This is a genomic window from Streptomyces sp. NPDC045778 (assembly GCF_056431945.1).
Genome location: NZ_JBWKJZ010000051.1, coordinates 1 through 45,313, shown reverse-complemented (window position 1 = coordinate 45,313; position 45,313 = coordinate 1). Strand labels below are relative to the sequence as shown.

At 74.1% G+C, this 45,313-nt stretch carries 43 protein-coding genes and 2 pseudogenes; 22 read left to right on the top strand and 23 right to left on the bottom strand.

Annotated features, from left to right (window positions below; all coding sequences use genetic code 11):
• Positions 1–106 precede the first annotated feature (106 nt).
• On the top strand, positions 107–697 hold the full coding sequence (locus tag AC07GB_RS37585; protein WP_478853663.1) for a PadR family transcriptional regulator: 591 nt from the start codon (positions 107–109) through the stop codon (positions 695–697).
• 26 nt (positions 698–723) lie between these two features.
• Here the strand turns inward: AC07GB_RS37585 and AC07GB_RS37580 are convergent, their stop codons facing one another.
• The 4 genes from AC07GB_RS37580 to AC07GB_RS37565 form a co-directional block, all read right to left on the bottom strand.
• Positions 724–1,860: a Gfo/Idh/MocA family protein gene (locus AC07GB_RS37580; protein WP_478853661.1), complete on the bottom strand. Its 1,137-nt coding sequence runs from the start codon at positions 1,858–1,860 to the stop codon at positions 724–726.
• On the bottom strand, positions 1,857–2,600 hold the full coding sequence (locus tag AC07GB_RS37575) for a sugar phosphate isomerase/epimerase family protein (protein ID WP_478853659.1): 744 nt from the start codon (positions 2,598–2,600) through the stop codon (positions 1,857–1,859). The genes AC07GB_RS37580 and AC07GB_RS37575 overlap by 4 nt, the downstream gene beginning before the upstream one ends.
• 155 nt (positions 2,601–2,755) lie before the next feature.
• Positions 2,756–3,259 (bottom strand): hypothetical protein, encoded by a 504-nt coding sequence (locus AC07GB_RS37570; RefSeq protein WP_478853657.1) that lies wholly within the window; start codon positions 3,257–3,259, stop codon positions 2,756–2,758.
• 168 nt (positions 3,260–3,427) lie between these two features.
• Positions 3,428–4,393, bottom strand: coding sequence for a LysR family transcriptional regulator (locus AC07GB_RS37565; protein WP_478853655.1), 966 nt, complete (start codon positions 4,391–4,393; stop codon positions 3,428–3,430).
• A gap of 142 nt (positions 4,394–4,535) precedes the next feature.
• Between AC07GB_RS37565 and AC07GB_RS37560 the strand changes: the two genes are divergently transcribed.
• From AC07GB_RS37560 to AC07GB_RS37550, 3 genes are read left to right on the top strand one after another with little or no spacing between them, the layout of a single operon-like run.
• Entirely contained in the window at positions 4,536–5,231 is a 696-nt protein-coding gene (locus tag AC07GB_RS37560; RefSeq protein ID WP_478853653.1) for a type 1 glutamine amidotransferase domain-containing protein, read from the top strand.
• 2 nt (positions 5,232–5,233) lie between these two features.
• Positions 5,234–5,869 carry a TetR/AcrR family transcriptional regulator gene (locus AC07GB_RS37555; protein ID WP_478853651.1) on the top strand — a complete coding sequence of 212 codons (636 nt, stop codon included), beginning with the start codon at positions 5,234–5,236 and terminating at the stop codon, positions 5,867–5,869.
• Positions 5,866–7,224 carry an aldehyde dehydrogenase family protein gene (locus tag AC07GB_RS37550; protein ID WP_478853650.1) on the top strand — a complete coding sequence of 453 codons (1,359 nt, stop codon included), beginning with the start codon at positions 5,866–5,868 and terminating at the stop codon, positions 7,222–7,224. The genes AC07GB_RS37555 and AC07GB_RS37550 overlap by 4 nt, the downstream gene beginning before the upstream one ends.
• Positions 7,225–7,257: 33 nt before the next feature.
• Here AC07GB_RS37550 and AC07GB_RS37545 read toward each other — a convergent pair whose 3' ends face one another.
• Positions 7,258–7,710, bottom strand: coding sequence for a nuclear transport factor 2 family protein (locus tag AC07GB_RS37545; protein ID WP_478853648.1), 453 nt, complete (start codon positions 7,708–7,710; stop codon positions 7,258–7,260).
• Positions 7,711–7,882: 172 nt separating this feature from the next.
• Here AC07GB_RS37545 and AC07GB_RS37540 point away from each other — a divergent pair, with 172 nt between their 5' ends.
• Positions 7,883–8,509, top strand: coding sequence for a PadR family transcriptional regulator (locus tag AC07GB_RS37540; RefSeq protein ID WP_478853646.1), 627 nt, complete (start codon positions 7,883–7,885; stop codon positions 8,507–8,509).
• Between the two features lie 113 nt (positions 8,510–8,622).
• Positions 8,623–10,257, top strand: coding sequence for an amidase (locus AC07GB_RS37535; protein WP_478853644.1), 1,635 nt, complete (start codon positions 8,623–8,625; stop codon positions 10,255–10,257).
• A gap of 49 nt (positions 10,258–10,306) precedes the next feature.
• Here AC07GB_RS37535 and AC07GB_RS37530 read toward each other — a convergent pair whose 3' ends face one another.
• Both AC07GB_RS37530 and AC07GB_RS37525 read right to left on the bottom strand, forming a co-directional pair.
• Positions 10,307–11,293, bottom strand: coding sequence for a fibronectin type III domain-containing protein (locus AC07GB_RS37530; protein ID WP_478853642.1), 987 nt, complete (start codon positions 11,291–11,293; stop codon positions 10,307–10,309).
• A gap of 98 nt (positions 11,294–11,391) precedes the next feature.
• Complete coding sequence (locus tag AC07GB_RS37525) at positions 11,392–11,985, bottom strand: exonuclease domain-containing protein (protein WP_478853640.1); 594 nt, start codon at positions 11,983–11,985, stop codon at positions 11,392–11,394.
• Between the two features lie 280 nt (positions 11,986–12,265).
• Here AC07GB_RS37525 and AC07GB_RS37520 point away from each other — a divergent pair, with 280 nt between their 5' ends.
• Positions 12,266–12,694 carry a nuclear transport factor 2 family protein gene (locus AC07GB_RS37520; protein WP_478853638.1) on the top strand — a complete coding sequence of 143 codons (429 nt, stop codon included), beginning with the start codon at positions 12,266–12,268 and terminating at the stop codon, positions 12,692–12,694.
• Between the two features lie 293 nt (positions 12,695–12,987).
• Positions 12,988–13,536 carry a GNAT family N-acetyltransferase gene (locus AC07GB_RS37515; protein WP_478853636.1) on the top strand — a complete coding sequence of 183 codons (549 nt, stop codon included), beginning with the start codon at positions 12,988–12,990 and terminating at the stop codon, positions 13,534–13,536.
• Positions 13,537–13,580: 44 nt separating this feature from the next.
• Here AC07GB_RS37515 and AC07GB_RS37510 read toward each other — a convergent pair whose 3' ends face one another.
• The 5 genes from AC07GB_RS37510 to AC07GB_RS37490 form a co-directional block, all read right to left on the bottom strand.
• A complete protein-coding gene (locus AC07GB_RS37510) occupies positions 13,581–14,561 on the bottom strand; it encodes an alpha/beta hydrolase (protein WP_478853634.1) in 981 nt (326 codons plus the stop codon).
• A gap of 161 nt (positions 14,562–14,722) precedes the next feature.
• Complete coding sequence (locus AC07GB_RS37505; RefSeq protein WP_478853632.1) at positions 14,723–15,232, bottom strand: hypothetical protein; 510 nt, start codon at positions 15,230–15,232, stop codon at positions 14,723–14,725.
• Between the two features lie 37 nt (positions 15,233–15,269).
• Positions 15,270–16,103, bottom strand: coding sequence for an alpha/beta hydrolase fold domain-containing protein (locus tag AC07GB_RS37500; RefSeq protein WP_478853630.1), 834 nt, complete (start codon positions 16,101–16,103; stop codon positions 15,270–15,272).
• Between the two features lie 27 nt (positions 16,104–16,130).
• A complete protein-coding gene (locus tag AC07GB_RS37495) occupies positions 16,131–16,919 on the bottom strand; it encodes an SDR family NAD(P)-dependent oxidoreductase (RefSeq protein WP_478853628.1) in 789 nt (262 codons plus the stop codon).
• 127 nt (positions 16,920–17,046) lie between these two features.
• Complete coding sequence (locus AC07GB_RS37490) at positions 17,047–18,534, bottom strand: MFS transporter (protein ID WP_478853626.1); 1,488 nt, start codon at positions 18,532–18,534, stop codon at positions 17,047–17,049.
• Between the two features lie 223 nt (positions 18,535–18,757).
• On the opposite strand from AC07GB_RS37490, the gene AC07GB_RS37485 reads away from it, so the two are divergent.
• On the top strand, positions 18,758–19,450 hold the full coding sequence (locus AC07GB_RS37485; protein ID WP_478853624.1) for a TetR-like C-terminal domain-containing protein: 693 nt from the start codon (positions 18,758–18,760) through the stop codon (positions 19,448–19,450).
• A gap of 173 nt (positions 19,451–19,623) precedes the next feature.
• Here AC07GB_RS37485 and AC07GB_RS37480 read toward each other — a convergent pair whose 3' ends face one another.
• Positions 19,624–20,799: an alpha/beta hydrolase family protein gene (locus AC07GB_RS37480; protein WP_478853622.1), complete on the bottom strand. Its 1,176-nt coding sequence runs from the start codon at positions 20,797–20,799 to the stop codon at positions 19,624–19,626.
• A 185-nt stretch (positions 20,800–20,984) separates the two neighbouring features.
• Between AC07GB_RS37480 and AC07GB_RS37475 the strand changes: the two are divergent.
• Positions 20,985–21,850 (top strand): annotated as a pseudogene (locus AC07GB_RS37475) (GNAT family N-acetyltransferase).
• A gap of 26 nt (positions 21,851–21,876) precedes the next feature.
• On the opposite strand, the gene AC07GB_RS37470 reads toward AC07GB_RS37475, so the two are convergent.
• The 6 genes and pseudogenes from AC07GB_RS37470 to AC07GB_RS37445 form a co-directional block, all read right to left on the bottom strand.
• On the bottom strand, positions 21,877–22,221 hold the full coding sequence (locus AC07GB_RS37470) for a hypothetical protein (protein WP_478853620.1): 345 nt from the start codon (positions 22,219–22,221) through the stop codon (positions 21,877–21,879).
• Positions 22,222–22,337: 116 nt separating this feature from the next.
• Positions 22,338–22,718, bottom strand: coding sequence for a PTS sugar transporter subunit IIA domain-containing protein (locus tag AC07GB_RS37465; RefSeq protein ID WP_478853669.1), 381 nt, complete (start codon positions 22,716–22,718; stop codon positions 22,338–22,340).
• A 51-nt stretch (positions 22,719–22,769) separates the two neighbouring features.
• Positions 22,770–23,360, bottom strand: a pseudogene (gene dhaL, locus AC07GB_RS37460) (dihydroxyacetone kinase subunit DhaL); the annotation flags it as partial.
• A 58-nt stretch (positions 23,361–23,418) separates the two neighbouring features.
• On the bottom strand, positions 23,419–24,411 hold the full coding sequence (gene dhaK, locus AC07GB_RS37455; protein WP_478853618.1) for a dihydroxyacetone kinase subunit DhaK: 993 nt from the start codon (positions 24,409–24,411) through the stop codon (positions 23,419–23,421).
• Positions 24,412–24,520: 109 nt separating this feature from the next.
• Positions 24,521–24,682, bottom strand: a complete 162-nt coding sequence (locus tag AC07GB_RS37450) for a hypothetical protein (RefSeq protein ID WP_478853617.1) — start codon at positions 24,680–24,682, stop codon at positions 24,521–24,523.
• A 218-nt stretch (positions 24,683–24,900) separates the two neighbouring features.
• Positions 24,901–25,479, bottom strand: a complete 579-nt coding sequence (locus AC07GB_RS37445) for an Rv1733c family protein (RefSeq protein ID WP_478853615.1) — start codon at positions 25,477–25,479, stop codon at positions 24,901–24,903.
• Between the two features lie 363 nt (positions 25,480–25,842).
• Here AC07GB_RS37445 and AC07GB_RS37440 point away from each other — a divergent pair, with 363 nt between their 5' ends.
• From AC07GB_RS37440 to AC07GB_RS37420, 5 genes are all read left to right on the top strand, one after another.
• Complete coding sequence (locus AC07GB_RS37440) at positions 25,843–26,712, top strand: universal stress protein (protein WP_478853613.1); 870 nt, start codon at positions 25,843–25,845, stop codon at positions 26,710–26,712.
• A 315-nt stretch (positions 26,713–27,027) separates the two neighbouring features.
• Positions 27,028–29,379, top strand: a complete 2,352-nt coding sequence (locus AC07GB_RS37435) for a phosphoketolase family protein (RefSeq protein ID WP_478853611.1) — start codon at positions 27,028–27,030, stop codon at positions 29,377–29,379.
• 123 nt (positions 29,380–29,502) lie between these two features.
• The gene (locus AC07GB_RS37430; protein ID WP_478853609.1) at positions 29,503–30,456 is read left to right on the top strand and encodes a universal stress protein; all 954 of its coding nucleotides are present in this window, start codon (positions 29,503–29,505) and stop codon (positions 30,454–30,456) included.
• Positions 30,457–30,539: 83 nt separating this feature from the next.
• Complete coding sequence (locus AC07GB_RS37425; RefSeq protein ID WP_478853667.1) at positions 30,540–31,007, top strand: NUDIX hydrolase; 468 nt, start codon at positions 30,540–30,542, stop codon at positions 31,005–31,007.
• Between the two features lie 121 nt (positions 31,008–31,128).
• Positions 31,129–31,605 (top strand): VOC family protein, encoded by a 477-nt coding sequence (locus AC07GB_RS37420; RefSeq protein ID WP_478853607.1) that lies wholly within the window; start codon positions 31,129–31,131, stop codon positions 31,603–31,605.
• A 30-nt stretch (positions 31,606–31,635) separates the two neighbouring features.
• Here AC07GB_RS37420 and AC07GB_RS37415 read toward each other — a convergent pair whose 3' ends face one another.
• Positions 31,636–32,277 carry a TetR/AcrR family transcriptional regulator C-terminal domain-containing protein gene (locus tag AC07GB_RS37415; protein ID WP_478853605.1) on the bottom strand — a complete coding sequence of 214 codons (642 nt, stop codon included), beginning with the start codon at positions 32,275–32,277 and terminating at the stop codon, positions 31,636–31,638.
• A gap of 127 nt (positions 32,278–32,404) precedes the next feature.
• Between AC07GB_RS37415 and AC07GB_RS37410 the strand changes: the two genes are divergently transcribed.
• Positions 32,405–33,883, top strand: coding sequence for an FAD-dependent monooxygenase (locus AC07GB_RS37410; RefSeq protein ID WP_478853603.1), 1,479 nt, complete (start codon positions 32,405–32,407; stop codon positions 33,881–33,883).
• Positions 33,884–33,896: 13 nt separating this feature from the next.
• Here AC07GB_RS37410 and AC07GB_RS37405 read toward each other — a convergent pair whose 3' ends face one another.
• Both AC07GB_RS37405 and AC07GB_RS37400 read right to left on the bottom strand, forming a co-directional pair.
• A complete protein-coding gene (locus tag AC07GB_RS37405) occupies positions 33,897–34,820 on the bottom strand; it encodes a hypothetical protein (RefSeq protein ID WP_478853601.1) in 924 nt (307 codons plus the stop codon).
• Positions 34,821–35,018: 198 nt separating this feature from the next.
• Positions 35,019–35,783 carry a YoaK family protein gene (locus tag AC07GB_RS37400; protein ID WP_478853599.1) on the bottom strand — a complete coding sequence of 255 codons (765 nt, stop codon included), beginning with the start codon at positions 35,781–35,783 and terminating at the stop codon, positions 35,019–35,021.
• A 258-nt stretch (positions 35,784–36,041) separates the two neighbouring features.
• Between AC07GB_RS37400 and AC07GB_RS37395 the strand changes: the two genes are divergently transcribed.
• The gene (locus tag AC07GB_RS37395) at positions 36,042–37,232 is read left to right on the top strand and encodes an acyl-CoA dehydrogenase family protein (RefSeq protein WP_478853597.1); all 1,191 of its coding nucleotides are present in this window, start codon (positions 36,042–36,044) and stop codon (positions 37,230–37,232) included.
• A 422-nt stretch (positions 37,233–37,654) separates the two neighbouring features.
• Here AC07GB_RS37395 and AC07GB_RS37390 read toward each other — a convergent pair whose 3' ends face one another.
• Positions 37,655–38,569, bottom strand: coding sequence for a helix-turn-helix transcriptional regulator (locus tag AC07GB_RS37390; RefSeq protein WP_478853595.1), 915 nt, complete (start codon positions 38,567–38,569; stop codon positions 37,655–37,657).
• Between the two features lie 205 nt (positions 38,570–38,774).
• Here AC07GB_RS37390 and tkt point away from each other — a divergent pair, with 205 nt between their 5' ends.
• From tkt to AC07GB_RS37365, 5 genes are all read left to right on the top strand, one after another.
• Positions 38,775–40,859: a transketolase gene (gene tkt, locus AC07GB_RS37385; RefSeq protein ID WP_478853593.1), complete on the top strand. Its 2,085-nt coding sequence runs from the start codon at positions 38,775–38,777 to the stop codon at positions 40,857–40,859.
• A gap of 37 nt (positions 40,860–40,896) precedes the next feature.
• Complete coding sequence (tal, locus tag AC07GB_RS37380) at positions 40,897–42,042, top strand: transaldolase (RefSeq protein ID WP_478853592.1); 1,146 nt, start codon at positions 40,897–40,899, stop codon at positions 42,040–42,042.
• 11 nt (positions 42,043–42,053) lie between these two features.
• Complete coding sequence (gene zwf / locus AC07GB_RS37375) at positions 42,054–43,574, top strand: glucose-6-phosphate dehydrogenase (RefSeq protein WP_478853665.1); 1,521 nt, start codon at positions 42,054–42,056, stop codon at positions 43,572–43,574.
• Positions 43,571–44,512: a glucose-6-phosphate dehydrogenase assembly protein OpcA gene (gene opcA, locus AC07GB_RS37370; protein ID WP_478853591.1), complete on the top strand. Its 942-nt coding sequence runs from the start codon at positions 43,571–43,573 to the stop codon at positions 44,510–44,512. Before zwf ends, opcA begins: the two co-directional genes overlap by 4 nt.
• Positions 44,505–45,313: glucose-6-phosphate isomerase (locus AC07GB_RS37365; RefSeq protein WP_478853590.1), on the top strand; the 809-nt coding region annotated here is incomplete at its 3' end. The genes opcA and AC07GB_RS37365, both read left to right, overlap by 8 nt.

Genomic DNA, 45,313 nt, shown 5'->3' with positions numbered 1-45,313 from the left:
AGAACCAGAGACGCACCACAAGGGAGGGAGGGGCCTTATCCACGGCTCTGTAACCCCCCGCGCCCCCCCCCCCCCCCCCCCCCCCCCGCGTCCCTAGGATGCCCGCATGTCACTGCCGCACGCGATCCTCACCGCCCTGCTCGAGAAGCCGTCGTCGGGCCTGGAGCTGACCCGGCGCTTCGACCGGTCGATCGGCTACTTCTGGTCGGCCACGCACCAGCAGATCTACCGCGAGCTGGGCAGGCTGGAGCGGGACGGGCTGATCCGCGCCCTGCCCGCCGCCACGGCGAGCCGCGGCCAGAAGAAGAGTTACGAGGTGCTGCCCGGGGGCCGGGCCGAGCTGTCGCGCTGGACCGCGGCGAGCCAGGACCCCAAGCCGATGCGTGACGCGCTGCTCCTGCGGCTGCGGGCGGCCGCCGTCGTCGGCACGGACGGCATCGAGGAGGACCTGCGCCGCCACCTTGCGCTGCACCGGCGCCGACTGACGGAGTACGAGGAGATCGAGCGCCGCGACTTCCCGCCCGGCAGCGACGCGATCGAGGACCGGCTGCGGCACGTGGTGCTGCGGGCCGGGATCGACCTGGAGACGTTCTGGACGCGATGGCTGGACCGGGCGCTCGACGAGCTGGCCGCGCCCGCGTCCGAAGGCGGCCCGGCGCCCGCCGACGAGGTCCACGGCCGCGCGGGTGAGGCCTAGCCCGGCCGGACATCCCGCGGCGGGCGTCAGGCCCCGGGGAGGGTCGCCGCCGTCGGGTCCCAGTCCTCGGGCAGCGGAGCCGGGGGCACGACCTGGCTGGCGAGCGGGGTGAACGCGGACCGGGCGGCGGACTCGGTGATCGCCGTCATGGTCTGGAGGACGTGCAGGGCCAGGGCGCCCGAGGCGCGGTGCGTGCTCTGGACCTCGGGCGTGATCCGCCCGGCCCCGGCCCGGATCGCGCGGGCCATGTCCAGGACGCCGAGGCCCCGGCCGTCCGTGCGCCCGTGGACGGGCAGCTCCTGCCAGTCGTCGGAGCCGTTCGGCCGCAGCCGCAGCGGCCCGCGGAAGGTGTTCGGGTCCGGCACGGCGAGGGTGCCCTCCGTGCCGATGACCTCGAAGCGGACGCGCGGCAGGGCGCTGTCGAAGCTGAACGTCGTGTGGGCGCTCACGCCCGAGGAGAACGCCAGCAGCGCGCTCACGTGCGTCGGCGCGTCGACCGGGAACGTCTGCCCGGCCTTGGCGCCCGAGCCGACCGTGCGCCGCGCGCGGGCCCGTGCCGCCGTCGCCGCCACCCGTGACACGGGGCCGAACAGTGCCACCAGGGCCGTCAGATAGTACGGGCCGAGGTCGAACAGGGGCCCCGCGCCCGCCTGGTAGAAGAACGCCGGGTCCGGGTGCCAGGACTCGGGGCCCAGGCTCTGCACCGCCGTCGTCGCCGCCACCGGCGTGCCGATGCGGCCCGCCCGGACGGCGCGGAGGGCCGACTGCAAACCCGCGCCGAGGACCGTGTCCGGCGCGCCGCCCAGGAGCAGCCCGCGCTCGGACGCGTCGGCGATGAGCTTCTCCGCCTCCGCGGGCGTCGGAGTCAGGGGCTTCTCGCCGTACACGTGCTTGCCCGCGCGCAGCGCCGCGGCCGCGACCTCCGCGTGGGCCGCGGGCACCGTCAGGTTCACCACCAGCTCGACGTCCGGTTCGGCGAGGACGGTGGGGACGTCGCCGTGCAGCGGTATGCCGTGGGCGCGGGCCGCGCCGGCCGCCCGCTCCCGGTCGAGGTCCGCGACGGCCAGGAGCCGCACGTCGGGGAAGCGGCTCAGGGTCCGCAGGTACTCCGCGCTGATCACGCCCGCGCCGACGATCGCGACGCCGACCGGGCCCGTGCTCACGCCGCCTCCAGGGCGCTGACGTAGACGCGGCTCGCGGCCAGCTCGCCGAGCAGGTCCCCCGCGCACGCGTCGAACTCGACGACCCGCCAGGCGTCCGGCGCCGCCGCGAGGACCTCGGGCACCGGCATGGTGCCGCCGCCGACGGCGACGTTCGGGTCGTGCTTGGTGCCGGGGCCGTCCTTCAGGTGCAGGGCCTCCACGCGGTCGCCGAGGCGGCCGAGCAGCGCGGGCACGTCGGCGCCGCCGACCGCCGCCCAGTAGGTGTCGACCTCCAGGAACACGTCCGGGTCGAGCAGCCCGGCGAGCACGTCGAGCGCGTGCCGCCCGTCGAGCCGGGGCTCCACCTCCCACCAGTGGTTGTGGTAGCCGAGCCGGAGCCCGTGCCGAGCGGCCCGCCGCGCGAGGGAGTTGAGACGCTCGGCGACCCGGGCGAGCCCTTCACGCGTCGTGAAGTCCTCGTGCGGGAAGCCCGCGGGGACGATGGCGAGCCGGGTGCCGAGCGCGGCGACCGCGTCGAGGACGGGGCCCGGGTCCCCGGCGAGCACCTGCCCGGCGTGCGCGCCCGACACGGCGAGGCCGAGGTCTTCGGCGATCCGGGCGAGACCCGCCGCGTCGTCGGTCACGTCGAAGGCCTCCACCGCGCCGTACCCCATCGCCGCGAGGCGCTCCAGCGTGCCCGCCCGGTCGGCGGCGAGCTGCTCGCGCACGGAGTACAGCTGGACGCTGAGCGGTCGTGGCATGGCGGCCCTCCCAGTCGGCTGGGAGGACGGTAAGGCGCGCGGGCGCGGTGGACAAGAGCGCGGCTTCCCGGCCCGGCACGAGGAAGGCCGGGCCCGAGGGCCCGGCCTGGGTCGGGGAGCGGGACCGGCTGTCCGGCTCCGGTGGGCAAGGGGTGTCAGAAGTGATGACGTACGGTACGGCGGCGCAGGTACCACACGCCGCCGCCCACGGCCGCGAGGACCAGGGCACCGCCCGCGGCGAGCGTCACCGTGCCGTAGTCCTCGACCGCGCCGCCGAAGCCGCCGCGCACCCCGCGCGCGGGAGCCGTCGTCGACGACGTCGTGGGCGCACCGGCGACCGTGACGGTCTGCGAGCCCGCCGTCGTACCGTCCTGACAGATCACCACGACCGTATGGGTGCCGGGCGTCGCGTTCTGCCAGGAGGCGCTGCCGCCCGCCAGGGTCACCTGCCGGCCCTGGGCGAAGTTGGCCGCGCCGTCGCTGAGCAGCGCGGCCTTGCCCCCGCCGGGGCAGGCGGTGGTGGTGGCCTGCACGGTGGTGCCGTTGACGGTCACCGTGATCCCCGGTGCCGCGAGCGCCACGGGGGCGCTCAGGGCCAGCGGAAGCGCGACGGCGGCGACGGTCAGGCCGGAGCGAAGGGATATCCGGGTCGTACGCATGAGTCTGCCCTCCGGCGGCACGGGAGGCGGTACGTCCCATGCGCCGCCGGAATTGGGAATCGCCCGTGCTACCTGACGACGAGCCAACGTGCCGTCGGGCCACGCCGCATGCGGACAGCCTCCGGGCAGGTGACGGGATCCTTCGTCCGGCCGACGCCTGACCTGACGTCACCAGGACGGCGCCGCCCGCAACAGCCGGTCGCGTACGAGCAGGACGTGCGGGTTGCCCGGCGTGCCCGGGCGCTGCGCCAGATAGCCGGTGTTGATCGGCGGGTCCTCCGGGAGCAGCAGCGGCACCAGCGCGCCCGATGCCAGCTCCTCCAGGCACAGATAGCGCGGCAGGACCGAGATCCCCGCCCCGGCGACGACCGCCGAGCGGACCCCGCGCAGATCCGGCACCGTGAGGGCGGGCCGCGCGGTCAGGCGCTCACCGAAGACGTGCCACCAGTAGCGGCGGGCGATCGGCAGGTCCTCGGCGTACGCGACGAGCGGCACCCCGCGCAGCGCGGCGGGGCCGTCGGCCGCGACCCGCTCCGGGCCGATCCGCCGCGCCCACGCGGGCGAGGCGACGAGCACGAACTCCTCGTCGGCGAGCGGCACCGCGCTGAGCGTGCGGCCGCGCAGCCGCATCGTGGAGATCACCAGGTCGAAGCGACCGCCGCGCAGCCCGTCCAGGAGGTCGTCGGTGAGGCCCATGGTCACCCGCAGCCGCACCCCCTGGTCGGTGAGCGGCGCGAGGGCGGGCAGGACACGGGCGCACACCAGCTCGGCGGGGCCCGCGAGGTGCACCGGGTCCGGCGTCCGCTCGGGGGCCAGCGGGCCGCGGTCCGCCACCGCGGCGAGGGCGTCCAGGGGGCCCGCCACCTGGGCGGCCAGCTCGTCGGCGACCGACGTGGGCACCGCCCCGCGCGGCCGCCGCTCGAACAGCTCCCGGCCCAGCTGCTGCTCCAGGGCCCGGACCTGCGTCGTCACCGTCGGCTGCGACAGACCGAGCAGCCGCGCCGCCGCGGTGAACGAGCCGGAGCGGTGCACCGCCAGGAAGGTGCGCAGCAAGGACAGGTCGAGCGGCGCGCGGGGGCCCTGCGGGGCACTCAGGCCCTCGGCTCCCGAGGCATTGGAATCCCTATGGGGCATGCCGAAGATCCTATTGGATCTCTATGGGAGGCGGGTCTACCGTCGACGACGAGACGCGCTGACACTTCGCGTACGAAACGTCAGTACGTGCAGCGGTACGTATCAGCGGCGGCAGAGGACGCAGAGGACAGAGGAGGCAGGCATGGCGAAGATCCTGATGGTGGTCACCGGCTCCGCCGTATGGACCCTGGCGGACGGCACCGCGCACCCGAGCGGCTACTGGGCCGAGGAGGTCTCGGCGCCCTACCAGGCCTTCACCGAGGCGGGCCACCAGGTGGTGGTCGCGACGCCCGGCGGCGTCGTACCCACGATGGACCCGGCGAGCCTCGCCCCCGAGCTGAACGGCGGCGAGGAGAACGCCGCCGCGATCGCCGCGGACCTGGAGCGCGCGACCGCCCTGCGGCAGCCCGTCGCCCTGGAGGACGTGCGGCTCGACGAGTACGCCGCCGTCTTCTACCCGGGCGGCCACGGCCCGATGGAGGACCTCGCGGTGAACGCCGCGTCCGGCGCCCTCCTGGGTGATGCCCTCGCCTCCGGCAAGCCGCTCGGCATCGTCTGCCACGGCCCGGCGGCGCTGCTCGCCACGGTCGGCGAGCAGGGCGGATCGCCCTTCGCGGGCTACCGCGTGACGGCGTTCACGAACGCCGAGGAGGCCCAGTCCGGCTTCGCGGACCGCGCCCCGTGGCTGCTCCAGGACCGGCTCGTGGCGCTCGGCGTCGACTTCCAGGAGGGCGAGCCCTGGGCTCCGTACGTGGTGGCCGACCGGAATCTGTACACCGGCCAGAACCCGGCGTCCGCCGCGCCGCTGGCCGCCGAGATCGTGAAGGCGCTGGGCTGACCGTGGCCGCCGACCGTCTCTCCGAGGTCCTCGACGCGACGTACGCGTGCCTGAGCAGGTACGGCGTGCGGCGTACCACGATGGACGACATCGCCCGCGAGATGGGGGTGTCCCGGTCGGCGGTCTACCAGTACGTGCGCGGCAAGGACGACGCGGTCCGCCGGCTCGCCCTGCGCCTGCACGACCGGGCGCTCGCCCGGGCCGAGGCGGCAGCCGTCGCCGGGGCCCCGCCCGCCGAGCGCGTCCACGGCATCCTCGCGGCGAAGCTGGACCTGGTCCTGGACCTCACCGGCCGCTCCCCGCACGCCGTGGAACTGCTCGACCCGGGCGCGCGCCTGTCCGGCGACATCTGCGACGCGTTCACGACCCGCCTGCGGGCGCTCCTGACGGAGCAGTTCACGGCCGCGGCTCGTGACGCGGCGGCGGGCCGCGCCGCTCCCCGGCCGGAAGCGGGGGAGGCCGCCGCGGCCCCTGTCCCCACGCCCGCGCAGTGCGCCGACATCTGCCTCGCGCTCGTCGTCGGCCTGGAAACCACGCCCGACGCGGCCCGCCTGCTGCGGCCCGCCGCGGACGCCCTGCTCACGGGGCTGCTGCCCCACCCCGACCCACCGCTCCACACCTTCCAGAGGACCTCATGAACGACCGTAACCCCGTCGCCCCCGTCGCCCCCGTCGCCCCCGTCGATTCAGTCGACCCCGCGGCACTCGTCGCCCAGCTGCGCGCCACCTTCCGTGCCGGCCGCACCCGCCCCCTCGACTGGCGCGAGCGGCAGCTCACCCGGCTGCGGGCCCTGCTCACCGAGCACCGCGACGACTTCGCCGACGCGCTCCACGCGGACCTGGGCAAGCCCCGCGCCGAGGCCTACCGCTCCGAGGTGGACTTCTCGATCCGCGAGATCGACCACACCCTGGAGCACCTGGAGGAGTGGCTGCGCCCGCAGGACGTCGACGTACGCGGCGTGTTCGGCGACGCGGCGAGCGCCGGGACGCAGTACGACCCGCTCGGCGTCGTCCTGGTGATCGCGCCCTGGAACTACCCCGCCCAGCTCCTCCTCGTACCCGTCGCCGGGGCGCTCGCCGCGGGCAACGCGGTCGTCGTCAAGCCCAGCGAACTGGCCCCCGCCACCTCAGCGCTGATCGCCGACCTGCTGCCGCGCTATCTGGACACCGACGCCGTGGCGGTCGTCGAGGGCGGCGTGCCCGAGACCACGGCACTGCTCGCGCAGCGCTTCGACCACATCTTCTACACCGGCAACGGCACCGTGGGCCGCATCGTGATGCGGGCCGCCGCCGAGCACCTCACGCCGGTCACGCTCGAACTCGGCGGCAAGTCACCGGTGTTCGTCGACGCGGGGGTCGACACCGCCGAGACCGCGCGGCGCCTGGCCCGCGCCAAGTTCGCGAACGCGGGCCAGACCTGCGTGGCGCCCGACTACGTCCTCACCGACCCGGACACGGCCCGCGCCCTGGCGGCGGACCTGGCCGCGGCGGTCGAGGAGCTGTACGGAGCGGACCCGGCGGCGTCGGACGCGTACGGGCGCATCGTCAACGAGCGGCACTTCGACCGCCTGTCCGGGCTGCTCGGCTCGGGCCGCGTCGTCACCGGCGGGCAGACCGACCGGGCCGCGAAGTACATCGCGCCGACCGTCCTGGCCGGGGTGCGGCCCGACGAGCCGGTCATGCGGGAGGAGATCTTCGGGCCCGTCCTGCCGATCGTCGAGGTGGCGGACCTGGACGAGGCGATCGCGTTCATCAACGACCGGGACAAGCCGCTGGCCCTGTACGCCTTCACCGAGTCCGCGACCACACGTGAGCGCATCGCCGCGGAGACGTCGTCGGGCGGCCTCGGCTTCGGCCTGCCGATGGCCCACCTCTCGGTCCCCGAGCTGCCGTTCGGCGGGGTCGGCGAGAGCGGCATGGGCGCCTACCACGGCCCGCACTCGATTGCGGTCTTCAGCCACCGCAAGGCCCGCCTGGACGTTCCGCTCGGCTGAGACGACCGGGGCTGCCGGGGGCCGCCCGGGGGTTCAGCTTCCCTCGGGCAGCGGCGGGACGAGACCGTCGGCGACGAGGCCCGCGTACACCGCCTGCCCGAGGTGCTCCACGGCGGACCGGGGGCGCACCATCACCGTGAACTCCTTGATCCGGCCGTCCTCGTCGACGTGCAGCAGGTCGATCCCGTGGATCTCCTTGCCGTCGACGGTGGCACGGAAGACAAGGACCGCCGACGGGGCCTCGGCCCCGTCGGCGCTCGTCTCGGACGTGCCCTCGAAGGACCCCACGTACCGGAAGTCGTCGAAGGTGCGCAGGAGTACGCCGAACAGGCCGAGCACCATCTCCCGGCCCTCGAAGGGCCGGAACTTCACCGGGCTGTAGAAGCGGACGTCCGGAGTGAACAGCTCTTCCAGGGCGGCCACTTCACGCTTCTCGACGGCGGCGCGGAAGCGGTCGACGGCGGACGCGAGACGGTTCGCGGTCACAGGGGAACCTCCTGAAGGTCGATGTCGGGCAGCGGCGCCGGAGTCGGGCCCCGGCCTTCATAGTCAATAATCTGACTAGTCAGATCGTTGACTATGATGAGGGAGTCCGACGGCAAAGGGAAGAGCGGACGAGGAACGCGACGAGCGCGACGAGAAGGGGAGGCGGAAGCCCATGGCCCTGCGGCACGCGGTGCTTGCGGCGCTGCTGGACGGCGAGTTCAGCGGCTATCAGCTCGCCAAGGGATTCGACATCGGCGTGGCCAACTTCTGGCACGCGCTGCCGCAGCAGCTGTACGCCGAGCTGTCCCGCTTGGAGGGCGAGGGCCTGGTCGCCGGGCGCGAGGTGGTGCAGGAGGGGCGGCCGAACAAGCGCCTCTTCACGGTCACGGACGCGGGCGTCGCCGAGCTGGAGCGGTTCGCCGCGGACACCGCCAAGCCGTCGTTCATCCGCGACGACCTGCTGGTCAAGGTGCAGGCGGTGGACGGCGTCGACGCGGCACCCGTGATCGCGCAGCTCCGGGAGCGCGCGGCGGTCGCCGAGGCGAAGACCGAGGTCCTCGGCGCGCTCCTGCGACGGCTGCGCGGCGACCTGGACGAGGAGGAGTTCCTGCGCACGGGCAAGCGGATCGGGCCGTATCTGACGTGCCTGCGCGGGCTCGCCTTCGAGCGGGAGACGCGGGAGTGGTGCGAGCGGGCGGCGGACCTGCTGGCGGCACGGCGCGAGGAAGCCGCGCGGGGCGAGGAGGCCGCGCGGGGCGAGGAGGCCGCGCGGCGGGGGAGCGGCCGGGCGCAAGCCTGAGGGCGCCGCTTCCGGAGCGGCCCCCGGGGCCCGCGAGCCCTGCCCCGGAGTACGGCCCGCGATGCCCTTGCGCGGGTCCGTCGCCCTGTAGTCGGCTAGGTCTCATGAGGAGCATGCGGAACACGAGGCGTACGAGAGCTACACGGAGCCCGGCGACGACGGGGAGCGCAAGGGGCCTGCGGAGAACCGGTGTTGCCACGGTCGCGGCGGCTCTCGTCGCGGGCACGCTCTGGGCGGGCACACCGCCGGTGCAGGCCGAGGACGGCCCCCGCGCCCCGGCAGGCAGCGCCGGGATCGGCGTCGACCTGAACACGGTGACGATCCCTCAGCTACAGGCCCGCATGGCGGCGGGTTCGCTGACCTCGCAGGCGCTGACCTCCGCTTATCTGCGGCGGATCGACACGGTCGACCCCAAGATCAACGCGGTCCTCCGCACCGACCCGACGGCCCTGCGCCAGGCGGCCGCGAGCGACGAGAGGCACCGCGAGGGCCGTGCCCGCGGCCCGCTCGACGGCATCCCCGTCCTCATCAAGGACAACGTGAACACCCGCTCCATGCCGACCACGGCCGGGTCGCTCGCCCTCGCCGGAAGCCCGCCGGACACGGACGCCCCGCTCGTGAAGCGGCTGCGGAGGGCCGGGGCGGTGGTCCTCGGCAAGACCAACCTGTCCGAGTGGGCCAACTTCCGCGCGGCCAAGCCGACATCGGGGTGGTCGGCCGTCGGCGGCCAGACCCACAACCCGTACGTCCTGGACCGCAACCCCTGCGGGTCGTCCTCCGGCTCGGGCGCCGCCCTCGCCGCGTCCCTGGCACAGGTGGCCATCGGCACCGAGACGGACGGCTCCATCGTGTGCCCGGCCGGAATGAACGGAGTGGTCGGCCTCAAGCCCAGCCTCGGCGTGGTCAGCCAGGCCGGAGTGGTCCCGATCTCCGCGGAGCAGGACACCGCGGGCCCCATGGCGCGCAACGTCGTCGACACGGCGCTCACACTCGCGGTCCTCAGCGGCGACGACGGCGCGCGTCCCGCCGCGGCGCCCGAGCCGCGCCCGGACGGCCTGCGCGGTAAGCGCGTCGGCCTGTGGCGGCTGCCCGACCTTGGCCCGGACGTGGACGCCGTGATGACGCGCACCGCCCAGCAGCTGCGGAAGGCCGGGGCCGAGGTCGTCGAGGTGACGCCCCCGTACCAGAAGCGGCTCGCGGAGCTGGAATTCCCGGCGTTGCTCAGCGAGTTCCACCGCGACATCGACGCCTACCTCGCCACCCGCAAGGGCCCGCGCGACCTCGCGGGCCTCATCGAGTTCAACCGTACGCACGCCGCGGAGCGGACCTGCTTCGCCGGGCAGGAGCTGTTCGAGCAGGCGCTCGTGGCGCCGCCCACCACCGACCCCGCCTACCAGGCCATGCGCGCCGAGCTGAAGGACCTCTCCCGGCGCTCCATCGACGAGACCATGGCGGCGCACCGCCTCGACGCCATCGCCGCGCCGACGAACCCGCCCGCCTGGACCACCGACTGCGCGCGGGGCGACAACGACGTCATCCCGTCCTCCACCCCGGCGGCCGTCGCCGGCTACCCGTCCCTGTCGGTGCCCGCCGGATTCGTGAAGGAGCTGCCCGTCGGCGTGCTCCTGACGGCCGGAAACCACCAGGACGCCGAACTCCTGTCGCTGGGCGCCGCCGTGGAGCGGCGGCTGCGAGCCTGGCGGGCTCCGCGCTACCTGCCGACGGTGGGCCCCGACAGCGCCCGCTGAGACCGCGCGGTCACCACGCGCGCCCCGGCGCGCGTGGTGACCCACGGACTCACCGCGTGGTGACCGTGCGCTCGGCCGAGTACCCGCCCCACGTGCCGTCGGGCAGCTTGGCGCGCAGCCGCACCCGGTGCGTGTCGCCGGGCTTCCGGCCCACGTAGAAGCTGTGCTTCGCCCGGCCCTGCGGAACCGTGCCGCCGAAGACCAGCGAGGTGGCGCTCCTGCCGTCGAGATGGATCTGATACTCCGTCACCGCGCCGCCGGTGCGAGGCGGCTTCCAGGACAGGTCGACGTAGTACGCCCCGTCCTTCTCGCGCGTGGTCGCGCGCAGGTCGGCGGGCGCGGTGCCGCGCCCGCTGTCCTTGCTGCCCGATGTGGTCACGCGCGCGGAGGGGCTCGCGGGCGAGAAGTTGTCGGCGGCGTCCCGCGCCTTCACCGTGAACGTGTACGTCCTGCCCGGGCGCAGCCCGGTGATGAGCGTGTCCGTGGTGCCGCCGCCCACGCTGTGGATCTTCGTCGTGCCCTGGTAGATCTCGTACGAGGCCACGCTCCGGTCGTCCTTCGACGCGCCCCACGACAGGGTCGCGGCGTGCCCGCCCTCGGCCTCGCCGCGCAGCCCGCGCGGGCGCGTGGGCGCCTTCGTGTCGGCCGCGGCGGCGGCCGGAGTGGTGACCGTCAGCTTCTTGCTGTCGGCACTGAGGTTCCCGTCGGCGTCGCGCGCCCGGACGGAGAACGTGTACGTGGCGGAGGGCTTGAGCCCGGTGACGTCGACCATGTGCTGAGCGGCCGGTACGCGCTTGACCCGGGTGGTGCCCCGGTACACCTCGTACGCGCTGACGTCGCCGCCGCTGGTGGACCGGTTCCACATCACGTGCACGGACGTGGCGCTGCCCGCCTGCACGGTGACCCCGCGCGGCGCGTCCGGGGGCGCGGCGCCTCCCCCCTCCTCACCGCCCCAGGCGCAGGCGCTCAACAGACAGGCGACGGTGACGGTGAGGCAGACGGGAGGCAGGTGACGCGTGTGGGGGGTCCGTCGCACGGGGGTGCCTTCCACTCGACGGCAATTGGTCCGGACCAATTTGTCAGGGGTGACCGGGGCACATCAAGAGGGGCGGCGGATCGGGCGAGGCCCTGAGGTCAGAGGCACCCCTCCGACAGCGCGACTCCGGCGGCGCGGAGGTGCCTGAGGGCCGCCGCGAAGGAGTAGCAGTCGAAGAGCGCCGAATGCTCGTGTCCGGCTGCGGGTTCGGGCAGGCCGAGCACCTGCCACAGGCGCCCCACGTTCACGCCTGTCGTCGTGGGCGCCAGGGCGTTGATCCAGGGCCGCACGTTCAGGAAGTGGGCGTCCAGATAGCTGCTCGCGATCCGCTCGCCGCGTGCCCGCGCCCACCCCACGTTCTCCCCGAGGACGACCATGTCGTTGCCGTACGACAGCACGGTCCGGCCCTTGCAGAACCCCAGGAAGTCGCCGAGGGCCCGGGCGGGGGAGAGGCCGTCACGGTCGACCGCTTCCTGCCCGATGCCGGTGAGTTCGCTGAAGAACGCCGAGAGCCGCGGATTGACCACGGGCCGCACCAGCACCTCGTACTCCTCCACGACCGAGAGGTCCGCGTCGAGGCGCAGGGCCCCGATCTGCACGATCTCCCGCAGCTGCCCGGGGGCGGACCAGTCCTCTTCCTGTGCTCCCGGCCACGTGGTGAACTCCAGGTCGAAAACCACGAAGGTGGACACGATGTCGCTCTCCTTGCCCTGCGCGCGGTGGGGTGCGCGCCGGTCGGCGCGGCCGCGGTGCCCATCATCGGCGATCGGGTGACCTGCGAGCCCGCAGGCACGACCGGCCCGCCCGCCGGGGTGCGGCTGTCCTTGAGGCCGGTTGACGGTCGCGCATACCTGACGCGACGACCGGGAAGCGTCCGATCCGACGGAACACGACCGTTCCCGAACCCGCCGTCCCGGAAGCGTCACCGTGATGCCCTGGCCTTCCGTGTCCGAATCCAGGGAGGCCGCCGCCATGTCCCGAACGCCACAGGAGATCTTCGAGAGGTACGTCCACGCCGGGACGATGAGCCGCGACGCCGACGCTGTCGCCGAGAGCTTCACCGAGGACGGCGTCTTCGAGGCGCCGCTCATGCCCGCGGGTGCCTCCTTCCCCAGGAGGCTGGTGGGCCGCGAGGAGATCCGCGCCGCGATGGCGGGGTACTACAAGCAGCGGGCGCGGGACGGCCGCTCGCCGAACCTGGAGAAGTCCGGGTACGTGCTGCACACCACCGCCGATCCCGACGTGTTCATCGTCGAGATCGACACGGTCTTCGACGGGGACGGGCACGGGGACGAAGCCGGCGGGGACGACGTGCGCGTCTCGCTGGTGCAGATCTTCCGTATCCGCGACGGCAAGATCGCCCGCCTGCGCGACTACTTCGCACCCGACCTGATGGGGTGAGGACGCCGGGCCGATCCGGGCGGGGGAGCGCGGACGGGCCCGCCGCGACGGGGGAGCGCGGCGGGCCCGTCCTCCAGTGTGCCCCCACGAGCCGACACCATGTGTGCCTGGCCGTGGATTGGCCGGGTCTCTTCGCCCGCCCTCGGCGATCGGCCGCGGGCGGGCTCGCCGAGGAGGCCGGGCGTGGTCACGGTGCGGACGTCGAACAGGGTGCGCACCAGGCAGGGTTCGCGTGATCCGCCCAAGAAGTAAAGCGGTGGACAGGCCTTCGGTTCTGGGTGAGCATCTCCGCGATGACCAGCGAACTTCCCTCCCTCCCCCGGCGTGTCCGCTTCGTCCGGCTCAACGCCAAGGCGCTCCGGGCGCTCGCCGACGGTGACCTCGCCGGTGGCAGCGCCGAGGCCGGTGTGGCCCTGGACGAGCACTTCGTCGGCGACCGGGCCCGGTCGATCTTCGCCTACCGCGCCGACCAGCTCGCCCGGGACCCCTCCGCCGCGCCCTGGACCACGCGGGCCGCGGTGTCCGAGCCGGACGGGGCCGTCATCGGCGACGCCGGGTTCCACGGGCCGCCGGACGAGGCCGGGGTGGTCGAGGTCGGCTACAGCGTGGTGCCCGCCCACCGGCGCCAGGGCTATGCCCGCGCCATGCTGCGCGCGCTGCTCGTCCGCGCCGCCGCCGAACCGGGTGTGAGGACCGTGCGGGCCACCATCCGGTCCGACAACAGCGCCTCCCTCGCCACCATCGCGGGCTTCGGTTTCACCCGCGTCGCCGAGAAGGGGAACGAGGCCGACGGGATCGCGCTCGTCTTCGAGGTCCCGGCGGACGCGGTGCGGGGGGCGTAGCATCCCGCCCGGTGGGCACCGGCCGGCCCGTGGCGGTGGCTCCGTCAGCCCGGCAGTGCGGCCAGCCACTCGGTGAGGATCTCGTTGACCTCCGTGGGGCGTTCCTGCTGGATCCAGTGGCCGCAGTCGGGCAGGACGCGGGAGGAGAGCAGCCCCGGGAGCGTGACAGGGAAGGCGTCGATCGCGTCGGCCAGCCAGGTGGTGGAGGCGTCCAGGGCGCCGCCGGCGAACAGGGAGGGCTGGGTGAGGGGCGCGCCCTCGAAGGCGGCGAGGTCCTGCCAGTCACGGTCCATGTTCCGGTAGCGGTTGAGCGCGCCGGTCAGGCCGGTGCGTTCGAACTCCGCGGCGAAGTGGTCGAGGTCCCGCTCGGTGAGCCAGCCGGGAAGGCGGCCGGTGGGGAACCGGTCGCGCAGTGACCCGCCCGGGCTGACGAAGTGCGGATCCGGGGCGTCGGCCGCGGGCATGGTGTCGGCGGACAGCGCCGCGTAGAAGCCCGCGAGCCAGCCCCGTACGTCGGGTTCGATCTCCGCTTCGGCGCGCCCGGGCTCCTGGAAGTACGAGGCGTAGAACTCCTGGTCCCCGCCCATGTCGGCGAAGACACTGGTCGGGCGGGGGCCGCCGGGCGGGGTGTAGGGCACGCTCAGCATGCCCACCGCGCGGAATACCTCCGGCCTGAGCAGGGCGGAGTGCGCGGCGATGGTCGCGCCCCAGTCGTGGCCGACGACCACGGCCGGCTCCCCGCCCAGGGCGCGGACCACCGCGACGTTGTCCTCGACGAGGTCGAGCATCCGGTACGCGTCGATCGCGGCGGGCTTGGAGGAACGGCCGTAGCCGCGTACGTCCATGGCGACCGCGCGATAGCCAGCGGCCGCCAGGGCGGGCAGTTGGTGACGCCAGGAGTACCAGGACTCCGGGAAGCCGTGGAGGAGCAGCACCAGCGGCCCGGTTCCCTGCTCCGCCAGGTGGATCCGGCCCGCCGGTGCGGAGACGGACCGGTGTGTGATCTCCGGACTGGGGTGTGCCATACGTTCCTCCAGGTCCGGCCGCTGTGGACACGGCCGCCTCGTGTCGTCCCGATGGTTCCGTACCGATCATGCGCAAGATGCCGACGACGGGACGAACTTGTTTGCCGGTTCGGCAAATCCGGCCCGTGGCGGTACGACGGCCGCGCCGGTCGCCGCGGCTGTCAACGGCTGCCGGCGCGGGCGGCGCGCAGGGCGGGGACGATCCGCCAGTCCCGTTGGAAGACGAGGTTGTGCAGGTCGGCGGCGACGATGGCGCGGAAGGTCGGGAGGAGTTCGGCGGCCTGGGCGGGGGTGAAGACGTTGAGGGGCCACTCCGCGACGGTGGTGCCGCGCAGGTGGGGGTGGTGGAAGCCGGCGTCGTAGTGGGCGTGGAGGGAGAGGGCGGGAAGCCCGGCGCGGACCTGTTCCGGCCAGGTCAGGCGCCAGTTGGCGTAGCTGCCGCCGTGCTGGTCGCGGCGCAGGCCGGTGGCGTGGAGGGTGCCGGTGCCGAGCAGCAGGTGGGTGTCGTACTCGGTGAGGGCCTGCCGGGCGGGGGCGTCGAGCAGCTCGGCCGTGGTGGCGAAGACGGCCTCCTTGGCGGGGCGTTCGGTGTGCCCGGCGTGGGTGCCGTCGCGCAGGTCGGTGAAGTGGCGGACGAGGGCTTCTATGGGGGCGGGCGGTGTGGTGGTCATGGGCGGGGTGTCCCTTCCAGGGGGCGTGGGGCGGTCGTCAGGGCAGGTCGCGCAGGGCGTCGGCCAGGTGTGGCAGGAGGCGGCTGCGGGGGCGGATGAGGTCGGCGTGGGCGGTGCCCGGGGCGTGCACGAGGCGGGTGGGGACGGCGGCGGCCTCCAGGCGCTCGGCGTAGGCGAGGACGTCGTCGGCGACGGGATCCAGGGCGCCGACGGCGAGCACGGCGGGAGCCAGGCCGCGCAGGTCGACGGCGTCGAACGGAGTGCTGTACAGGGCCGTGCCGTCCGCCGCGACGGCCGTGGCGGGCCCGGTGCCGCGCCAGCCACGCCAGGCCCGGCGGAGCGCGGCGGGCCGGGGGAAGGCGGCCGGGTCCCGTCGGTGACTGGGGGTGTCGCAGGCCGGGTCGAGGGGCGGGTAGGCCAGCAGCTGGGCGTCCAGGCGGTGGCCGCGATCGCGGCGCGCGAGGGCGGCCACCGCGGCGAGGGTGGCGCCCGCGCTGTCCCCGCCGACGGCGATCCGGGCTTCGGCGCCGGCTCGTTCGCCCACCCAGTCCAGTACGGCCAGGACGTCTTCGAGCGCGGCGGGGTGGCGGTGCGCGGGAGCGAGCCGGTAGTCGACGCTCACGACGTTCCAGCCGGTCAGGGCGGCCAGGCGATGGGTGACCGGGTGCCAGTCGGCGGCGGATCCGTACTGCCAGCTCCCGCCGTGCGCCCAGACGAGCCAGCCGCCGGGCCCGGCCCCGGGCCCGGCCCCGGCCCCGTCCTCGTGTCCGCGGACGGCTTCGTGGACGCGGACGGGGACGGGGCTCGGCGCCGGGACGGTCAGGCGTCGCCACGCGATCTCTCCGGTACGGACGGCACTACTCGTGATCATGGCGGAAGCTCCTCTCGGCGTATGTGGTCACAGCTGGCGCAGGGCTCCGCCGTCGACGCTCCACTCGGCCCCGGTGACTTGGGCGGCGCGCGGCGAGAGGAGGTAGGCGATCAGGTCGGCGACCTGCTCGGGGGCGCCGATGCGGCCGGTGGGCAGGCGGCGTTCCTGGCGGATGAAGTGGTCCACGGCCTGGTCGGCGGGGAGGGAGAAGCGTGCGGCGAGCTGCTCGGCGAAGCCGCCGGGGGCGTCGAACAGGGCGGTGCGGGTGGGGCCCGGCGAGACCACGTTGGAGCGGACGCCGGAGCCCCCGAGGCTGGTGGCGAGGGACTTGGAGACGGAGAGCAGGGCGGCCTTGGAGGCGGCGTAGTCGGCGATGGTGGCGTCGGGCAGGCGGGCGGCCTCGCTGGCGACGTGCACGACGCTCGCGCCGTGCGGGTTGTCCTGGAGCAGGGGCAGCGCGGCGCGGGTGAGGCGGACGGCGGCGTGCAGGTTGAGAGCGAAGGTGGTGTGCCACTGGTCGTCGTCGATGGCGGCGAAGGACGGCCGGGAGGTCAGGGCCGCGGCGTTGTTGACCAGGCCGTCCAGGCGGCCGTGGGCGCCGCGGACGTGCTCGACGATCCGCTCGGCCGCCGCCGGGTCGGTGAGGTCGGCGGCGACGAAGTCCGCCTCGGCGGGCAGGGCGCCGGTGCCGGTGGTGCCGCGGGCCACGGCCACGACGTGGGCGCCTTCCGCGGCGAGCAGGTGGGCGGTGGCGTGGCCGATGCCGCTGGTGGCGCCGGTGACGACGATGACCTTGTCGGTGAGCTGGAGGTCCATGAACTGCTCCTTGGGGGAGGGGGGTTGGTGGTTCTCGGCGAGGGGGCTCCGGCCCCCGGGCCCAGGGCGCGGGGCCCAGGGCGCGGGGCGCCTCGGTCCCGTGCCGCCGACCCGCTGGACGCGGCCCTCAGGCCCGCTCGGCCGCCCCGGCCCCGCGCTTCGGCCGGAGGAACACCGCCGCGAACACCACCCCGAGCAGCACCAGCGCGGCGTTGACGGCGATGGCCACGGTGACGCCGTGGTGGACGGCGGAGGCGGTGGCCGCGCCCGAGGTGGTGGCGGTGACGACCGCGGACATGATCGGGGTGCCCATGGTGATGCCGACCTGCTGCGACATCGAGGCGAGCCCGGTGGCGAGGCCCTGCTCGGCGTCCGGGAGCCCGCTGGTGGCGGTCACCATGAAGCCGACGATGACGAGCATGTTGCCGATGCCGCCGAAGAAGGTGGCGGGCAGCAGCAGGGTGAGTGACATCCCCGTCGTCGTACCGAGGAAGAGCAGCGCGGCGGTGAACACCGTCTGGACGACGCCGCCCGCGACCAGGGCCGTGAGCGTCGAGTAGCGGGCGATGACCTTGGGGGCGAGGAGGCCGCCGACGACGGTGCCGACGCCCAGGACGCCGAAGGAGACGCCGGCGGTGAGCGGGGTGAAGCCGAGGGTCTTCTGGAGGTAGAGGGTGAGGAGGTAGACCAGCGAGGTCTCGGTGACGAAGGCGAGCAGGCCGAGCACATTGCCCCAGGCGACGTTGCGGCGCCCCAGCGTCTTCAGCGGGACGAGCGGCTCGGCGACCTTGCGCTCGACGGCGAAGAACGCGGCGAGCAGGGCGACACCCGCGGCGAGGCCGATGAGGGCGTGGGCGTTCGTCCAGCCGTGCTCCCCGGCCTGGGTGAGGCCGTAGACGAGGGCGAGCAGGCCGAGGGTCACGGTGAGCGCGCCGGGCAGGTCCAGCTTCGGCCGGGTGGCGGGCCTGGACTCCTTGATGACGGCGGGGGCGATCACGATCACGGCCAGGGCGACGGGCACGTTGACGAAGAAGGCCCAGCGCCAGGAGAGCAGGTCCGTCAGGACGCCGCCGAGGATCGCGCCGGTGGTGAACCCCGCGGACATCAGGGCGCCGTTGATGCCCAGCGCCTTCTGCCGCAGGGGCCCTTCGGGGAAGGAGGTGGTGAGCAGGGAGAGCCCGGCGGGGGTGGCGGCGGCCGTGGCGAGGCCCTGGGCGACGCGGGCGGCGAGCAGCACTTCCGGGCTCGTGGCCAGGCCGCCGACGAGCGAGGCCAGGCCCAGCAGGGCGAGGCTGCCGATGAAGATCTTCTTGCGGCCGATCAGATCGCCGATGCGGCCGAAGAAGAGGGTGAACCCGGCCGCGCTCAGGGCGAAGGTGGTGGCGATCCACTGGAGGTTGGAGAGGGAGAAGCCGAGGCCGTCGCCGATGGCGGGCAGCGCGACGTTCAGGATCGAGAAGTCGACGGCCAGCATGAACTGGGCGACCAGCAGGACGGCGAGGACCAGCTTCAACTCGCCGGTGAGCCGCTGGGGTCGAGCCGCGGGCTTGGGCGGAGGCGGGGTGGCTTCGGTGCGGCGCGGGGCCGGGCGGGCCGCGAGCTTCGGTGCGGACATGGGAGAGCTTCCTTTCGGCTTCACCGCGACGACGCGGGAAGCACCGGCGGCGAGCACGCCGGGGCAGGACGGAGGAATCCTGGAGCGATCCGCCCTAATGGGCCTGTCGTTCCGTTACGGCTGAGAAGTTAGCACGCCGAATGCGGTAAGGGAACTGGAGTCCCGATACGATGGGGGTGCACGCTGTGGAACACCGCTCGACACCTCTAGGAGGGGACCTCCCATGCCCGGCACCCCGGCCTCCGCCACCGCGGCCTCTGGCACCCCGGCCTCCGCCACCGCGGCCCCCGGCACCCCGGCCTCCGCGTCCCCGCCCCCGGGCACCGTCCGCCCCGGCGGACGCACCGCCCGCGTGCGCGAGGCCGTCCTGCGGGCGGCCGGTGACGCGCTGGCCGCCGACGGGTTCGACGCGCTCGACCTCACCGAGATCGCGGGGCACGCCGGTGTCGGCAAGACCACGGTCTACCGCCGCTGGGGCACCCCCGGCGCGCTCGCCGCCGACCTGCTGGCCGACATGGCCGAGCAGTCACTGCGGCGCGCCGACACCGGCAGCCTGGACGGGGACCTCAGGGCGAACGCCCGCCTGGTCGTGAAGACCCTCACCGACCCCCGGCAGGGTCGGCTGTTCAAGGCGCTGATCGCCGCGTCCCTCTGCGACGAGCAGGCCGCGCGGGCTCTGCACCGCTTCTACGAGGTGCGCATCGAGGAGTGGGCCGGGTGCGTCCGCGACGCCATCGCGCGCGGCGAACTCCCCACCGGCACCGACCCGCACGCCGTCGTCGCCGCCGTCTCGGCACCGCTGTACTACGCGCTCCTCAACCGGGGACGCGCCCTGACCGAAGCCGACGCGGACGCGGCCGCGCGCGCGGCGACCACCGCGGCACGAGCAGGGGTCTGGGCTCCGGCACCGGAGTGAGGGCGCGCCTCCCGGCCTCGGGGCGCCGAGCCGGGCGAAAGAGCCCGGCCGCGCGGCGACGCCTCCGCCGGGCCCCTCGGGCGCACAGGGCGTGGTCGATCAGGGCGCTTGCCGCGTCGGGCCGATCCGGCGCACCCCCCCCGCATCGGCCCGGGGGACCCCCCCGGCAGCGCTCAGCCGGCGGGGTGCTGGAAGGCGACCTCCGGGTCGGCCTCGCTCGGGCCGTCGAGCAGGGGTGTGGGCCGGTGGCGCAGCCACTTGTCGAAGAACGCCCCCGTGTAGGCACGCGTGATCTCCGCGGCCCGCCTGCCCGGCAGGCCCTCGGGGTCGTCCTCGCCCAACTGCCCGGCCAGCGGCGCCAGATCGGTGAAGGCGAAGTGGTCCGCGCCGGCCAGCGTGAGCCATCGCTTCCAGCCTCCCCACCGCTTCCAGAGCACGTCCCAGCTGCCGTCGTCGCCGCCGGGGCTGTGGCCGGCCTCGGTGCCCGTCATCAGGACGGGGCGGCCGGACGGGTCGTCGCTGTCGATGAAGGGGCCGTCCATGTTGACCGCGGCTCGTACGCGTGCGTCCCGGACCAGGGTGGCCATGGCGGCGGCGCCGCCCAGGGAGTGCCCGCCCGCGCCGATCCTGCTCTTGTCGATCAGGCCCGCGTGCTTCCACGGCGACGTCCTCCCGGCCAACCGCCCCAGGACGAAGCGGAGATCATCGGCCCGGCCCTCCGCGGCGGCCCGGAAGGTGGTGGGGCCGACCTTCCCGCAGGCCGCGCACGGCAGGATGCCCTTGCCCGGGAACGCGACGCCCGCGGCCTCGTAGGCATGGTCGACGACCGCGACGACGTAGCCGCGGCTGGTCAGGTCCTCGGCCAGGCCGGTGAGGACGGCCCCCGGCGTCCGGAAGCCCGGCGAGAGGACGACCAGCGGGAACTTCCCGGACCTCGCCCTCGCCCCGGGGAAGGTGTGGGTGCGGGTGGCGCTCAGCACCTCGGCGGGCAGCTCCACCTCCAGCTCCTTCAGGAAGGCACGGGCGCCCTCGGTGCTCATGTACGGGGCCGGCCTGCCGCTCGCCTTCCGCGCCGGGCGGTACGCCGGGTAGTACATCGACACCATCAACTCCCGGGCGCCCGCCTGGGGCACCCACGGGTCGCGGCGGGTCTTGTCGACGAGATGCAGTGAACTGCGGCCCACCGCGAGACCACCGGTGGGCGCGGGAAGCTCCAGCCTCTCCGGCCGCTCCGTCGTGCCGGGCGGTGAGGGGGACGACACCGGGGCAGCGCCCGCGGAGCCACAGGCGGTCAGCACGACCGTGCCCGCCAGCAGGACGGCAACGGCGCCACGACGACGTGAGGACATGTCCACGACCCTTCTCTCGGGGGCCGCGCACGGTGACGTCGGCCTGGGTGGAACCACCGTAGAAACGCCGGCGCCGCGAGGAATCACGCCGGAGAGCCAACCCGGGCCGTAGCTCTGGGGAGCCAGGCCGTGGCCCGGCGAAAACCAGGTGTGGACGGCCCGCGCGGCGGTGTGTGATCAGGAGCATGACGATCGTGACGGGCAAGCCGGAAGCCGACGGCCTGAGCGAGGCCGTGGACGCTCTGCGGGAGTGGCAGGCCGAGGGCGTGCCGACGCAGCTGCATCCGGGGGACCTGGGCTGGTTCTGGCGGTCGGGCGCGCGGGCGACGGCCGAGGCGGTCCGGACGTGGCGCCGGGGCGGCCGGATCCTCGCCGTCGGGCTGCTGGACGGCCCCGGCCTGCTGCGGATGACGACCGCGCCCGACGCCCGGCGGGACGAGGCACTCGCGCGACAGGTGGCCGACGACGTGAGCGCGCCGGAGCGCGGTGTGCTCCCCCAGGGCAGGGCCGACGTAGAGGCGCCGGCCGACGCACTGGTCCACGACCTCCTGAGCGAGCGCGGCTGGCCCACCGACGAGCCGTGGACGCCGCTCCGCCGCGACCTCGCGCGGCCGGTCGAGGACCCGGGCGTACGGATCGAGAAGATCGGGCCGGAGCAGGCGCATGAGTACGCCGCCGTGCACAGGGCGTCGTTCGAGGGGTCGAGGTTCACCGGCGAGCGCTGGCTGGCGATGGCGGCCGGACCGGCGTACGCCGCCGCCCGTTCCCTGCTCGCGTACGACGACGGCGGCAGCGCGGTGGCGGCGGTGACGGTGTGGTCGGCGGGCCCGGGCAGGCCCGGCCTTCTGGAGCCGATGGGCGTGCACCGCGACCACCGCGGCCAAGGCCACGGCAAGGCGATCACCCTGGCAGCGGCGGCGGCGCTCCGCCGGCTCGGCTCGTCGAGCGCGGTCGTCTGCACCCCCAGCTCCAACGCCGGCGCCGTCGCCACCTACATGTCAGGGGGCTTCCTGCGGCTCCCGAGGTCCGGGACCGGTACCGGGCCGCCTAGGAGCGCGGCGGGTGGCCAGGTGGTCCTCAGCTGTCCGGCCCCGCGAACCTCCGCGCGAGGTCGCGGTGTCTGTCCGCGGCGAGCCTCCCCTGGTCAGGGCTGACGGGGGAGCCCGGCATGCGGCTCAGGCGTTCGACCTGCTCCGCGAAGCGCAGGTGTTCGCGGTGGGCGTGCTCCCGGCAGGCCAGGCAGGTGACCCGATCCGGACGCGCAGAGGTCATCGCGTAGGGCACCCGCAGCCCGCAGCCGGAGGTGACGAGCCCCGGCAGGTCGCCGGCCAGGCCGAACGTGGCGGCCACCACCTCGCGGACAGCGGCGGCGTCGTGGACCACCTTCACCTCGACGTGGAGGTGCGGATCACTCCCGCCCATGGGTCCTCCCCGCCCCGGCGGCCGGACAGTTCGAGAACGCCCCCGCCCGGCCGCACCCCGCACGGTGAGCCGGCCCCGTTCCTCCCGGCCACTGTGCTCGGCCCGACGCGGTCCGTCTACACCTTGCGGTAGTCGTACGCCTCCCGCGCGGCCGCCTCCACGGCGGTGAGGTCCGCGCCCGCCGACGCCGTGACGACCGCCGCGACCGCGCCCTCGACGAACGGGGCGTCCACGAGGCGGGTTCGGGCGGGAAGTTCGCCCCCTACAGCGATGAGGGCTTTCACGGTGAGGACCGCGCTGCCCAGGTCGGTGAGGATCGCGACGCCCGCGCCCCGGTCGACCCGGCGGGCCGCGGCCGCGACGAGGCCCGAGCTGGTGCCGAGGCCGCCGTCGTCGGTGCCGCCCGCCGGGGCGACGGGGGCCGTGCCGCCGCCCGCGAGGCCCCGCGCCAGGGCCGCGACGGACTCCGCGACCGCGGCGCTGTGCGAGACGAGCACGATGCCGACCCGCGGGGTGCCATCACTCACCGGGCGCCTCCCGGCGGCCTCGGCGGTGTCGGCCAGAGCCTCGAACAGCAGGGCAGACGAGGCCGCCCCCGGGTCCTGGTGGCCGACGCTGCGCTCGCCCAGATAGCTCGCCCGGCCCTTGCGGGCCCGCAGCGGGACCGTCGCCGAGGCTCCCCGGCGGGCCGCGTCGCGTGCCGCCACGAACGACGTGCCCAGGGCGTCCGCGCCCGGGACCAGCGCGTCCAGCATCGTCTTGTCGCCGGGCGCGGAGCCGCCGAGCGCGGCCACCGCGGCCACCCCCGCGCGCAGCGCCTCGGCGAACTCCGCCGCGCCGACCTCCGGCGCGTCGCCGAGCGCTTTGCCCGCGCGGCGCAGCAGCGTGCCGTACAGCGGCCCCGACGCCCCGCCCACCATGGAGATCAACTGCCGCCCCGCGAGCGTCAGGACAGCCCCCGGCGTGCCGGGGGCCTCCTTCTCCAGCGCGGCGACCACGGCGGTGAAGCCGCGTCGCAGATTGCTGCCGTGGTCGGCGTCGCCGATGGGCGAGTCCAACTCGGTGAGCCGGTCCGCCTCGCGGTCCACGGCCGCCGCGGCCGCGGTCAGCCAGCGGCGGAAGAAGTCGGCGTCGAGCACGGGGCCTCCTCGCGTCAGGGTTGGTGGAGTGTGCCGCACGTGGGGGCCGGTGCCGGTCTCACATGCCCCAGCGCAGCGCGGCCGTACGCACCGGCGCGTCCCACAGGCGCAGGAGTTCCTCGTCGATCCGGCACAGCGTCACCGAGGCGCCCGCCATGTCCAGAGAGGTCACGTAATTGCCGACGAGGGTGCGTGCCACGGCCACGCCGCGCTCGCGGAGCACGCGCTGCACCTCCGCGTTGAAGCCGTACAGTTCCAGGAGCGGGGTGGCGCCCATGCCGTTGACGAGTACGAGCACGGGGTCGCGCGGGGCGAGGTCCTCCAGGACGGCGTGCACGGCGAAGTCCGCGATCTCGCCGGAGGTCATCATCGGGCGCCGCTCCCGGCCCGGCTCGCCGTGGATGCCGACGCCCAGCTCCAGTTCGCCCGCGGGCAGGTCGAAGGTGGGGGAGCCCTTCGCGGGCGTCGAGCAGGCGCTGAGCGCGACGCCGAAGCTGCGGGCGTTGTCGTTGACGCGCCGGGCGACGGCCTCGACGCGCGCCAGCGGCATGCCCTCCTCGGCCGCCGCGCCCGCCAGCTTCTCCACGAACAGGGTCGCGCCCGTGCCCCGCCGCCCCGCCGTGTACAGGCTGTCGGTGACCGCCACGTCGTCGTCCACCAGGACCTTGGCGACCTGGAGGCCCTCGTCCTCGGCGAGTTCGGCGGCCATGTCGAAGTTCAGTACGTCACCGGTGTAGTTCTTCACGACGAACAGCACGCCCGCGCCGCTGTCCACCGCGGCCGCCGCCCGCACCACCTGGTCCGGCACCGGCGAGGTGAACACCTCGCCGGGGCAGGCGGCCGAGAGCATCCCGGGACCCACGAACCCGCCGTGCAGCGGCTCGTGCCCCGAGCCGCCGCCGGAGACCAGGGCGACCTTCCCGGCGACGGGCGCGTCCGCGCGGGCGATCACGCGGTTCTCGACGTCCACGGCCAGCTCCGGATGCGCGGCCGCCATGCCCCTGAGCGCGTCCGCGACCACGGTCTCCGCCACGTTGATGAGCATCTTCACCGTACGTACCTCCGAGTCGAACGGACAGCGGGGGGCTGCGTGTTCGCCTCAGTATCACGCGGGTTCAGGCCATGGTCACGTGCTCGCGCGCGGGCCGTACAGGCGCTCCTCAGAGGAGCTTCGGCAGCCCGAGGTTGTTGATCAGCGGGCCTTCGACCGAGATGCCTTCGGTGATCAGCGACTCGGGCGCGGGAAGCAGCGGCGACGGGTTCGCCGGGGCGTGCCGCGCCGTCGGCACGGGCCCGACGGCCGCCGCGGTGGCGGTGGACATGCCGGTCAAGGCCAGACATCCGAGGAGGGCTGAGGTCAGGCGTCGGCGCATGAGGTCCCTTTCTGCTGTACGAGTTCTGCTGTACGAGGCCCCTCCCGGACGCGGGCGGAGCGCCGACATGGCTGCCCACGCGGAGGCCCGGGGATGCGCGCTGTCCCCCGTACGAGGGGCCGGGCGACGCGGTACGCCTCCGCCGCGGACGGGCCCGCGTCGCCATGTCAGGCCGTCCAGCCGCCCCACTCCGGTCCCGTACGCCGCCACTCCCGCTCCCAGGCGGCAAGGCGCCGCCGGTCGAGGGCGTGGCCCACCGCCTGCCGCGCCAGGAGCGCGACCAGGGCGGTCGTCACGCCCGCGGCGAGCGCCGCGCCCGCCGTGCGCAGGGCCACGTCGTCGGCACCCGGCGGCGCCCCGGCCACCCGGCCGCGCTCGTCCAGCCACACGGCCGCGTGCTCACCGCGCCGACTCCCGGCGGTGACGCGCGCGTTGCCGGTGCGCTCGGTGCCGTCCGGGGACGTCCAGCGCGCGGGGACGTCGTACAGGGGCACCGTGCCGACGGCCGGGACCGGCGGGGGCGCGTCCCCGGTGAGCGTGGCGGTCACGCGGTGGCGGGTGGCCGCCGCGGCCCGCGCCTCCTCGTCGGCCCGCGCGTGCACGCTGAGCCCGGCGGCCGCCCCGGCCGCGGGCACGCCCAGGAACAGGACGAGGCCCACCACGAGCACCGTCCACGCCTCGACCACGTCCGAGCGGCGGCGCAGCGGACCGCGTCGCCAGCGCCACCACAGAACCCGAGAGCGCATCGCGTCAACCTCCGCACCACGCAAGGGGTCCGGCGACTTCGAGCGTAGCGGGCCCGGCCGCGCCGGGCAGCCGCCCGGGCGGCCCTCGCGGCACTTCGGGGGGCGAAGGGGCCCGCGGCCACGTGTCACCCGGACCGGTCGGCTCCGCGTGGCCTCGGCCTCGCGGGCGGGCGGGTCTCGGCCACAGGGCCGTTCGGCCTTCACGTACAGGCCTGTTCGCCACTCGCGCGCGCGTCGTCACGGTGTCAGCGTCATGCGGGAAGGCCCTGAAGTCCTCCCGTACGTCACCCCGAAGACGCACAGGGAGGCCTCGCCGCGGCCTTCTCCGACGAGGTCGCGACGAGACGAGAGGGGCGATGGCCCGTGGAGCATCCGTTGATCGTGGGCGTCGACGGCTCCGAGCCGAGCCTGCGGGCGCTGGACTGGGCGGTGGACGAGGCCGACCGCCGGGCGGTGCCGCTGCTGATCGTGCACGCGTCGAGCTGGGAGTGGTACGAGGGGCGCGAGCCGTCCTTCGGCATCAACCGCGCCTTGGTACGGGCACAGGCGGACCAGGTCGTCGCGGACGCGGCCGAGCGCGCCCACTGCCGCAGCTCCTCGGTCAAGGTCACCAGCCAGACGCTCGACGAGGACCCGGCGGCCGCGCTGATACGGGAGAGCCGCCGGGCGAGCGGGGTGCTCGTCGGCGGCCGGGGCCGCGGCCGGCTCGCGGGCCTGCTGCTCGGCTCGGTCAGCCTGTCCGTGGCCGCCCACGCGCAGTGCCCGGTCATCGTGGTGCGCGGCGCGGAGGAGAACCGCGACGGGAACCACCGGCGCGTCGTGGTCGGCGTCGACGAGGCCGCGGACGCGCGGCCCGCGCTCGACTTCGCCGTCCGCTGCGCGCGGCGGCGCGGCGCCGCTCTCGACGTCGTGCACGCCTGGCGCTGCCCCGCGCACGAGGCACCGGAGCCGCCGCGCCCGGCCGCCGCCACCGACACCCACCAGGGGCGGGCCGAGCACCGGGTCGAGGAGGCGCTGGACGGCCTCGCGCCGGACCGTGGCGACGTCCCCGTGCGCCGCAGGGTCGTCGAGGGCAGCCCCAGGGCCGCGCTGCTCGACGCGGCCGCCACCGCCGACCTGCTCGTCGTCGGCGCCCGCCGCCGCGCGGGCCACGTGGGCATGCAGCTCGGCCCGGTGAACCACGCGGTGCTGCACCACGCCCCGTGCCCGGTCGCGGTGGTGCCGCACGCCTGACCGCATGCCGCACGGGTGAGCGAGGTGGTGCGGCCCTCCCGGGAGAGGGCGGGCCGCACCACCCCGGCCCGGGCGCACCCCACCGGCCCCCGCCCGGGCACACCTGACCGGCCCCCCGGCCCGGGCACACCTGACCGGCCCCTCGCCCGGGCGCGCCCCCACTCGACCCCCCGACCGGGCCACCCCCAAGTGGGGCACACCCCGGCCGCGGGGCAGGCCATCCGGCGTGGGTGACTCACCCGGCCTGAACCGCACCTGCCGTGGAACCCGGCCACCCCGCCCCCGTAAACTCCCGACGGAAAATCGAGGCTTCCCATGGTCAAGGACCAACTCTCCGTCCTGGACGCGCACTGGCGCGCCGCGAACTACCTCGCGGCCGGCCAGATCTACCTGCTCGCCAACCCGCTCCTGACCGAGCCGCTCAGGCCCGAGCACATCAAGCCCCGCCTCCTGGGCCACTGGGGCACATCGCCCGGGCTCAACCTCGTCCACACCCACCTCAACCGGATCGTGCGGGAACGCGACCTGGAGGCGCTGTGCGTCTGGGGGCCCGGTCACGGCGGCCCCGCCGTGCTCGCCAACTCCTGGCTGGACGGCAGCTACAGCGAGACCTACCCCGACGTCACACGCGACGCGGCGGGCATGGCACGGCTCTTCCGGCAGTTCTCCTTCCCCGGCGGCGTGCCCAGCCACGTGGCGCCCGAGACGCCCGGCTCCATCCACGAGGGCGGCGAGCTGGGCTACTCCCTCGCCCACGCCTACGGCGCCGCCTTCGACAACCCCCACCTGCTGGTGGCCTGCGTCATCGGCGACGGCGAGGCCGAGACCGGCCCCCTGGCCACCTCCTGGCACTCCAGCCGCTTCCTCGACCCCGTCCACGACGGCGCGGTCCTGCCGATCCTGCACCTCAACGGCTACAAGATCGCCAACCCGACCGTCCTGTCCCGCATGCCCGAGCCCGAACTCGACTCCCTGCTGCGCGGATACGGCCACGAACCCCTGCACGTCAGCGGCGACGACCCGCACACCGTGCACCGCGCGATGGCCGCCGCCCTCGATCAGGCAGCCGACCGCATCGCGGGGATCCAGCGGGCGGCCCGCGACGAGGGCAGGACCGAGCGGGCCCCCTGGCCCGTGATCGTGCTGCGCACGCCCAAGGGCTGGACCGGACCGGCCGAAGTCGACGGCAAGCCCGTCGAGGGCACCTGGCGCTCCCACCAGGTACCCCTCGCCGGAGTCCGCGACAACCCGGAGCACCTGCGCCAGCTGGAGGCCTGGCTGCGCTCCTACCGGCCCGACGAGCTGTTCGACGCCGACGGCAGGCCCGTCGCCGAGGTCCTCGCCTGCGTCCCCGACGGCGACCGGCGCCTTGGCGCGAGCCCGCACGCCAACGGCGGCCGGCTCACCCGCAGCCTGCCCCTGCGCCCCCTGGAGGACTTCGCCGTCGCGGTCGACAAGCCCGGCACCGCCCTGCACGAGCCGACCCGGGTCCTCGGCGGACTGCTCGCGAAGGTCCTCGCCGACACCGCCGAGCGCCGCGACTTCCGCGTCGTCGGCCCCGACGAGACCGAGTCCAACCGCCTGGGAGCGCTGTTCTCCATCACCGGCAAGGCCTGGCAGGAGCGGACGCTGCCCACCGACGAACACCTCGCCCCCGACGGCCGCGTCATGGAGGTCCTCTCCGAGCACCTCTGCCAGGGCTGGCTGGAGGGCTACCTCCTCACCGGCCGCCACGGCCTGTTCTCCTCGTACGAGGCGTTCGTGCACATCGTCGACTCCATGGTCAACCAGCACATCAAATGGCTCAAGACGTCACGCGACCTGCCCTGGCGCGCCCCCGTGCCCTCCCTCAACTACCTGCTGACGTCCCACGTCTGGCGCCAGGACCACAACGGCTTCTCGCACCAGGACCCCGGCTTCGTCGACCACGTCCTCAACAAGAGCCCCCAGGTCGTGCGCGTCTATCTGCCGCCGGACGCCAACACGCTGCTCTCCGTCGCCGAGCACGCCCTGCTCAGCCGGGACTACGTCAACGTCATCGTCGCGGGCAAACAGCCCTGCTTCGACTGGCTGCCCCTGGACGCGGCCCGCGCCCACTGCGCGCGCGGCGCGGGCGTCTGGGAGTGGGCGGGCACCGACGACGGCCTGCGCGACCCGGACGTCGTCCTCGCCTGCGCGGGCGACGTGCCCACCCAGGAGATCCTCGCCGCCACCGCCCTGCTCCGCGAGCACCTGCCGGAGCTGACGGTGCGCGTCGTGAACGTCGTCGACATCGCGCGCCTCATGCCGCGCGAGGAACACCCGCACGGCATGGCCGACTTCGAGTACGACGCGCTCTTCACCCGCGACAAGCCGGTCATCTTCGCCTACCACGGGTACCCGTGGCTCATCCACCGCCTCGCCTACCGCCGCGCGGGCCACGCCCAGCTCCACGTGCGCGGCTACAAGGAGACCGGTTCGACCACCACGCCCTTCGACATGGTCGTCCGCAACGACCTCGACCGCTACCGCCTCGTCATGGACGTGATCGACCGCGTCCCCGACCTGTCCGTGCGCGCCACGGGCCTGCGCCAGCTCATGGCCGACGCTCGGACGCGCCACCACGCCTGGATCCGCGAGCACGGCACGGACCTGCCGGAGGTCGCGGACTGGTCGTGGCCCCACTGACCGGCTCCGCCCGGCCGGGGCCGCGGCCGGTCCCAGGGGCCCGATCGACCTGACCGGGCCCGTCCGGAGCCGCCCGTGCCGGCCCGCACCGCCCGTTCACCCCTCCACCCGCTGGGGCACGCCATGAAACACAACCGCACCCCGTCCCCCTCCGGCACCCGTCTGGATGCCGCCCGGCCCGCCGTCCCGCGCGTCGTCACCGTGGGGGTCGACGGCTCCTACGCCAGCTTGGACGCCGCGGACTGGGCGGCCCGCGAGGCCCTGCGCCACCGCGTGCCGCTGCGCCTGGTGCACGCCGGGATCCCGCCCGCGCACCCGGCCAGGGGACGCCGCGTCCTCCACCTGGCCGACCGGGCCCGCGGCGTCCTCGACCGGGCCGCGATCAGGCTGGCGTACGTCCACCCGGCCCTGGAGATCCACGCCCAGCAGCCGTGCGGTCCGGCGGTGCCCGCGCTCCTCGCCGCGTCGGCGGAGGCCGAGTCCCTGGTGCTCGGCTCCCGGGGGCTCTCGGGTCCGACCGGCTTCGCCGGGTTCCTGGTCGGCTCGGTGGCGGCGGGCGTCGCCGCCCGCGCCGAGCGCCCCGTGGTCCTCGTACGGGCGGGGGAGCGGCCCGAGGACGCGCACGTCCCCGACACCGCCGGAGCGCCCTCGCGCGGCACGCCGTACCGCCCGGTCGTGCTCGGCGTCGATGTCGAGCACCCCGGCGACCCGGTGTTCGCGTACGCCTTCACCGCCGCCGCGGCCCGGGGCGCGCCGCTGCACGCGGTCCACGCCTGGTCGGCGCGGCGGCCCGCCGCGGGGGAGCCGACGGACCTGTCCGGCCTCCTCGGCCTCGAAGCGGCTGCCCGGGACCGGACCAGCACGCTCCTCCGGCCGTGGCGGCGCGCGTTCCCGCAGGTCGAGGTCGTGGAAGAGGTGGTGTTCGGGCGCGCGGGCCACCATCTGCTGAAGGCCTCGCTCGGGGCCTCACTCCTGGTCATCGGCCGCCGTGTCACACCGGGCCCGCAGCTCGGCCCTACGGCGCACTCGGCGGTCCACCGCGTGTCCTGCCCCGTCGCGGTGGTGCCGTACGCGTGAGCGACGAGTCCTCGCGGACGTCGACGCCGCGCGGCGGCAGGCGTAAGGTCCCTGCCCATGCAGCCCTCACCCGACCCGCTGTCATGACCGCCCGCCGCAGCGCCGGACTGCTGCTCTTCCGCGGGACGGGCCCGAAGCCGGAGGTGCTCATCGGCCACATGGGCGGACCGTTCTGGGCGCGCCGCGACGCCGCCGCCTGGTCCATTCCCAAGGGGGAGTACGCCGACGACGAGGAGCCGCTGGCCGCCGCGGTGCGTGAGTTCGAGGAGGAGCTGGGGCTGGCGGCGCCCCCCGGCCCGTACCTGCCGCTGGGTGACGTGCGCCAGGCGGGCGGCAAGACGGTGACCGTCTGGGCCGTCGAGGCCGACCTTGACCCGGCGTCCGTCGTGCCGGGCACCTTCGAGCTGGAGTGGCCGCCCCGCTCGGGCCACGTGCGGGAGTTCCCCGAACTGGACCGGGTGGCCTGGCTTCCCCTGGCCTCGGCCCACGACAAGCTCGTCGCCGGCCAGCGCGCCTTCCTGGACCGCCTCACCGCGCACCTGACGGGCTGAGCGGCAGGGCAGGGGCGCGCCCGCCCGGTGGCGATGAGTTCCGGCTCCGGCGAGGGTCATCACAGGGAGCGGGGCGGCGGCCCGCGGGCCGCCGCCGACGACCAGGCGACAGGAGAGTGCCATGCCCAAGATCACCCCCAACCTGTGGTTCGACACGAAGGCCCTGGAGGCCGCGGAGTTCTACGTCTCGGTCTTCCCGAACTCGAAGGTCAACCACGTGTCGTACTACGGAGAGGCCGGGCCCCGCCCGGCGGGCACCGTGCTGACCGTGGACTTCGAGCTGGACGGACAGGCGTACACGGCGCTCAACGGCGGCCCCGAGTTCACCTTCGACGAGGCCGTCTCCTTCATGATCAATTGTGCGGACCAGGACGAGGTCGACCACTACTGGTCACGGCTCACCGCGGACGGCGGCGAGGAGAGCCAGTGCGGCTGGCTGAAGGACAAGTACGGCCTGTCCTGGCAGGTCATTCCCGCCGCCCTCGAAGAGCTGATGACCGACCCGGACGCGGGCCGCGCCCAGCGCGCGATGGAGGCCATGCTGAAGATGCAGAAGATCGACGTGGCGGCCCTGCGGGCCGCCGCCGACAACGCCTGAGGGCGACGCGGGCCACGCGGGCCCGGGTGCTCACCGCCGCCCGGGCCGCAGCAGCAGGTCGAGGCCGTGGTCGAACCGGCCCTCGAAGGAGGTGTCCCCGATGTGCGGGGAAAGCCGGTCGAGTGACGGGTAGTCACCCGCCGCGAGCGCCTCGGTGAAGCGGCGGTCCCCCTCGTCCGGCACGGTCTGCTCCTCCTGGGTCAGGCCCAGGACGAAGTACTGGAGGTTCCACGCCGTCCACGCGGCCTCGCGGTCGGGCAGGCCGCCGTCGAGCAGCGCCGTGGTGAGGGTCTCGGCGAACCGCAGCGTCGCGGGCTCGGCCGCGTAGGTGCCCGTGACGATCCGGGCGCCGTCCCGGTGGGCGAGCAGCGCCCGGCGGAAGCGCCGCATCAGCTCGCGCACGCGCTCCCGCCACTCGGCGGGCAGCCCTTCCAGGGAGACCTCGTCGACGATCGCGTCGGCCATCAGCTCCAGGAGCCGGGTCTTGGTCTTGGCGTGCCACAGCACGGTGTTCATCCGCACGCCGAGGCGTTCCGCCGTGCCGCGCACGGAGACGCCGTCGGCGCCCTTCTCGGCCAGCATGCCGAGGGCGGCACGGGCGACGGCCCGGGGGCTCAGGCCCGCACGATAACTGCTCTCCGCCCGCACGGGCGGCTCTTGCCTTTTGGTCACTGACCTAGTCTACTGAGGTCATCCCGAATTGGTCAGTGACCAAATGCGGGGCGGGTCGTGAGGTGTGTCCGCGTCGACGACCGCCGTCCCCGCAGCGTCCTGAAGAACCACCGACCGAGGAGCACCCGTGCGCACACATCACCCCGACCCCCACGTCGTCATCGCGGGGGCAGGCCCGGTCGGCCTGTGGCTGGCCTCCGAACTGCGCCTGGGCGGTGCGCGGGTGACCGTCCTGGAGGCGCGGCCCGAGCCGTCCCCGCACTCCCGGGCGCTCACCGTGCACCCGCGCACCCTGGAGGTCCTGGCCTTCCGGGGCGCCGTCGACCCGTTCCTCGCCGAAGGGCTCCGCATTCCCGACGGGCACTACGGGGCACTCGAGCAGCGCCTCGACTTCAGCGTCCTCGACACTCCCTATCCCTTCACGCTCGCGCTGCCGCAGGCCCGCACCGAGGCCCTCCTCGGCGAGCGCGCTCGGGCCGCCGGCGCCACCGTCCGGCGCGGCCACCGCCTCACCGGCCTGGCCGAGCACACCTCCGGCGTACGCGTCGAAGTCGAAGGCCCCGAGGGCGCGTACGCCCTGGAAGCCGCGTACGTCGTGGGCTGCGACGGCACCCGCAGCACCGTGCGCGCCGCCGCGGACATCGCCTTCCCCGGCACCGACGCCACGGTCTGGGGCTGGCTCGGCGACGTGGTCCTGGACCGCCCGTTCGCCCGGCCCGTCCTGAGCGTGGCCACGCCCCGGGGCGGGCTGATGTGTGTCCGCCTGCCCGGCGGGGTCCACCGCTTCGTCGGGCACACGCCCGAGGGGCAACGGGCCGACTGGCCCGGCGAGTTCACCTTCGACGAGCTGCGTGCCACCGTCCTGCGCGTCGCCGGGGACGACTTCGGGATGCGCGACCCGCGCTGGCTCTCCCGGTTCGGCAACGCCACCCGGCAGGCGGCGGCCTACCGCAAGGGCCGGGTGCTGCTCGCGGGCGACGCGGCCCACATGCACTTCCCGGCCGGCGGCGTCGGCCTCAACGTCGGCGTGCAGGACGCCGCCAACCTCGGCTGGAAGCTGGCCGCCGTCCTGCGCGGCGCCGCCCCGGACGCGCTGCTGGACACGTACCACAGCGAACGGCACCCGGTCGGCGCTGAGTTGCTCACCAGCACCCGCGCCCAGACGGCGTTGATGACCGCCTACTCCGCCGAGGGCCGGGCCCTGCGCGAGGTGCTCGGCTCGGCCGTCGCCACCGTGCCCGCCTTCTCCCGGCGCCTCGCCGAGGGCCTCTCGGGCCTCGGGGTCGCCTACGACACCGCGTACACGGGCGCGTACGAGACCCGCGACGGCGGCGGCGACCACCCGCTGACCGGCCGCCGCGCGCCGAACCTCCGACTCGGCCCGGACGTGCGGCTTTTCGACCTGCTTCACGAGGGCCGCCCCGTGCTGCTTGACTTCGCCGGACAGGCCGAGGGCCCCTCGGCGGACGTGATCGTCCACCAGGGGCCGCCGATCGAGGACCGTGCCGACTGGGCGGGCGTGGGCTCCGCGCTGATCCGGCCGGACGGGCACGTGGGGTGGGCGCGGGGGACCGCCCGGCCGGGGCGTGCGGGCGAAGCCGCCTGAGGCGCGCGCCCGGTCAGCCGAACGCGATCGAGCTGACCTTGTTGTCGAAGCCGACGCTACGCAGGTCCGCGACATCCCCGGAGACCACCTTGGACTCACCCTTGCAGCCGGGGCGCGACCACAGCTTCAGGGAGCCGTCGGCCGACAGGGACGAGGCGACCTTGGGGCGCGCCACGTTCTGGCAGCCGGGGCCCGCCACGCCCTGCGCCGGGTCCTGGAAGTTGGCGTTGTCGAAGAGGATCACACTGCTGGCCGGGTCGGCCTGGCCACCACCCTGGTCCGTGCCGCCCCCGGCGGGCTGTCCGGCCTTCTGGCCGTTGGGCGTCACGCCGAACCAGGTGCCGCCCACGCCTTGGCCGTTGGTGTCGCCCGGCTTGAGGTCCTTGCTGAAGCGGTAGACCGGCCAGCCGCCGATGGTCACCTGGCGGGTGCCGTCGTCGCGCCTGATGACGCCGACGTCCGCGGCCTTCACGCCGTCCACGAAGATCTTGCTGCCCGGGTCGACGAGGACGGGCGGCCAGGTGGTGGCGCAAGCGCCTGAGCAGTTCGACTTGGAGGGCCGCGCGGTGTCCTTGTCGAAGCGGTAGAGGGTGAAGCCGGAGCCGTTGACGACCACGGGGGCGAGCTTCCCCGCACGGCTCGCCGACAGCTGGACCCACTTGCGCTGCACGGGCTTCGCCGCGGGCTTACCAGGCGGGTTGGCCCAATCGCCGGTCCGCTGGGGCGCGTTGTTCTGCCGGGCGGTGCCGGACCGCAGGGAGAGGTCGTAGCCGGAGCCGGCCTGGCCTTCGGAGCGGTCGGCGTTGACGACGGGGGCGTTGCCCGCGGGCTTCTTGGCGTCGTCGTCGCTGCCGCCGCCACCGCAGGCGGTCAGGGCGAGGGCGCCGACGGTGGCGAAGGAGGCGAGGAACAGGGCGGGCTTGGTCTTCTTGAGCATCGCGGTCTCCTGAGGTTCGGTCGGCCGGGGCCCTGCGGCGCCGGGCCGGTCGTGGACGCTGAGCTGTCGGGTGCGGTCGAGTGCCGTCGACTGCGGTCGAGCGCTTCCGAGTGCGGCTTTCGTGGCGGAGTACGGCCGCCGCGTCCGGCGGCGTTCAGGCCTCTTGCCGCTCGTGACCAAACCGAGACAATGTCTAAATCAGGGACGTGTCCGAAACTTGGCCTTGCGTACGGCGCCTTCCGGCTTCTCGCGGTACACCACGGCGGCCACCGCCACGATCACCGTGCTCACGAGCAGCGGCCAGGCGATGCCGTGCCGCACGACGAGCCAGGCCCCGGGCAGCGCGCCCGCGACCATCGCCACCACCGCGGTGAGGCGGCGCGCCGCGCGCGGATCGGTGCCCCCGGCGAGCCGCGACTGCGAGGCCAGGCCGGTCAGCGTCTGGGTGAGGACCGTGGTGGTCATGTCCGGCACGCCGATGGTGCGGACCGTGCCGTTGCGCAGGCCCATGGCGAGGGCGAGCAGCGCGATCAACAGGTACGTCCGGTGGCTGCCTCCCGCGAACGCGAGGGCCGTCGCGATGCCTTGCAGCAGGGCCTCGATACCCAGGGCGGCCCGCAGCCAGGCCGCGCGCCGCCGCCCCCGGAACGCCCGCGCCAGGCGCCCCGCCGCGATCGCACCCACCAGGAACGCGCCGAGCGACACCAGCGACCCGGCGACCGAGAATCCAGGCGCCCCGCCCGCGGCGAAGCCGATCACCAGGACGTTGCCCGTCATGTTCGCCGCGAACACCCGGCCGAGGCCGAGGTAGCTGATGGCGTCGACGAACCCGCTGACCACCGTCAGCGTGACGAGCGTCAGGGGCAGCGGATGTGTGTCCCGCACCCGCGCGGCGGGCACCTCGCCGCCCCGGCCCGCGCCTTCCCCCTCCGGCTGCTCCCCGTGTGACTGATGAGTCGTCATGCCTCAGCCTCTCAACGGGGGCGAGCGCCTCGGGGGAGCGCCACGGCACCCAAGGAGAGCGACAGGTCCCGTAGGCAGCGCCACGCCGCCACGCCGCCACGGCACCACGACGCCCCGGCGCGCGACGGGTCCCGCCATCGCCCTTCCCCCTTACTGGAACACGTTCTACTGTGTCCGCCGTCAAGCCGGGCCGCCGCCGTGCGGCGGCGCTGGGGACGGCGTCAGGGTCGACACCGCAACGGACCGCCAGGAGGGGCCGTGCACCTCGCATACACGCCCGAGCAGCAGCGGCTGCGCGCCGAACTGCGTACGTACTTCGCCCAGCTCGTGCCCGACCACGCGAGCGCCCGGTTCGGCGACCGCGCCGCGCAGAAGCGGTTCTACCGCGAGACGATCCGCCGCCTCGGCGCCGACCGGTGGCTCGGCGTGGGCTGGCCCGAGGAGTACGGCGGGCGCGGGCTGACGCCCATGGAGCAGTTCATCTTCTTCGACGAGGCCGCCCAGGCGGGCGTCCCGCTGCCGCTGATGGCGCTCAACACCGTCGGCCCGACGCTCATGCGGTACGGCACCGACGAGCAGAAGGCCGCCTTCCTGCCGAAGATCCTCTCCGGCGAGATCGACTTCGCCATCGGTTACAGCGAGCCCGACGCGGGCACCGACCTGGCGTCCCTCAGGACCCGGGCGGTGCGCGAGGGCGACGAGAGCACCGGCCACTACACGGTCAACGGCCAGAAGATCTGGACGACCAACGGCGACACCGCCGACTGGGTGTGGCTGGCGGTGCGCACGGATCCGGACGCGCCGCCGCACCACGGCATCTCCATGCTCCTCGTACCGACGACCGACCCCGGCTACTCGTGCACCGTCATCAGCACCCTCGCCGGGCACGACACCACGGCCAGCTACTACGAGAACGTCCGCGTGCCCGCGGCCCACCGCGTGGGCGAGGAGAACAAGGGCTGGCGGCTCATCACCAACCAGCTCAACCACGAGCGCGTCACGCTCGCCGCGCACGGCACCATGGCGATCCGGGCCCTGCACGACGTGCGCCGCTGGGCCGCGGGCACCAAGCTCACCGACGGCCGCCGCGTCGCCGACCTGCCGTGGGTGCGCCGCCGCCTGGCGCAGACACACGTCAAGCTGGACGCGATGAAGCTCCTCAACTGGCAGATGGTGCACGCCGTCCAGGACGGCACGCTCACCCCGCAGGACGCCTCGGCCGTCAAGGTCTACGGATCGGAGGCGCGCCGCGCCGCGTACGCCTGGCTGATGGAGGTCGTGGCCGCCGCGGGCGCCCTGAAGGAGGGCTCGGCGGGCGCGGTCCTGAAGGGCGAACTGGAGCGCGGCTACCGCTCCGCGGTCATCTTCACCTTCGGCGGCGGAAACAACGAGATCCAGCGCGAGATCATCTCGTGGATCGGCCTCGGCATGCCCCGGGTACGCCGCTGACCGCGTGCGAGGGGGCCCCACCCGGGTATCGCGCCCGGAGAAGGAGCGCATCATGGGCCGGTGAGCAACATCTTCTCCGGTGGCGGCCACGACCTGGACCTGTCCAACGGCGCCACCGCCGTGTTCATCGACGTGCTGATGCTCGCGGTGTCCCATCTCGCCTCCGAGGACTGGGCGGCGAGCGGACATCGCTGGAGCGAGCTGGGCTACTCCCCGCCCCGCGTCCATGACTACCTGCACCGCTTCACGGCCGTGGTGGAGTCCTTCACCCCGCCCGCCGGCAGCGGCGCCGCGGGCGTCTTCCCGGGCCCGGACGAGGCCGCGACGGCCTCGTGCGTGCACCACCGCGCCCTTCAGCGCGCTCCCGCTCCGGGACGGCTGCTTCCTCTGCGTCCAGGCGGGCCAGGGCAGGCCGTAGCGCCTCAGGCCTGTTCCGAGCGGAACGCCGCCGGGGTCCACCCGGTGTGCTGCTGGAAGAACTTCGAGAAGTTCGCCGAGTCCGCGAAGCCGACGGCCGCGCCGATGCGGCCCACCGGCAGGTCGGTGTGGGCGAGCAGCCGCTTCGCCTCCAGGACGACGCGCCGGTCGATGAAGCCCTTCGGGGTCTGGCCGGTGGCGGCGCGGACCGCGCGGACCAGCGTGCGGCGCGAGTAACCGAGTTCGTCGGCGTACGCGCTGACGCTGTGGTTGGTCGTGAAGCCGTGCTCGACCGCCGTGCGGAACCGCGTGAACGTCGTGTCGGGCTGCGGTCTGCATTCGTCCGCCGCGGCCTGCGCGGAGACGTGCGCCACCCGCAGCATGAAGGCCGTCAGGGAGTGCCGCAGGACCGAGGTGTGCAGGCTCAGCGGCAGCGTCGCCGTGTCCAGGTACTCGCGCTGCAACTGTGCGAGGGAGGCGTCGATCGCGGCGCGCTGGGCCCCGTCCGGGCGCAGCAGCGGCGGGCGGTCGTAGCGGTACAGGCCGGTCGCCTCCACGGTCGCGCGCGGCAGGAAGCCCGGCTGCATGGTCAGGGCCGTGCCGACGTACCGGTCGGTCGCCGAGAAGCTGTGCACCTGGCCGGGCCTGATCCACAGGGCGTGGCCCGCCCCGGCCTCGTACTCCGTGAAGTCGACCGTGTGGCGGACCGGGCCCTCGCGGAAGAAGAGGAGGACGTGGAAGTCGATGCGGTGCACGCGCCGCGACAGGCCCACCCCGCCCGCCCAGGGCCCCTCCGTGCCCATCGGGCCGACCTGCATACCGACCCCGGAGACGCTCGCGCTCGGGTCGAAGGGGTAGGTACGGATGTGCTCCGCGGCTCCCAGATGTGCGCTCGTCCGTGCGCCGCCCTGCTCCGTCATCGACTTTCCTCGGCTCAACGGGGCCTCCGTACGACCCCGACCGGTGTGCGTGTCCCATTTTCACCGAACGCTGGCACGGGGGCACCTACCTCGCCAAAAGTATGACCTTTACCGTCGTAGGTGGTTCGACCAGGGGCTTTGGTCCTCGGCGGACAGTGCCTTCGGGCACCTCTCCTGCACCACGGATGCGAAGGAATTCATACAGATGAGCACGCAGACACCGGACACCCTCGGCCCCTTCGAGTGGACCGAACTCGACCAGCGTGCCGTCGACACCGCCCGCCTCCTGGCGGCCGACGCCGTGCAGAAGGTCGGCAACGGACACCCCGGCACGGCCATGAGCCTGGCCCCCGCGGCGTACACCCTCTTCCAGAAGGTCATGCGCCACGACCCGGCCGACCCGGAGTGGACGGGCCGCGACCGCTTCGTCCTCTCGCCCGGCCACACCAGCCTCACCCTCTACACGCAGCTCTTCCTCTCCGGCTACGAGCTGGACCTGGACGACCTCAAGGCCTTCCGCACCCAGGGCTCCCGCACGCCGGGCCACCCCGAGTACGGGCACACCGCCGGTGTCGAGACGACCACGGGCCCGCTCGGCCAGGGCGCCGCCAACGCCGTCGGCATGGCCATGGCCGCCCGCTACGAGCGCGGCCTGTTCGACCCCGAGGCGCCCGAGGGCACGAGCCCCTTCGACCACACCATCTGGGCGATCGTCTCCGACGGCGACCTGGAGGAGGGCGTCTCCGCCGAGGCCTCGTCCCTCGCGGGCCACCAGAAGCTCGGCAACCTCGTCTTCCTCTACGACGACAACCACATCTCCATCGAGGGCGACACGCAGACCGCGTTCTCCGAGGACGTCCTCAAGCGCTACGAGGCCTACGGCTGGCACGTGCAGCGCGTCACCCCGCGCGCCGACGGCGACATCGACGTGCGCGCCCTGTACGAGGCGCTCGCCGCCGCCAAGGCCGAGACCGGCCGCCCGTCGTTCATCGCGATGCGCACGGTCATCGCGTGGCCCGCGCCGAACGCGCGGAACACCGAGGCCTCCCACGGCTCCGCGCTCGGCGCCGACGAGATCGCCGCCACCAAGCGCGTCCTCGGCTTCGACCCCGAGGAGTCCTTCGCCGTCGCCGACGACGTCATCGCCCACACCCGCGGGGCCCTCGACCGCGGCGCCGAGGCGCACACCGCCTGGGACAAGCGGCTCGCCGCCTGGCGCACCGACAACCCCGAGCGCTCCGCGCTCCTGGACCGCGTCATCGCGGGCCGCCTCCCCGAGGGCTGGGAGCAGGCGCTGCCCGTCTTCGAGCCCGGCGCGAAGGTCGCCACGCGTGCCGCCTCGGGCAAGGTCCTCCAGGCCCTCGGCCCGGTCATCCCCGAACTGTGGGGCGGCTCCGCGGACCTCGCGGGCTCCAACAACACCACCATCGACAAGGCCAGCTCCTTCCTGCCGCGGGGCAACCCGCTGCCGGAGGCCGACCCCTACGGCCGCACCGTGCACTTCGGCATCCGCGAGTTCTCGATGGCCGCGGAGATGAACGGCATCGCGCTGCACGGCAACACCCGTGTCTACGGCGGCACCTTCCTGGTGTTCTCCGACTACATGCGCAACGCCGTCCGCATGTCCGCGCTGATGCAGCTCCCCGTCACCTACGTCTGGACCCACGACTCCATCGGCCTCGGCGAGGACGGCCCCACCCACCAGCCCGTCGAGCACCTGGCCTCGCTGCGCGCCATCCCGGGCCTGAACGTGGTCCGCCCGGCCGACGCCAACGAGACCGCGATCGCCTGGCGCGAGATCCTGCGCCGCGGCTCGGCCGACCCGGCCCCGCACGGCCTCGCGCTGACCCGGCAGGGCGTGCCGACGTACCCGGCCGACGAGGCCGCGGCGAAGGGCGGTTACGTCCTCGTCGAGGCGTCGAAGGAGACGCCGGACGTCCTGCTCATCGCCACCGGCTCCGAGGTGCAGCTCGCCGTCGAGGCCCGTGAGCGCCTGGAGGCCGAGGGCATCGCGACCCGCGTCGTGTCGATGCCGTCGGTGGAGTGGTTCGAGGAGCAGGACCAGGGGTACCGCGACAGCGTCCTTCCGCCGTCCGTCAAGGCGCGCGTGGCCGTCGAGGCGGGCATCGCCCTGACCTGGTACCGCTACGTCGGCGACGCCGGACGCATCGTCTCCCTGGAGCACTTCGGCGCCTCCGCGGACGCCGCCACGCTCTTCGCCGAGTTCGGCTTCACCGCCGAGAACGTCGCCGCGCGGGCCAGGGAATCCCTGGCCGCCGCCCGCGCTTGATCACTACGCAGCACGTACGCGAAAGAAGATGAAGAACATGAGCAACGCCGTCCCCACCTCGCCGTCCCTGCGGGCCCTGTCCGACGCGGGCGTCTCCATCTGGCTGGACGACCTGTCCCGCAAGCGCATCGCGTCCGGCGACCTCGCCGAGGCCGTGACGCACGGCCACGTCGTGGGCGTCACCACCAACCCCTCGATCTTCCAGGCCGCCATCGGCTCCGGCGAGGGCTATGAGGACCAGCTCGCCGACCTGGCCGTCCGCGGCGTCACCGTCGACGAGGCCGTCCGCATGATGACCACGGCCGACGTCCGCGCCGCCGCCGACGTCCTGCGCCCCGTGCACGACGCGACGGGCGGCCGTGACGGCCGCGTGTCGATCGAGGTCGACCCGCGCCTGGCGCACGAGACCGAGGCCACCGTCGCCGAGGCCAAGCAGCTCGCCTGGCTCGTCGACCGGCCGAACGTCATGATCAAGATCCCGGCGACCAAGGCGGGCCTGCCGGCCATCACCGAGGTCATCGGCCTCGGCATCTCGGTCAACGTCACGCTGATCTTCTCCCTGGAGCGCTACCGCGCCGTGATGGACGCGTACCTCAAGGGGCTCGAACTCGCCCACGAGCGCGGCCACGACCTCTCCACGATCCACTCCGTCGCCTCCTTCTTCGTCTCGCGCGTCGACTCCGAGGTCGACAAGCGCCTCGACCAGGTCGGCACGGACGCGGCGAAGGAGCTGAAGGGCAGGGCCGCGCTCGCCAACGCCCGCCTCGCGTACGAGGCGTACGAGGAGGTCTTCTCCTCCGCGCGCGCAGGCGTCCTGGAGGCCGCGGGCGCCCACAAGCAGCGCCCCCTGTGGGCCTCGACCGGCGTCAAGGACCCGGCGTACAAGGACACCCTGTACGTCGACGAGCTGGTCGCGCCGGGCACGGTCAACACCATGCCCGAGGCCACGCTGAAGGCCGCAGCCGACCACGGCGAGATCACCGGCGACACGGTGACCGGGGGCTACGAGCAGGCCCGCGCCGACCTCAAGGCCGTCGACGCGCTCGGCATCTCCTACGACGAGGTCGTGCAGCAGCTCGAGGACGAGGGCGTCGCCAAGTTCGAGGCCGCGTGGAACGACCTCCTCGGCACCGTCGCCGGCCGCCTCCAGGGCCTCCAGGGCAAGGGAGTTGAGTCCAAGTGAGCCCCAGCAGTATGTGGCGCAACCCGCTGAGGGACGCCCGCGACCGCCGCCTTCCGCGCATCGCGGGCCCCTCAGGGCTCGTCATCTTCGGCGTCACCGGCGACCTGTCCCGCAAGAAGCTGATGCCCGCCGTCTACGACCTCGCCAACCGCGGGCTGCTCCCGCCGGGCTTCTCGCTCCTCGGCTTCGCCCGGCGCGAGTGGGAGGACCAGGACTTCGCCCAGGTCGTCCACGACTCGGTGCGCGAGCACGCGCGGACCCCGTTCCGCGATGAGGTCTGGCAGCAGCTCGCCGACGGCATGCGCTTCATCCCCGGCGACTTCGACGACGACACCGCGTTCGCGCAGCTGCGCGACGCCGTCGACGAGCTGGACGACAAGCGCGGCACCAGCGGCAACTACGCCTTCTACCTCTCCGTGCCGCCGAAGTTCTTCCCCAAGGTCGTCCAGCAGCTCAAGAAGCACGGCCTCGCCGACGCCCCCGAGGGCTCCTGGCGCCGCGCCGTCATCGAGAAGCCCTTCGGCCACGACATCGCGTCGGCCAAGGAGCTGAACGCGATCGTCCACGACGTGTTCGCGCCCGAGCAGGTCTTCCGCATCGACCACTACCTCGGCAAGGAGACCGTCCAGAACATCCTGGCGCTCCGCTTCGCCAACCAGATGTACGAGCCCATCTGGAACCGGAGTTACGTCGACCACGTGCAGATCACCATGGCCGAGGACATCGGCATCGGCGGCCGCGCCGGCTACTACGACGGCATCGGCGCCGCCCGTGACGTCATCCAGAACCACCTGCTCCAGCTCATGGCCCTGACCGCCATGGAGGAACCGGCCGCGTTCGACGCCGACTCGCTCGTGACGGAGAAGCTCAAGGTCCTGAAGTCCGTACGCCTTCCTGCCGACTTGGACGCCCACACCGTGCGCGCCCAGTACACCGAGGGCTGGCAGGGCGGCGAGAAGGTCAAGGGCTACCTCCAGGAGGACGGCATCGCCGCGACCTCCACGACGGACACCTACGCGGCCGTCAAGCTGGAGATCGACAACCGCCGCTGGGCGGGCGTCCCGTTCTACCTGCGCACCGGCAAGCGCCTCGGCCGCCGCGTCACCGAGATCGCGGTCGTCTTCCAGCGCGCCCCGCACTCCCCGTTCGACGGGGCCGCCACCGAGGAACTCGGCCAGAACGCGATCGTCGTCCGGGTCCAGCCGGACGAGGGCATGACCGTACGCTTCGGATCCAAGGTCCCGGGTACGTCGATGGAGATCCGCGACGTGTCGATGGACTTCGCGTACGGCGAGTCGTTCACGGAATCCAGCCCGGAGGCCTACGAGCGGCTGATCCTGGACGTCCTGCTCGGCGACGCCAACCTTTTCCCGCGCACGGAGGAGGTCGAGGAGTCCTGGCGCATCCTCGACCCCATCGAGGGGCACTGGGAAACCCACGGCACGCCCGCGGGGTACCCGGCCGGCACGTGGGGCCCGGCCGAGGCGGACGAAATGCTCGCACGAGACGGACGGAGCTGGCGCAGGCCATGAAGATCGACCTGACCGACACCACGGCAAGCAAGGTGAACAAGGCGCTCGTCGAAGCACGCCGAGCCATCGGGACCCCGGCCGTGGGCATGGTCCTCACGATGGTCGTCGTCACCGACGAGGAGAACGCCTACGACGCCACCAGGGCGGCCCAGGAAGCGGCCCGCGAGCACCCCTCGCGCACCCTCGTCGTCATCAGGCGCACCGCGCGCTCCCCGCGCGACCGCCAGGGCAACCGCCTCGACGCGGAGGTCCGGGTCGGCGCCGACGCGGGCACCGGCGAGACCGTGCTCCTGCGCCTGTACGGCGAGGTCGGCCAGCACGCCGACTCCGTCGTCCTGCCGCTGCTGCTTCCCGACGCCCCGGTCGTCGTGTGGTGGCCCGTCGACGCCCCGGACGAGCCCGCCAAGGACCCGCTCGGCGCCCTCGCGGCCCGCCGCATCACCGACGCGTACGCCGTCGAGGACCCGCTCGCCGCGCTCGCGGACCGCGCCAGGTCCTACGCCCCCGGCGACACCGACCTGGCCTGGACCCGGCTCACGCCGTGGCGCTCCATGCTGGCGGCCGCCCTCGACCAGGCCCGCGCCGACGTCACGTCGGCCGCCGTCGAGTCCGAGGCCGAGAACCCCAGCGCCGAGCTGCTCGCGCGCTGGCTCGGCGCCCGGCTCGGCGTCCCGGTCGAGCGCGTCACCACCGCGGGGCCCGTCGTCACCGCGGTCCGCCTCGGCACGGCGAGCGGAGAGATCCGCATCGACCGCCCCGAGGGCCCCCTCGCCACCCTGTCCCTGCCCGGCCAGCCCGAGCGCACCCTCGCCCTGAAGGTCCGCTCGACCGCCGAGCTGATCGCCGAAGAGCTCCGCCGCCTCGACGCCGACGAGATGTACGCCGTCGCGCTGCACGGAGACGCCTCCGGCTCCAAGGAGTCTGTTCAACGTGCCTGACACCACGCCTCTGTTGACGAAGCGACCCCAGTGGGCCGCCCTGGCGGACCACCGCGCCAAGTCCGACGGCATCCACCTGCGCGAGCTGTTCGCCACCGACCCGGAGCGCGCCGAGCGCTACACGGCCCAGGTCGGCGACCTGCACATCGACTACTCCAAGCACCTGGTGACCGACGAGACCCTCGCGCTCCTCCAGGAACTGGCCGCCGCCACCGACGTCTTCGGGCAGCGCGACGCCATGTTCCGCGGTGAGAAGATCAACACCACGGAGGGGCGCGCGGTGCTGCACACCGCGCTGCGCGCGCCCGCCGACGCCGTGATCGAGGTCGACGGTGAGAACGTCGTGCCGAAGGTGCACGCGGTGCTCGGCAAGATGGCGGCCTTCGCGGAGAAGGTCCGTACGGGTGAATGGACGGGCCACACGGGCCGGCGCATCAAGAACGTGGTGAATGTCGGCATCGGCGGCTCCGACCTCGGCCCCGCCATGGCGTACGAGGCCCTCCGGCCCCACACCGCGCGGGACCTGACCTTCCGCTTCGTCTCGAACGTCGACGGTGCCGACCTGCACGAGGCCGTCCGCGACCTCGACCCGGCGGAGACGCTGTTCGTCATCGCCTCCAAGACGTTCACCACGATCGAGACGATCACCAATGCCAAGGCCGCGCGCTCCTGGCTCCTCGCGTCCCTGGGCGACGAGGCCGCCGTGGCCAAGCACTTCGTGGCGCTGTCGACGAATGCCGAGAAGGTGGCGGACTTCGGGATCGACACGGCGAACATGTTCGAGTTCTGGGACTGGGTCGG

What these genes read in the sequence shown, in the direction of transcription:
- AC07GB_RS37585 (WP_478853663.1), top strand. Translation starts at nt 107, where the DNA reads ATGTCACTGCCGCACGCGATCCTCACCGCCCTGCTCGAGAAGCCGTCG.
- AC07GB_RS37575 (WP_478853659.1), bottom strand. Translation starts at nt 2,600, where the DNA reads ATGCCACGACCGCTCAGCGTCCAGCTGTACTCCGTGCGCGAGCAGCTC.
- AC07GB_RS37570 (WP_478853657.1), bottom strand. Translation starts at nt 3,259, where the DNA reads ATGCGTACGACCCGGATATCCCTTCGCTCCGGCCTGACCGTCGCCGCC.
- AC07GB_RS37565 (WP_478853655.1), bottom strand. Translation starts at nt 4,393, where the DNA reads ATGCCCCATAGGGATTCCAATGCCTCGGGAGCCGAGGGCCTGAGTGCC.
- AC07GB_RS37560 (WP_478853653.1), top strand. Translation starts at nt 4,536, where the DNA reads ATGGCGAAGATCCTGATGGTGGTCACCGGCTCCGCCGTATGGACCCTG.
- AC07GB_RS37550 (WP_478853650.1), top strand. Translation starts at nt 5,866, where the DNA reads ATGAACGACCGTAACCCCGTCGCCCCCGTCGCCCCCGTCGCCCCCGTC.
- AC07GB_RS37540 (WP_478853646.1), top strand. Translation starts at nt 7,883, where the DNA reads ATGGCCCTGCGGCACGCGGTGCTTGCGGCGCTGCTGGACGGCGAGTTC.
- AC07GB_RS37535 (WP_478853644.1), top strand. Translation starts at nt 8,623, where the DNA reads ATGCGGAACACGAGGCGTACGAGAGCTACACGGAGCCCGGCGACGACG.
- AC07GB_RS37520 (WP_478853638.1), top strand. Translation starts at nt 12,266, where the DNA reads ATGTCCCGAACGCCACAGGAGATCTTCGAGAGGTACGTCCACGCCGGG.
- AC07GB_RS37515 (WP_478853636.1), top strand. Translation starts at nt 12,988, where the DNA reads ATGACCAGCGAACTTCCCTCCCTCCCCCGGCGTGTCCGCTTCGTCCGG.
- AC07GB_RS37510 (WP_478853634.1), bottom strand. Translation starts at nt 14,561, where the DNA reads ATGGCACACCCCAGTCCGGAGATCACACACCGGTCCGTCTCCGCACCG.
- AC07GB_RS37505 (WP_478853632.1), bottom strand. Translation starts at nt 15,232, where the DNA reads ATGACCACCACACCGCCCGCCCCCATAGAAGCCCTCGTCCGCCACTTC.
- AC07GB_RS37500 (WP_478853630.1), bottom strand. Translation starts at nt 16,103, where the DNA reads ATGATCACGAGTAGTGCCGTCCGTACCGGAGAGATCGCGTGGCGACGC.
- AC07GB_RS37495 (WP_478853628.1), bottom strand. Translation starts at nt 16,919, where the DNA reads ATGGACCTCCAGCTCACCGACAAGGTCATCGTCGTCACCGGCGCCACC.
- AC07GB_RS37490 (WP_478853626.1), bottom strand. Translation starts at nt 18,534, where the DNA reads ATGTCCGCACCGAAGCTCGCGGCCCGCCCGGCCCCGCGCCGCACCGAA.
- AC07GB_RS37485 (WP_478853624.1), top strand. Translation starts at nt 18,758, where the DNA reads ATGCCCGGCACCCCGGCCTCCGCCACCGCGGCCTCTGGCACCCCGGCC.
- AC07GB_RS37480 (WP_478853622.1), bottom strand. Translation starts at nt 20,799, where the DNA reads ATGTCCTCACGTCGTCGTGGCGCCGTTGCCGTCCTGCTGGCGGGCACG.
- AC07GB_RS37470 (WP_478853620.1), bottom strand. Translation starts at nt 22,221, where the DNA reads ATGGGCGGGAGTGATCCGCACCTCCACGTCGAGGTGAAGGTGGTCCAC.
- AC07GB_RS37450 (WP_478853617.1), bottom strand. Translation starts at nt 24,682, where the DNA reads ATGTCCACCGCCACCGCGGCGGCCGTCGGGCCCGTGCCGACGGCGCGG.
- AC07GB_RS37445 (WP_478853615.1), bottom strand. Translation starts at nt 25,479, where the DNA reads ATGCGCTCTCGGGTTCTGTGGTGGCGCTGGCGACGCGGTCCGCTGCGC.
- AC07GB_RS37435 (WP_478853611.1), top strand. Translation starts at nt 27,028, where the DNA reads ATGGTCAAGGACCAACTCTCCGTCCTGGACGCGCACTGGCGCGCCGCG.
- AC07GB_RS37430 (WP_478853609.1), top strand. Translation starts at nt 29,503, where the DNA reads ATGAAACACAACCGCACCCCGTCCCCCTCCGGCACCCGTCTGGATGCC.
- AC07GB_RS37425 (WP_478853667.1), top strand. Translation starts at nt 30,540, where the DNA reads ATGACCGCCCGCCGCAGCGCCGGACTGCTGCTCTTCCGCGGGACGGGC.
- AC07GB_RS37420 (WP_478853607.1), top strand. Translation starts at nt 31,129, where the DNA reads ATGCCCAAGATCACCCCCAACCTGTGGTTCGACACGAAGGCCCTGGAG.
- AC07GB_RS37405 (WP_478853601.1), bottom strand. Translation starts at nt 34,820, where the DNA reads ATGCTCAAGAAGACCAAGCCCGCCCTGTTCCTCGCCTCCTTCGCCACC.
- AC07GB_RS37400 (WP_478853599.1), bottom strand. Translation starts at nt 35,783, where the DNA reads ATGACGACTCATCAGTCACACGGGGAGCAGCCGGAGGGGGAAGGCGCG.
- AC07GB_RS37390 (WP_478853595.1), bottom strand. Translation starts at nt 38,569, where the DNA reads ATGACGGAGCAGGGCGGCGCACGGACGAGCGCACATCTGGGAGCCGCG.
- tkt (WP_478853593.1), top strand. Translation starts at nt 38,775, where the DNA reads ATGAGCACGCAGACACCGGACACCCTCGGCCCCTTCGAGTGGACCGAA.
- tal (WP_478853592.1), top strand. Translation starts at nt 40,897, where the DNA reads ATGAGCAACGCCGTCCCCACCTCGCCGTCCCTGCGGGCCCTGTCCGAC.
- zwf (WP_478853665.1), top strand. Translation starts at nt 42,054, where the DNA reads ATGTGGCGCAACCCGCTGAGGGACGCCCGCGACCGCCGCCTTCCGCGC.
- opcA (WP_478853591.1), top strand. Translation starts at nt 43,571, where the DNA reads ATGAAGATCGACCTGACCGACACCACGGCAAGCAAGGTGAACAAGGCG.